78 protein-coding genes (2 of these 78 cut by a window edge) are annotated in these 49,976 nt (G+C 60.2%); 18 read left to right on the plus strand and 60 right to left on the minus strand.

Annotated features, from left to right (window positions below):
* From G3O06_RS04850 to G3O06_RS04945, 20 genes are all read right to left on the minus strand, one after another.
* A protein-coding gene (locus G3O06_RS04850) for a hypothetical protein (protein ID WP_205815216.1) crosses the window boundary here: on the minus strand, positions 1–388 show its 5' portion. The gene continues 182 nt to the left of window position 1, outside the view; 388 of the gene's 570 nt are visible here — the first part of the coding sequence; the start codon lies at positions 386–388; its stop codon lies beyond the left edge, outside the window.
* Between the two features lie 248 nt (positions 389–636).
* The gene (locus G3O06_RS04855) at positions 637–933 is read right to left on the minus strand and encodes a hypothetical protein (RefSeq protein ID WP_205815217.1); all 297 of its coding nucleotides are present in this window, start codon (positions 931–933) and stop codon (positions 637–639) included.
* A 124-nt stretch (positions 934–1,057) separates the two neighbouring features.
* Positions 1,058–1,768 (minus strand): hypothetical protein, encoded by a 711-nt coding sequence (locus tag G3O06_RS04860; RefSeq protein ID WP_205815218.1) that lies wholly within the window; start codon positions 1,766–1,768, stop codon positions 1,058–1,060.
* A 63-nt stretch (positions 1,769–1,831) separates the two neighbouring features.
* A complete protein-coding gene (locus G3O06_RS04865; RefSeq protein ID WP_176000292.1) occupies positions 1,832–2,287 on the minus strand; it encodes a hypothetical protein in 456 nt (151 codons plus the stop codon).
* A gap of 107 nt (positions 2,288–2,394) precedes the next feature.
* A complete protein-coding gene (locus G3O06_RS04870; RefSeq protein ID WP_176000291.1) occupies positions 2,395–2,745 on the minus strand; it encodes a hypothetical protein in 351 nt (116 codons plus the stop codon).
* 228 nt (positions 2,746–2,973) lie between these two features.
* Entirely contained in the window at positions 2,974–3,162 is a 189-nt protein-coding gene (locus G3O06_RS04875) for a hypothetical protein (protein WP_205815219.1), read from the minus strand.
* A gap of 79 nt (positions 3,163–3,241) precedes the next feature.
* Positions 3,242–3,616: a hypothetical protein gene (locus tag G3O06_RS04880; RefSeq protein ID WP_176000142.1), complete on the minus strand. Its 375-nt coding sequence runs from the start codon at positions 3,614–3,616 to the stop codon at positions 3,242–3,244.
* A gap of 332 nt (positions 3,617–3,948) precedes the next feature.
* Positions 3,949–4,308, minus strand: a complete 360-nt coding sequence (locus tag G3O06_RS04885) for a hypothetical protein (protein ID WP_175026614.1) — start codon at positions 4,306–4,308, stop codon at positions 3,949–3,951.
* Between the two features lie 129 nt (positions 4,309–4,437).
* Positions 4,438–5,022, minus strand: a complete 585-nt coding sequence (locus tag G3O06_RS04890) for a hypothetical protein (RefSeq protein ID WP_205815220.1) — start codon at positions 5,020–5,022, stop codon at positions 4,438–4,440.
* A gap of 188 nt (positions 5,023–5,210) precedes the next feature.
* Positions 5,211–6,110 carry a hypothetical protein gene (locus tag G3O06_RS04895; RefSeq protein WP_205815221.1) on the minus strand — a complete coding sequence of 300 codons (900 nt, stop codon included), beginning with the start codon at positions 6,108–6,110 and terminating at the stop codon, positions 5,211–5,213.
* Between the two features lie 116 nt (positions 6,111–6,226).
* Positions 6,227–6,475: a hypothetical protein gene (locus tag G3O06_RS04900; protein WP_176000287.1), complete on the minus strand. Its 249-nt coding sequence runs from the start codon at positions 6,473–6,475 to the stop codon at positions 6,227–6,229.
* Between the two features lie 170 nt (positions 6,476–6,645).
* A complete protein-coding gene (locus tag G3O06_RS04905) occupies positions 6,646–6,828 on the minus strand; it encodes a hypothetical protein (RefSeq protein WP_205815222.1) in 183 nt (60 codons plus the stop codon).
* A gap of 86 nt (positions 6,829–6,914) precedes the next feature.
* Positions 6,915–7,073: a hypothetical protein gene (locus G3O06_RS04910; protein ID WP_021158936.1), complete on the minus strand. Its 159-nt coding sequence runs from the start codon at positions 7,071–7,073 to the stop codon at positions 6,915–6,917.
* 198 nt (positions 7,074–7,271) lie between these two features.
* Complete coding sequence (locus G3O06_RS04915; RefSeq protein WP_176000284.1) at positions 7,272–7,610, minus strand: hypothetical protein; 339 nt, start codon at positions 7,608–7,610, stop codon at positions 7,272–7,274.
* A 170-nt stretch (positions 7,611–7,780) separates the two neighbouring features.
* Positions 7,781–8,065, minus strand: a complete 285-nt coding sequence (locus G3O06_RS04920; protein ID WP_205815223.1) for an H-NS histone family protein — start codon at positions 8,063–8,065, stop codon at positions 7,781–7,783.
* Between the two features lie 200 nt (positions 8,066–8,265).
* Entirely contained in the window at positions 8,266–8,949 is a 684-nt protein-coding gene (locus G3O06_RS04925) for a hypothetical protein (RefSeq protein WP_205815224.1), read from the minus strand.
* A 99-nt stretch (positions 8,950–9,048) separates the two neighbouring features.
* Positions 9,049–10,305, minus strand: coding sequence for a site-specific DNA-methyltransferase (locus G3O06_RS04930; RefSeq protein WP_205815225.1), 1,257 nt, complete (start codon positions 10,303–10,305; stop codon positions 9,049–9,051).
* A gap of 737 nt (positions 10,306–11,042) precedes the next feature.
* The gene (locus G3O06_RS04935; protein ID WP_205815226.1) at positions 11,043–11,564 is read right to left on the minus strand and encodes a hypothetical protein; all 522 of its coding nucleotides are present in this window, start codon (positions 11,562–11,564) and stop codon (positions 11,043–11,045) included.
* Between the two features lie 381 nt (positions 11,565–11,945).
* Positions 11,946–12,089 (minus strand): hypothetical protein, encoded by a 144-nt coding sequence (locus G3O06_RS04940; protein ID WP_205815227.1) that lies wholly within the window; start codon positions 12,087–12,089, stop codon positions 11,946–11,948.
* On the minus strand, positions 12,082–12,759 hold the full coding sequence (locus G3O06_RS04945) for a hypothetical protein (RefSeq protein ID WP_176000279.1): 678 nt from the start codon (positions 12,757–12,759) through the stop codon (positions 12,082–12,084). The genes G3O06_RS04940 and G3O06_RS04945 overlap by 8 nt, the downstream gene beginning before the upstream one ends.
* Positions 12,760–12,869: 110 nt before the next feature.
* On the opposite strand from G3O06_RS04945, the gene G3O06_RS04950 reads away from it, so the two are divergent.
* The gene (locus tag G3O06_RS04950; RefSeq protein ID WP_205815228.1) at positions 12,870–13,166 is read left to right on the plus strand and encodes a hypothetical protein; all 297 of its coding nucleotides are present in this window, start codon (positions 12,870–12,872) and stop codon (positions 13,164–13,166) included.
* A gap of 72 nt (positions 13,167–13,238) precedes the next feature.
* Here G3O06_RS04950 and G3O06_RS04955 read toward each other — a convergent pair whose 3' ends face one another.
* Complete coding sequence (locus G3O06_RS04955) at positions 13,239–13,520, minus strand: hypothetical protein (protein ID WP_205815229.1); 282 nt, start codon at positions 13,518–13,520, stop codon at positions 13,239–13,241.
* 361 nt (positions 13,521–13,881) lie between these two features.
* On the opposite strand from G3O06_RS04955, the gene G3O06_RS04960 reads away from it, so the two are divergent.
* Positions 13,882–14,319, plus strand: a complete 438-nt coding sequence (locus tag G3O06_RS04960) for a hypothetical protein (protein ID WP_205815230.1) — start codon at positions 13,882–13,884, stop codon at positions 14,317–14,319.
* Between the two features lie 21 nt (positions 14,320–14,340).
* Positions 14,341–14,823, plus strand: a complete 483-nt coding sequence (locus tag G3O06_RS04965; RefSeq protein WP_205815231.1) for a hypothetical protein — start codon at positions 14,341–14,343, stop codon at positions 14,821–14,823.
* A gap of 13 nt (positions 14,824–14,836) precedes the next feature.
* Here G3O06_RS04965 and G3O06_RS04970 read toward each other — a convergent pair whose 3' ends face one another.
* The 10 genes from G3O06_RS04970 to G3O06_RS05010 form a co-directional block, all read right to left on the minus strand.
* The gene (locus G3O06_RS04970; protein WP_205815232.1) at positions 14,837–15,034 is read right to left on the minus strand and encodes a hypothetical protein; all 198 of its coding nucleotides are present in this window, start codon (positions 15,032–15,034) and stop codon (positions 14,837–14,839) included.
* 28 nt (positions 15,035–15,062) lie between these two features.
* Complete coding sequence (locus G3O06_RS04975) at positions 15,063–15,422, minus strand: hypothetical protein (protein WP_205815233.1); 360 nt, start codon at positions 15,420–15,422, stop codon at positions 15,063–15,065.
* 52 nt (positions 15,423–15,474) lie between these two features.
* Complete coding sequence (locus G3O06_RS04980) at positions 15,475–15,708, minus strand: hypothetical protein (protein WP_176000272.1); 234 nt, start codon at positions 15,706–15,708, stop codon at positions 15,475–15,477.
* Positions 15,709–15,908: 200 nt separating this feature from the next.
* Positions 15,909–17,288 (minus strand): DNA repair protein RadA, encoded by a 1,380-nt coding sequence (gene radA, locus G3O06_RS04985; protein WP_205815234.1) that lies wholly within the window; start codon positions 17,286–17,288, stop codon positions 15,909–15,911.
* A gap of 180 nt (positions 17,289–17,468) precedes the next feature.
* Positions 17,469–17,873 (minus strand): hypothetical protein, encoded by a 405-nt coding sequence (locus G3O06_RS04990; RefSeq protein WP_205815235.1) that lies wholly within the window; start codon positions 17,871–17,873, stop codon positions 17,469–17,471.
* 10 nt (positions 17,874–17,883) lie between these two features.
* The gene (locus G3O06_RS49925; RefSeq protein ID WP_346779485.1) at positions 17,884–18,045 is read right to left on the minus strand and encodes a DUF6726 family protein; all 162 of its coding nucleotides are present in this window, start codon (positions 18,043–18,045) and stop codon (positions 17,884–17,886) included.
* Between the two features lie 116 nt (positions 18,046–18,161).
* Positions 18,162–18,692 carry a hypothetical protein gene (locus tag G3O06_RS04995; RefSeq protein ID WP_205815236.1) on the minus strand — a complete coding sequence of 177 codons (531 nt, stop codon included), beginning with the start codon at positions 18,690–18,692 and terminating at the stop codon, positions 18,162–18,164.
* A gap of 16 nt (positions 18,693–18,708) precedes the next feature.
* Positions 18,709–19,188 carry a hypothetical protein gene (locus G3O06_RS05000; protein ID WP_205815237.1) on the minus strand — a complete coding sequence of 160 codons (480 nt, stop codon included), beginning with the start codon at positions 19,186–19,188 and terminating at the stop codon, positions 18,709–18,711.
* Positions 19,185–19,520 (minus strand): hypothetical protein, encoded by a 336-nt coding sequence (locus G3O06_RS05005; RefSeq protein ID WP_205815238.1) that lies wholly within the window; start codon positions 19,518–19,520, stop codon positions 19,185–19,187. The genes G3O06_RS05000 and G3O06_RS05005 overlap by 4 nt, the downstream gene beginning before the upstream one ends.
* 20 nt (positions 19,521–19,540) lie before the next feature.
* Positions 19,541–19,873: a hypothetical protein gene (locus G3O06_RS05010; RefSeq protein ID WP_205815239.1), complete on the minus strand. Its 333-nt coding sequence runs from the start codon at positions 19,871–19,873 to the stop codon at positions 19,541–19,543.
* A 396-nt stretch (positions 19,874–20,269) separates the two neighbouring features.
* Between G3O06_RS05010 and G3O06_RS05015 the strand changes: the two genes are divergently transcribed.
* On the plus strand, positions 20,270–20,902 hold the full coding sequence (locus G3O06_RS05015; protein ID WP_205815240.1) for a hypothetical protein: 633 nt from the start codon (positions 20,270–20,272) through the stop codon (positions 20,900–20,902).
* Positions 20,903–20,996: 94 nt separating this feature from the next.
* Here G3O06_RS05015 and G3O06_RS05020 read toward each other — a convergent pair whose 3' ends face one another.
* Entirely contained in the window at positions 20,997–21,272 is a 276-nt protein-coding gene (locus G3O06_RS05020) for a hypothetical protein (protein WP_205815241.1), read from the minus strand.
* 117 nt (positions 21,273–21,389) lie between these two features.
* Between G3O06_RS05020 and G3O06_RS05025 the strand changes: the two genes are divergently transcribed.
* The 3 genes from G3O06_RS05025 to G3O06_RS05035 all read left to right on the plus strand — a co-directional run bounded on the left by G3O06_RS05025 (position 21,390) and on the right by G3O06_RS05035 (position 25,195).
* On the plus strand, positions 21,390–22,151 hold the full coding sequence (locus tag G3O06_RS05025) for an NYN domain-containing protein (RefSeq protein ID WP_205815242.1): 762 nt from the start codon (positions 21,390–21,392) through the stop codon (positions 22,149–22,151).
* A gap of 207 nt (positions 22,152–22,358) precedes the next feature.
* Positions 22,359–24,158, plus strand: coding sequence for an ATP-binding protein (locus G3O06_RS05030; protein WP_205815243.1), 1,800 nt, complete (start codon positions 22,359–22,361; stop codon positions 24,156–24,158).
* 143 nt (positions 24,159–24,301) lie between these two features.
* On the plus strand, positions 24,302–25,195 hold the full coding sequence (locus G3O06_RS05035; protein WP_205815244.1) for a hypothetical protein: 894 nt from the start codon (positions 24,302–24,304) through the stop codon (positions 25,193–25,195).
* Between the two features lie 109 nt (positions 25,196–25,304).
* Here the strand turns inward: G3O06_RS05035 and G3O06_RS05040 are convergent, their stop codons facing one another.
* The gene (locus tag G3O06_RS05040; protein ID WP_205815245.1) at positions 25,305–25,559 is read right to left on the minus strand and encodes a hypothetical protein; all 255 of its coding nucleotides are present in this window, start codon (positions 25,557–25,559) and stop codon (positions 25,305–25,307) included.
* 282 nt (positions 25,560–25,841) lie between these two features.
* Here G3O06_RS05040 and G3O06_RS05045 point away from each other — a divergent pair, with 282 nt between their 5' ends.
* Entirely contained in the window at positions 25,842–27,860 is a 2,019-nt protein-coding gene (locus G3O06_RS05045) for a hypothetical protein (protein WP_205815246.1), read from the plus strand.
* Between the two features lie 119 nt (positions 27,861–27,979).
* Here G3O06_RS05045 and G3O06_RS05050 read toward each other — a convergent pair whose 3' ends face one another.
* Both G3O06_RS05050 and G3O06_RS05055 read right to left on the minus strand, forming a co-directional pair.
* Positions 27,980–28,627 (minus strand): hypothetical protein, encoded by a 648-nt coding sequence (locus G3O06_RS05050; protein ID WP_205815247.1) that lies wholly within the window; start codon positions 28,625–28,627, stop codon positions 27,980–27,982.
* Positions 28,628–28,635: 8 nt separating this feature from the next.
* Positions 28,636–29,211, minus strand: coding sequence for a hypothetical protein (locus G3O06_RS05055; protein ID WP_025496421.1), 576 nt, complete (start codon positions 29,209–29,211; stop codon positions 28,636–28,638).
* Positions 29,212–29,525: 314 nt separating this feature from the next.
* Between G3O06_RS05055 and G3O06_RS05060 the strand changes: the two genes are divergently transcribed.
* Both G3O06_RS05060 and G3O06_RS05065 read left to right on the plus strand, forming a co-directional pair.
* Positions 29,526–30,500 carry a hypothetical protein gene (locus G3O06_RS05060; protein WP_205815248.1) on the plus strand — a complete coding sequence of 325 codons (975 nt, stop codon included), beginning with the start codon at positions 29,526–29,528 and terminating at the stop codon, positions 30,498–30,500.
* 134 nt (positions 30,501–30,634) lie between these two features.
* A complete protein-coding gene (locus G3O06_RS05065) occupies positions 30,635–30,838 on the plus strand; it encodes a hypothetical protein (protein ID WP_205815249.1) in 204 nt (67 codons plus the stop codon).
* A 64-nt stretch (positions 30,839–30,902) separates the two neighbouring features.
* Here G3O06_RS05065 and G3O06_RS05070 read toward each other — a convergent pair whose 3' ends face one another.
* From G3O06_RS05070 to G3O06_RS05085, 4 genes are all read right to left on the minus strand, one after another.
* Positions 30,903–31,331 carry a hypothetical protein gene (locus G3O06_RS05070; RefSeq protein WP_205815250.1) on the minus strand — a complete coding sequence of 143 codons (429 nt, stop codon included), beginning with the start codon at positions 31,329–31,331 and terminating at the stop codon, positions 30,903–30,905.
* 490 nt (positions 31,332–31,821) lie between these two features.
* Positions 31,822–32,991: a transporter substrate-binding domain-containing protein gene (locus G3O06_RS05075; protein WP_241019524.1), complete on the minus strand. Its 1,170-nt coding sequence runs from the start codon at positions 32,989–32,991 to the stop codon at positions 31,822–31,824.
* Between the two features lie 29 nt (positions 32,992–33,020).
* Positions 33,021–33,791 (minus strand): hypothetical protein, encoded by a 771-nt coding sequence (locus G3O06_RS05080; RefSeq protein ID WP_241019525.1) that lies wholly within the window; start codon positions 33,789–33,791, stop codon positions 33,021–33,023.
* Positions 33,792–34,061: 270 nt separating this feature from the next.
* Positions 34,062–34,400: a hypothetical protein gene (locus tag G3O06_RS05085; RefSeq protein ID WP_205815251.1), complete on the minus strand. Its 339-nt coding sequence runs from the start codon at positions 34,398–34,400 to the stop codon at positions 34,062–34,064.
* Between the two features lie 481 nt (positions 34,401–34,881).
* Here G3O06_RS05085 and G3O06_RS05090 point away from each other — a divergent pair, with 481 nt between their 5' ends.
* On the plus strand, positions 34,882–35,571 hold the full coding sequence (locus G3O06_RS05090) for a hypothetical protein (protein WP_205815252.1): 690 nt from the start codon (positions 34,882–34,884) through the stop codon (positions 35,569–35,571).
* Between the two features lie 12 nt (positions 35,572–35,583).
* Here the strand turns inward: G3O06_RS05090 and flhD are convergent, their stop codons facing one another.
* From flhD to G3O06_RS05145, 12 genes are all read right to left on the minus strand, one after another.
* Positions 35,584–35,901, minus strand: a complete 318-nt coding sequence (gene flhD, locus G3O06_RS05095) for a flagellar transcriptional regulator FlhD (protein WP_205815253.1) — start codon at positions 35,899–35,901, stop codon at positions 35,584–35,586.
* 210 nt (positions 35,902–36,111) lie between these two features.
* Positions 36,112–36,543, minus strand: a complete 432-nt coding sequence (locus tag G3O06_RS05100) for a GTP pyrophosphokinase (RefSeq protein ID WP_205815254.1) — start codon at positions 36,541–36,543, stop codon at positions 36,112–36,114.
* Between the two features lie 20 nt (positions 36,544–36,563).
* Positions 36,564–37,055 (minus strand): hypothetical protein, encoded by a 492-nt coding sequence (locus G3O06_RS05105; protein ID WP_205815255.1) that lies wholly within the window; start codon positions 37,053–37,055, stop codon positions 36,564–36,566.
* A 138-nt stretch (positions 37,056–37,193) separates the two neighbouring features.
* A complete protein-coding gene (locus G3O06_RS48875) occupies positions 37,194–37,547 on the minus strand; it encodes a phosphoadenosine phosphosulfate reductase family protein (protein ID WP_241019526.1) in 354 nt (117 codons plus the stop codon).
* Positions 37,548–38,073: 526 nt separating this feature from the next.
* Positions 38,074–38,592, minus strand: a complete 519-nt coding sequence (locus G3O06_RS05115) for a hypothetical protein (RefSeq protein ID WP_205815256.1) — start codon at positions 38,590–38,592, stop codon at positions 38,074–38,076.
* Positions 38,593–38,605: 13 nt separating this feature from the next.
* On the minus strand, positions 38,606–39,688 hold the full coding sequence (locus G3O06_RS05120) for a hypothetical protein (RefSeq protein ID WP_205815257.1): 1,083 nt from the start codon (positions 39,686–39,688) through the stop codon (positions 38,606–38,608).
* Complete coding sequence (locus G3O06_RS49630) at positions 39,685–39,816, minus strand: hypothetical protein (protein WP_277403689.1); 132 nt, start codon at positions 39,814–39,816, stop codon at positions 39,685–39,687. Before G3O06_RS49630 ends, G3O06_RS05120 begins: the two co-directional genes overlap by 4 nt.
* A gap of 85 nt (positions 39,817–39,901) precedes the next feature.
* Complete coding sequence (locus tag G3O06_RS05125; RefSeq protein ID WP_205815258.1) at positions 39,902–40,171, minus strand: hypothetical protein; 270 nt, start codon at positions 40,169–40,171, stop codon at positions 39,902–39,904.
* A gap of 11 nt (positions 40,172–40,182) precedes the next feature.
* The gene (locus G3O06_RS05130) at positions 40,183–40,401 is read right to left on the minus strand and encodes a hypothetical protein (protein ID WP_205815259.1); all 219 of its coding nucleotides are present in this window, start codon (positions 40,399–40,401) and stop codon (positions 40,183–40,185) included.
* A gap of 140 nt (positions 40,402–40,541) precedes the next feature.
* Entirely contained in the window at positions 40,542–40,721 is a 180-nt protein-coding gene (locus G3O06_RS05135) for a hypothetical protein (RefSeq protein ID WP_205815260.1), read from the minus strand.
* A gap of 31 nt (positions 40,722–40,752) precedes the next feature.
* Positions 40,753–40,974 (minus strand): hypothetical protein, encoded by a 222-nt coding sequence (locus G3O06_RS05140; RefSeq protein WP_205815261.1) that lies wholly within the window; start codon positions 40,972–40,974, stop codon positions 40,753–40,755.
* Positions 40,975–41,016: 42 nt separating this feature from the next.
* Entirely contained in the window at positions 41,017–41,295 is a 279-nt protein-coding gene (locus G3O06_RS05145; RefSeq protein ID WP_205815262.1) for a hypothetical protein, read from the minus strand.
* 309 nt (positions 41,296–41,604) lie between these two features.
* Here G3O06_RS05145 and G3O06_RS05150 point away from each other — a divergent pair, with 309 nt between their 5' ends.
* The 6 genes from G3O06_RS05150 to G3O06_RS05175 are packed head-to-tail and all read left to right on the plus strand — an operon-like array spanning position 41,605 to position 45,215.
* A complete protein-coding gene (locus tag G3O06_RS05150) occupies positions 41,605–42,117 on the plus strand; it encodes a hypothetical protein (RefSeq protein WP_205815263.1) in 513 nt (170 codons plus the stop codon).
* A gap of 37 nt (positions 42,118–42,154) precedes the next feature.
* Positions 42,155–42,340, plus strand: a complete 186-nt coding sequence (locus tag G3O06_RS05155; protein WP_205815264.1) for a hypothetical protein — start codon at positions 42,155–42,157, stop codon at positions 42,338–42,340.
* A 33-nt stretch (positions 42,341–42,373) separates the two neighbouring features.
* Entirely contained in the window at positions 42,374–42,760 is a 387-nt protein-coding gene (locus tag G3O06_RS05160) for a transposase (RefSeq protein WP_226194389.1), read from the plus strand.
* On the plus strand, positions 42,757–43,104 hold the full coding sequence (gene tnpB / locus G3O06_RS05165; RefSeq protein ID WP_038785480.1) for an IS66 family insertion sequence element accessory protein TnpB: 348 nt from the start codon (positions 42,757–42,759) through the stop codon (positions 43,102–43,104). The genes G3O06_RS05160 and tnpB overlap by 4 nt, the downstream gene beginning before the upstream one ends.
* 51 nt (positions 43,105–43,155) lie before the next feature.
* Positions 43,156–44,727, plus strand: a complete 1,572-nt coding sequence (locus G3O06_RS05170) for an IS66 family transposase (RefSeq protein ID WP_205815265.1) — start codon at positions 43,156–43,158, stop codon at positions 44,725–44,727.
* A complete protein-coding gene (locus G3O06_RS05175) occupies positions 44,673–45,215 on the plus strand; it encodes a hypothetical protein (RefSeq protein WP_205815266.1) in 543 nt (180 codons plus the stop codon). The genes G3O06_RS05170 and G3O06_RS05175 overlap by 55 nt, the downstream gene beginning before the upstream one ends.
* 57 nt (positions 45,216–45,272) lie before the next feature.
* Here the strand turns inward: G3O06_RS05175 and G3O06_RS05180 are convergent, their stop codons facing one another.
* From G3O06_RS05180 to G3O06_RS05220, 9 genes are all read right to left on the minus strand, one after another.
* On the minus strand, positions 45,273–45,623 hold the full coding sequence (locus G3O06_RS05180; protein WP_235996068.1) for a hypothetical protein: 351 nt from the start codon (positions 45,621–45,623) through the stop codon (positions 45,273–45,275).
* Positions 45,624–45,810: 187 nt separating this feature from the next.
* Entirely contained in the window at positions 45,811–46,167 is a 357-nt protein-coding gene (locus tag G3O06_RS05185) for a hypothetical protein (protein ID WP_205815268.1), read from the minus strand.
* Between the two features lie 422 nt (positions 46,168–46,589).
* Positions 46,590–47,060 (minus strand): hypothetical protein, encoded by a 471-nt coding sequence (locus tag G3O06_RS05190; protein ID WP_205815269.1) that lies wholly within the window; start codon positions 47,058–47,060, stop codon positions 46,590–46,592.
* A gap of 84 nt (positions 47,061–47,144) precedes the next feature.
* Positions 47,145–47,342: a hypothetical protein gene (locus tag G3O06_RS05195; protein ID WP_205815270.1), complete on the minus strand. Its 198-nt coding sequence runs from the start codon at positions 47,340–47,342 to the stop codon at positions 47,145–47,147.
* A 157-nt stretch (positions 47,343–47,499) separates the two neighbouring features.
* On the minus strand, positions 47,500–47,787 hold the full coding sequence (locus G3O06_RS05200) for a hypothetical protein (protein ID WP_205815271.1): 288 nt from the start codon (positions 47,785–47,787) through the stop codon (positions 47,500–47,502).
* Between the two features lie 65 nt (positions 47,788–47,852).
* The gene (locus G3O06_RS48880; RefSeq protein WP_241019527.1) at positions 47,853–48,509 is read right to left on the minus strand and encodes a DUF6283 family protein; all 657 of its coding nucleotides are present in this window, start codon (positions 48,507–48,509) and stop codon (positions 47,853–47,855) included.
* 12 nt (positions 48,510–48,521) lie between these two features.
* Positions 48,522–48,809: a hypothetical protein gene (locus tag G3O06_RS05210; RefSeq protein WP_205815272.1), complete on the minus strand. Its 288-nt coding sequence runs from the start codon at positions 48,807–48,809 to the stop codon at positions 48,522–48,524.
* The gene (locus tag G3O06_RS05215; RefSeq protein ID WP_205815273.1) at positions 48,806–49,399 is read right to left on the minus strand and encodes a hypothetical protein; all 594 of its coding nucleotides are present in this window, start codon (positions 49,397–49,399) and stop codon (positions 48,806–48,808) included. Before G3O06_RS05215 ends, G3O06_RS05210 begins: the two co-directional genes overlap by 4 nt.
* 66 nt (positions 49,400–49,465) lie before the next feature.
* Positions 49,466–49,615 carry a hypothetical protein gene (locus tag G3O06_RS05220; protein WP_176000228.1) on the minus strand — a complete coding sequence of 50 codons (150 nt, stop codon included), beginning with the start codon at positions 49,613–49,615 and terminating at the stop codon, positions 49,466–49,468.
* Between the two features lie 192 nt (positions 49,616–49,807).
* On the opposite strand from G3O06_RS05220, the gene G3O06_RS05225 reads away from it, so the two are divergent.
* Positions 49,808–49,976, plus strand: partial view of a hypothetical protein gene (locus G3O06_RS05225; RefSeq protein WP_205815274.1) — the 5' end (the start) only. 221 nt of this gene lie beyond the right edge of the window; only the first 169 of its 390 coding nucleotides appear in the window; the start codon lies at positions 49,808–49,810; its stop codon lies beyond the right edge, outside the window.

Consider the following 49,976-nt stretch of genomic DNA (forward strand, 5'->3'; position numbering starts at 1 on the left):
TCTTGGCCATTCGACGGGCTGCCTTCTCCCGCCCTTTCTCGAACTCCGCATTGAGCTCGCCCATGAAGCATCGCTCGCACTTCTTCTCCCGGTTCGTTCGCACGGTATCGGGATCGAAGGCGGGCTTGCTGCACTTCACACACGAGATCACGCCGATCGTCTCGAGCAGCCGGCTCATGTCACCGACCGTCGCATCTGCGAAAGATAGTTCTTTCTCGTGGACGAACGCATTTCCGCCGCCGTCCGACATGGTCACCTTGATCTGGAAACCGTACTTCGAATTCATCCAGGAACACGGGGAGACCTCGGCCTTCAGGATTGCGCCAGCGACTTCGCGCGAGACACTCGCCTTTTTGAGATCCGTTTCCGGACTGGATTGCTGATTCATAGCTCTGCTCCTGTGCAATGTACGCGAAGCAGACGTCCCGGCGGGATGAATGCCCCGCAAGGGTAGATAGCCGGGGTTCCGGCCGACATGGAAGTGCGAAAAAAAATCCGCGTTTGGCTGGAATATGGCCCAGCTACCAATCAAAGCAAAGGCATTGTGCCATAGTTTCCTGACAGGAAGTAATCGCACAAAAAGGCAACCCGCCAGCACCCCGAAGGGACTGGCGGGTCGTCAGCTGCATCAGATCACTACGAGCGCTGCTTTGCAGCGGTCTGGGTGGCCGCGTACTTCTCGGCCATCGTATCGAGTCGGTCGGTTTCGACGCTCGGCGTGTCGTACGAGTTCATGCCTCCCGGATTCGACCCACGCCAGGCGGCGCAGGCGGCTTCCATGGTCGGATGCCCCATCGAACACCACATGAAGGTGTCGTAGTCGTACTCGACATCCCATTCCGGATCGTCACCCGTCTGGTAGTAGTCGAAGAACCCCCGACTCCAGGTGCCGTTCCGGCTGGGCCACACTACGTTTTCGCGATTTCGGCTCATTGCGGTTTCAAAGATGACGAGGATGTCCCCCGCGCGGGGAGGCTTCCCCGCGCGGGTTTGGACATCAAGCCCGGTCACGCTTACGCGGCCGGGCCATCTTGAACGGACGAAATCTCCGCACGTTTCAGAACAGCGCTGCCTGCTGCAACTGGCGTTGCGAAGCTGGCAACGGTACGGCCACGTCAACGACCGGCACGACATCCGCCAGTCGCCCTTCCACCTCGAACGGGTTTGTGTCCCACGTCGAGCGTCTCAGCTTGGCATTGAAGCCAGCCTCTCCGTTTCCGACCAGCGGGGTCAACCGCCGGGCACGCCCCCACTCACGGACACGAAAACGTTGGGTCGTCACGGTCTCGTTTCCGATCTGGAAATCGATCGGATCGCGGAACACAATGACATCTCCGGCGTTCGGCGCCGCGGCACTCTCGAGCGACTTCTGCTCGTAGGCCCTGCGCTGAGCGTCACGCCAAGCTGCGGCGTTTTCCAGATTTCGGCCCGAGCCGGCGGGTATCTTCTCGATCGGCGTGAGCTGATTGAAAAGCGACCTCGGCATGGACGTCTCGCCCGGGTCGGAGAACTCCCAGATCGGCTTCCAGCAGAACTCCTTCTGGTCACGGGAGATCTTCACGAATTCCGCATAGTTGAAGCCCTCGCCAGTCGCCTTGATCGTCATACGCACGACGAACCAGAGACCGCCTCGCCCGGGTTTTCCATCGACAACCTCGTAGGTCGCCACGTCGTTTTCCACCTTTTTCCCGGCGTAGTGGGTATCGACATGCCGCAACATCTCCATTGCCGATTTGCCGGGAATATTGCGGGTACCGCTGTAGCCCATGATCTGCTCCTGAGTAGCTCGAAGAGGCAGACACCCCATCCGGGATGCCTGCTCCCCGATGAGTTAGTGAACAACAGCCAACGCAGACGACGCGACGGCCCCGTTGAGCTCGGACCAGCTTCCAAACCGCTGATCCGAGATACACCACGGAGCCGACTCGTAGCCGGGCAACATCCGGATCGCCCTGGCACGGATGGCCGAGATGATCTTGCCGGCGAGCAACGACGGGTAGTCGTCGAGCCCTTCGACCTGGCACTCGTATCCCTCGCAAAGCTTCAGGATTACCACCGGCTCGGGCAGAGTCGCCATCGGCAGGTAGGCGTGCGCGACCTGGATCTCGCACTTGCCATACTGCTTGGCGACAGCCTTGACGTTCGCCTTGAACAGCTCCCCCGCGATCCAGGTTCCGGCCGCTGCACCGCGGTAATCCAGTTTCAGATGCGGCAGACAGATCTGGTGCTGCACGGCGTAGGCCGCGAGCGTGCTGATGTGGGCGTTCGAGCAGAGAAAAATTGCCATCTTGTACTCCTCATTGGAAATCGCGAGGAGCACACACCCTGAGGGATGTGCGTCCCCGCAGGGTTAAAACATGAGCGCCGCCTCGATGGCGGCTCTAAAAAAGCGAATCAGGCTGCAGCTTGAAACGTAACGCTGCCGCGCTCGATCAGCCGTTCTGCGAAGTCCTCGACCTGGTAGTTCGGATACCACCAGACGTTCCCGAGAACAACGATACTGCCATCGTCCTGCAAATCGATTGCATCGGAGAGCATCGGCGCGTCCGTCAGGGCACCGACGTCGACAGGGGCGATCCCGAAGAGCTTCGCGTTACCCAGAAAGCCCAACTGATCGAGCATGTCGTCCAGGAACCGGACGTCGTTACCACCTACGCGGCCCTTGATGTCCTCGAGTATCTCGCGGTCACGATCGTTTTCGATCAGGAACGTGAGATTTCCCGTGGCTTCGATGATGTGTTTCATGACGCTTCCTATAACTTCGGCAAGGAAGCGTCCCCGGCGGGAATGCTTCCCCACCAGGGTTGAGTTGTGATTCAGCACCCGTCGCCTTGCGAACGAGCGGCGCTGACTAAATCGAAACTGAGTTTCATCGCTGCGCCGGCAAACGGACGATCTTTCCCGGCTTGTAAGCAACAAACTCGGTCGATGTGTTCCACTGTCCGCCCGGATGCCCGAGGGAATCGGTGAACTTTAGAGCCCTCGCAACTCGCTCGACTTCGGTTCCGTATTGCGACTTGTCGAGGTCAAAATCCGGAACTTCATGCCCAGATCGGCAACACGAGCTTTCATTCCAGCAGTTCGGAACGCCTGCCGTACGTCCACGCTGGTAACGGCGGTCTGAAGACCGGTCGCAGCATTGGAGCAGAGAATAGCGGTCATCTTGTACTCCCTTTTGGAAATCGTGAGGAGCACGCACCCAGCGGGGATGTGCGTCCCCACAGGGTTAAAAAATCGACGGTCAGCTATTGAGCCATTCGTTGTGTGTCTTGACTTTCCACCCGAGTGCCTTGGCCGACTCGACGTAGATTTGGTACTCGTCGTCGTTCGTGCCGCGCCACCCGGCGATTCCGCGTTCCGCCAGCGTGACCTCCGCGCTGCCTTCCCGCGACATGAGCGCAGCCTCGAAGGCGGCCCTGCAACGCCAGGCGATCAGGTACTCCTTGCCGGGCTCGGCGCAGTGGAGCTTGACGACGTTGCCCTCCACGGCGTCCGGCTCGGCACAAAAGGCCATCGTGTGTCCGTTGTAACCTTCCGGAAGAAACACGACACGCGCGGGTCGTGATGCGACGCCCGACAGCGGGGCTTCCTGATGGATAGCAGACTGGATATTCATACGCTACTCCTGGGACGAGCGAGAAGCGCCCACGCGGGAGCAACATCCCGCAGGGGTAAAAAATGGAACGCACCGTTGACGGTGCAGAGAGATCGCGGCCGAGAACACGGCCGGGAATGGCTGGTTTCGGCCCAGCTACCGGGTAAATCAAGTGAAATTATACCCGGAATTTCTCGACAGGAAGCCAGGACGATTCCCGACCGCCGTCGTCAGTCGGAAGGCATTCGCCCGGAGGCAGGTCTTCAGCATGGGAAGAATGTAGAACGGCCCGGAAATCTCCCGCAACGGGATTTCCGGGCCTGTCTGGGACAGCGTGACGCGATCGGGCCGCCTTAGAAGCCCGACGTCTTGCGGTTGTCGGTTTCCTGCGTGAGGGTCAGGAATTTGCCGCGCTTGTCGAAATTCACGACGGTGATGATGTCCTGCCCCGTGGCGGCGCCGACACCGACTAGAGCCAGGGCTCCCAGGTGCGCTTCGCCGTAGTGGAACGTGGCCGTGGAGGTGCCATCCGCGTTCGTGACCGTTTTCATCGGCTGGCCGAGCTTGGCTTCGACGTCGCTCAGCGTGCTCACGCCCTTGACGAAACTGGTGTTGACGCTGGCGTCCGGCTTGACGCCTTGCGTGAAAGAGCAGGCGGCGACGTTCAGCAGAGCGGCGGCGGCAATCGAAGCGACAAGCAGTTTGCGAATCATGTTTTTGTCCTCGTGAGCGGTTTGTATCGACGCGGGTGCGTCGGATGTAAAGTCATCTTATCGGTGGCGAACCCGGATTCAAGTGCCCTTCTTCGCCGGAGGCAGGTGTGTCCTGCGGCGAGCAGCATCTTAACGGTCTCGCCACCCTTCCGCGTCAACCTCCTGGGTCCAAAACGCGAGCTCCGGCCATACCGCAAGCTGGTGACCGGGCCGCAGTGCGCAGAAGCCGGCGTGCGCGAGTCCGTTGATGCCAGCGTAGGAGCGTAGGAACAAGGCCAGTCGGATCGTTTCCCCATCCCCGTCGTACTGGTCGTCCTGGATGATCTCCTCTCTGGAGAAACCGAGGTGCAGTCCCGCCGCGAAGGCCCACGCCGTCGCTTCCGGATCGGAACTCTGAATGACCGCCCTGTAGAGCGGCGTGTCCGGGGGCAGGCCCATCTCCCCCACTTGGCGGAACATTTCACGGCGACCGGCGTACAGGTTGCCGCACATCAGATGTCGAAAGCGCTTGGGGGTGATCGCTAGATGCGCGCCCTCGTGCAACAGAACAGAAATCCGGCACGCCGGATCCACCAGCAGCTCGCCGCGCTCGATGCGCACGCTCTCGGTGAAGCCGGTCGCACCCGGCTCATACCGCGCCGGAATGCCAATTTCGTTGAAGAAGGTGAGTACGCGATCAAGCGTACCCGGCCTGTATTTGGGTCGTTTGTTCATTGGATCGAATATCGGCGCTCGCTGCTTCCAGTAGTCTGCCACACCCTTGTTATATCCACGGGACGCCCCGACGATACCGATAATCTCACCGGTTTCTAGACCTTTCGCGGCTCACCCAAAATGCGATCGCCCGCGCTCAGGGGCGCGGGCGACAGGGTATTGCGATGATCAGCGTGCGCGGCTCGGTGTCAGCCGGCCGGCGCCGCGGTCGCCTCGTGTCTTGGAATGACCTGCTGATCGTCACTCAGCAACCTGTTCGAGACCTGGATCATAGTGCCGACTTCGAGCTTTTTCATCGGCTGGACGAATGGTGCGAGCCCTTGGCTGAGCTCGCCGGCGACCAGCACTCCCCTCAAGCCGTTGAGGAAGTCTCGCCACCAGTGATCGACGTGCGGGCCGAGATCGCGGATACCAGCCATCTCCTTCTTCAGCGCATCGAGACTCTTGATCAGTTGCTCAGCCTTGGCATGCAGTTCTCCCCGGCTATCGTTCAACTCAATGAGCCGGTACAGTTGCCCCGGTCGCACAATGAGTTCGAACTTCTCCACGTACTCCTCGCCGCCCGTAAAGGCATCGAACAATTCTCGATAAGCGGCCAAGTCAGCGGCCAGGCCATTGAGGAGGTAGTCCTGTGTCTCCGGACTCCACTCGGCATAAGGCTTGGATACCGCGAGGAGACGATCGAGGTCGAATCTGGACGTCTCGAAATTTCGGGGCATCGCGCGTGGAATCGCGTTGCTTCCGCCGAACTGCGTCACCTCGGAGAGTCTGATCAGGATTGCCCATACAACTCCTGCGGCGGTCTCAATCTTGCCACAGGTGCTCTCTAGCGCCTGCTCGTGATCATGCACCCGACCACTTTGCTCGCGAAGATCCTTGATTCGCTCCTGCACCTTCTCGTCCATCAGGCTTCTAGCGATGCGTGTTAGACAATCGGACTGCTCCAGCATGGCGAGCTCCGAACTACCGCTGGATATCGCACGAGCTTCCGCCAGCAGGGCACCCGTAACAGCGCCCGGCTCTACTCTCTGCAACAGATCCACCAGCACATACGCTGCGTCGAAATCATACCCACGATCGCTTGCCATGATCCCCTCTCGCCGTATCGGTTCCTGCCACGAAGTTTCCGTCAGCATACCCGAAATGCAAACGCCCGCATCCGGTCGGGACCGGAATGCGGGCGTCTATTTCGTGCTTCGGGGAATCAGTGCGCCAGGCTCGTGGCGAACAACTGGCGCGACACCGACTCGCGCATGGACTTCAGCTTCTGAACGCAGGCCTCGACGAGGTCCTTGTCCTTGGCTTCCTCGGCGTTTTCCTTTACCGTCGAAACGAGGAAGTACTGCCGGGGCGACTTGCTGTCCGTACTGAAACCATAGTCGGCCAGAATCCGGTCGAGACGGTCCATTGCCGATTCGCCGGATACCGCCGCTTCAACTGCGCTTTCTGCCATGACGTTCTCCTTCTGGTGCTTTTCGAAGCACTCACCCCGGACAGAGATGGGTGCCCCGCCCGGGGAAAGGAGCCCGCCACCCTTACGGATTGGCCGGCTCCTGGAAGTCGGCCTTGCGGCCGCGTCAGATACGGCCAACCGGCATCGCTGGCTGGCTGCGAACGGATACATCACGCTGCGTCGAGCACTTGGGCAGCGTCGTCGCACTGCTCCGCCGGCGCGAACGTGATTTCGTAGGGATCGACCGGTTTCTGAGCTGCACGGCCCGCGCGAACGGACGCCTCCCGCTGAGCGCGTTGTCTGGCCAGCTGCTCATCGAGATATGCGATCGCACGTTTCTTCGATTTGCGCATGATGGATTCCTAAAAGAAAGTGACTTTTCGGAGTCCACGGTCCCTCCAGGGGAACATGGACCCCAGGGGGCTGAAGAAGGAGTGGCTTACTCAGCCGTTTCCGCGATTTGCCAGCCGGCGGTGCCGAACTGGGCGTCGAGCTGGTCGCCGGTCAGGCGATCAGCGTTGTCTCGGCAGTCACCATCGGACTTCTGAGGGTGAAAATAGCCGCAGCAACCGCAGTCAATCACTTCGATGAAGGGCATCGTCTACTCCTTGAAAAACGCGAAGCAGACGTCCCGCGCGGGATGAATGCCCCGCGAGGGTGAGCACCGAACGGTGCGAGGAAGGTTACGGCCCAAGATCGGCCGATTTGGCTGGTTTCGGTCCAGCTACCGTGAGAAGCGCCCCCATCATACCAAAAATTTCCTGACAGGAAGCTGTGACTCTGTCGCGGCGGCTGGTCAGTGCTGGAGAATTGCCGCGCCGATCACGAAAACGACACCGGCAACGAAGATCGCGACGCAGACGTACCACTGTCGCTTCAACTTCTTGATCCCGGAAACCTCGTCCAAGACCTTGAAGACCTCGGCAACCTCTTTTGCATTCGCCCGGGACACCCTGTAGTGCGTCTCGCTGACGGGCACGAAAAGGTACGTATCCTCGCCCACAATCGTGCTGCCGGCCGACGTCAGCGCATTGTTCCATGCGCGCGATCGCGGCTTGACCTGTGCCGTCTCGGCCAGCCACTTTTCAATCTCTCTCTTCGAGTACACCCGGTCATCAAGTAGTTCGACCGACATCCACGTCCCCTAATAGCCAGTAACCGCGACCAAGCCGATCATGCCCGCGCAGACCAACGGTACAAAGGCCAGCTTCCACTTCCCGAACCGGAAACACCAAGCGCCGGCGCCAGCCAGCGCCGCAGCCTCAGCACTCTGAGCAATGCTCCACGCGTGCATGACCGTGGCGGTCATGCGATCAGGAAGGCTTCACGATCCTTGCCAGCGATCCATGCCGGCGGCTTGCCCATGCCGCTCCAGGTCTTGTCCGAGTTCGGGTCCTTGTATTTCTGCGTGACGGGGCTCCGTGCCTTGCGCGTCTTCTTGACGACCAGATCGACCGTCGAGATCTCGTATTCTTGCATCAGTTGCCTGATGGTGTTGATCGCGTCGCCACGCTCTTTATTGCGGACTTCTTCGATTTGCTTTTCGAGCGCCGCGTGTTGGGCGAGAAGGTCTTTGTAACGATTAACCATACCAGGTATGTTCCCTATTTAACTCGGCAGTGAACTCTATCACTGGTCCGCGCCGCACATTTTATCGCCAGAACGCGTGGAGACAAGCGATCCTCATAAATGCTTTCCAATTCCATTGAGGAACTTGGACTGCCACAAAAGCAAAACCCGCCGAACGCCCCATGAATCGGGACGTTTGGCGGGCGGGATTACCACTTCAGTTACAGGCGCGATGACTCGCCTTGAGTAACCTGATTCCGGGGAAGCAGGTTTGCGCGGCGGGCCATGTCCTCGATATGACTGTCCCGCATTTTGTCTGCGAGTCGCAGGCCTTCGAGTAACGACTCCACCTCGAACTGCTCAGTGGAAAAATTGTGCTCGACGATCCATTGACTGCTGGACTGTCGAACGATACAGATCCACTGGCGAAACTCGCCGTTGCTCGCGACGGTCAGGCGAAATGCACCGTCCGGCAGCAGTTCGAGGCTGGGGAAAAGCTCCTGAATTGCCGCGAGCATCTCCGGTGCCGCCACGAACAAAGGGCGGATGGCTGCGTATTCGGCCTGGCGTTCGACCAGTTCCGGATCCACGCCGCCGTCTCGGCGATCGTCTCGATCGGTCTCCTTCCAGTCCTCGAGGAACTGGTCGGCCAGACCAAGGAGACGGTCAGCATCAGCCGTCGAGAAGACCGATGCGGTAGGGTTTGCGGAGGTCACCGGGACGGTGCTCGTGCCAACCGACAGATAGTTGATCTCCGCTTGCTGAGCGAGCTCCGCCAGGAAAGCGACATCCTTTTGAGCTGCCGTCGCGCCGGCCGGCGCCTGAAACCCGACATCGATACGAATACCATCGTAGGCGAGGTAACCCTCGAAAGCTTCGATGACTTGGGATTGAGTGTTTTTCATGCGCTACTCCAAGATAAGTGCGAGAAGCGCCCCCTTACGAGAACAGCTTCCCGCAAGGGTAAAAAATTGAGGCACCGTGCGTGGTGCCGACATGCCTGCTTAGCAGGCGAAAAGATCCGCGGCCCGCCGGAAATCACCGATGCCTTGCCGTGTCAGTACTGCATCCGGAAAGCGGTTTGCTCCCCCCAACACGTAGTCAAGCATCAATTCGCTTCCGATCCAGTTCCGGCCAAGCCGCTCAGCCTCTGCTCCAGTCTTGAACGAACCCGAGAACGGGTCGTAGACCGTGTCGCCTTCCATCGTGCACAGCTTGATGAAGTGTTCCGGCACAGCGCCCGGAAACCGCGCCGGATGGACCGGCAAATCCTGCTCACGGCAAGCCTTCATGTAATGACTGTTCGACTCGGTATTCGCCGCGACGATCAGGTTGGGCGGTATCGCCCCGCCGTTGTCGACGTCGAAAGCGCCGGCCGACAGCTCGTGCCCACTGGGTCGTACAGCCCCCTTCTCGCCACCAGCAGCAATGCGCGATCGCATGGACTCGCTGTACGGCACGAGTACCTGCGCATTGTCGGCATACGGCTCGCCGTTCGGTGCGAGCCAGTAGATCTGCTCGAGCGACGGCTTGACGCGGACGCGGCGCACGGTGACCCACTCCGCCGGCGCGGGCATCTTCGACGGGTTGTGCCAGGCGTACCGGGAACACAGCTTCCATCCCATATCGTCCTCGAGCCGGATGATTAACCGTTCCTGATAAGTCGACAACATCGGCTCGCCGCTCTGGAATACGTCTCCAAGGTTGAGCACCACCGAGCCGTCGCCCGCCAGCTTCTGCGGCCACAGTTCAGCAATCCGCATCAACCAGTCGAGATACTCTTCGACAGGCTTATTGCCGTACTGCTTTTCGCGCAGAAGCGGATACGGGGGCGACGTCAGGATCAGTCTGAGAGATCCGTCGTCGATGTGCGCGACGGCCTCCTTCGCTTCGCCGAACAGTGCCACACCTTTGCTCGTCGTGAAGATGGTGATGACGATGCCAGGTGCGGCCTGACGCAGTGCGTCTCGGCCCTTGCCTGTCAGCTCCCATTCGCCACGACCGGACGAGTTGACCAGTCCCATCAAACGAGCGCGCTGCTGCGCCCACCTGACAGATCGCTGGTACACGTTGACATTCCGTCCGGCGAGTAACGTCGTTTCTTGCTGTTCGACTTCCGGCACGCCGCACTTGAGTGCGATCGCGTCGTAAAGGTCGTGGGTGTGCGCCTTGCCGCCTTCGTTCTCGATGCAATCGAGTAACGGCAGGACAATCTGGTCTTGCGAGACCTTGCGGCGTGGCCGCGGTCGAGGATGATTCATGGTCTGCTCCGGGAAACGCGAAGCAGACAACCCTGCAGGGCTGTGTGCCCCGCTAGGGTTCATGATTCGGCACCAGCTAGGGATGCCATGATTACAGCCGCAGAAGGGCCAAAGGCTGGATACGGACCAGCTACCGTGGGAAATCGGATTGATTGTACACGATAACTTCTTGACGGGAATTCTCCGATCGGCGCACTGATTTGGCGCCAATCCCGGGTGATTGAGTTACCGGGCCGGCGCCATTTCCGGAACCCGCTCGAGGTCGCGGACGTTCATGAATTCCTTGAGACGCTGACGTCTCTGCCGCGGCCGCAGGTCGAAGTCCACATAAACGTGATCTTCAAAGGGGCGGCTGCACAGGGTATTGACTGTCCCAGTCCACCCGGCCCGTCGGGCCTGCTCCGACTGCGGGAAGTATCTGGTTTTCACGTCTTCAGAGACGCGCACCCGATCGCCGGGTGCAAACGGATGGACTTTGGCTTGGCTGTTGGTAGCAGGTAAATCTCGGTCGACGTCACTTGCACTATGCGCACTACCACCCAAAACGGCTCTTGCATCATTTCCGCTCATCATTTTCCCCAGGAATGCTTGTTCCCGTCAGGCTAACAAGGCGGTTCACGAAAGCAAGTCCCATGGTATGCAGTGGTGGCGAGTCGCCCCTATTCGAATCTGCCATGCGCTTCCAGTCTTGTTCCCCCGGAAATTTATCTTGGGAGCCCGCTTCAGGGAGCGGGAGGCTACTTGCTACGAAGTGGTCCCATCCTTTCCCGGAGAAGGGAAACTGCCCGCATCGCATCAGTTTCCTGCAGCGCAATGAAGCGACCGAACACGCCTTTGACCACCTGCACGCCGTCGTAGACCTTCATACTGTCGCGGTACACGAACGCGTCGTCCTCGCGGACGTGCCCATTGCGCAGAAGATGATCCACCACGGCGAGAATGTCGTTCGTGACGCTACACCCGCCCTCGTCCCGATCGATTACGACCACGACCTGGTCGACGCGCTCGATATCGATGTTGGATCGCAGGGGAATGGCCTTCCCGGTGCGTTGAACGAATTTCCCTTTGCTGGCCATGGCGATGACTGTTGCCGCTGTAGCCGAGATGCTCGAAATCGCTCCGGGCGAGAACACGGTCATTCGGCCGTAGACGTCATGAACTTCCAGTTTCATGCCGGAATCGATATCGACGACATCGGCGCAGCCATGCTTGCGAAGCAGATCCTCCAGCTCGTCCAGGCCGAACACTACGTCGAACATCCCTTGCCGCCGGCGTCTTATCTCGATCACATTCCCTCCCCTTCCATTCGAATCCCACGATTGAGCCATTATCCAGACCGCGCCCTCGTTTTCAATGGGCGGCAGCGAGGAATTCACACCCTGTTAACGGAGCCCCCCCCTGCACAGCTTTAGAGCTGCCAGGGTCATCAGGTACGTCCCGCTAAGGATCTGCCGACGTGAAGCTCCGAAATTCAGCACCGGCGTACCCGACAAATGGAAAAGGCCCGTGGCGCCCCCAAAACGGGGTCGCCACGGGCCGTATGATCGACACTTCAATCGATGTGTCGAGACAGGCGGCAGGAGATGCCCGAGGGAATCACCTGCCCTACGCTGGTCGTAACCTGAAAAGACCGCGGGCGCCTAGCTGTCGAGCCAGTCGTCGTAGCTCTTGACCTTCCAGCCCAGCGCAATTGCGTTGGCAACGTAGATCTGATACTCGTCGTCGTTGGCACCTCGGGCTGCTGTTTGCCAGTCCGCTGGAGGCGTGAGCTTCGGATCAGCCATACGTCACCTCCAACTGCTCGAGGGAGGCTTTGACCACCCCCGTGAAATCGCGGGGACCGCCGTTCACGGGGATGGCCTTCAGAACGGCGTCAAGCTGCTCGCCGTTGTCGCTCTCGATCATTTCGATGATTGCCGTGGCAACATCGCCGCGCACCCACCCAGCCGCATAGCGGGGTGCCGTGAAGTACACGACCCTCGAACACACCGCGAAGCAGAAACTGCCCACACGACGTGTCGTGAGCGGGTTCGCATCCGCGAAGATCATCGCGTCAAGCTTTGCCTTGCGACGCTTGTCTTCGTCTCCGGTTGGGTACGGAAACTGAATCATCGCGCAGGCCTGCACGAGCACGTAGCGTGAGAGAGCGTCGAGCGTCCCCTCGTAAAGCCATGGATCGTGCTGGCACAGACTCCAGCCGCGATGCTTAGAAATCGCCAGCAGTTCCATCCCCCTCCGCTCGTGCGGGTTGAGATCGAAAATCTGCGGATATTCCTGCTCGCGGATCTTGGAAGGATCCGGGGTCCACTCGAGCGCGACGTTCACGATTGCATCTTTCGTGACCTCGCGCAGCTTGTAATCCCCGATCTCGTTCCTGGCCGCATAGCTGATTGCAGCCGATGCGGACAGAAAGTGCTTGATCGCACTGCCGTTTCGATACTGGATACCGTCCATGGTGACTGCTCCTTGAATTCAGCGGAATTAGCCCTCGCGGGCGTGCTCCGCAGGGATCATATGAACAGTCACTTGGACGACTTACGGATCTGCCTGCCGGCCGGTCCGAAATGAGCGTCGAAATGGTCACCGGTCAGGCGTTCGATGTTGTGACGGCAATCCCCGTTGGATACCTCACGGTGGGAATGGCCGCAGCGATCGCATTGCACAACGTACATGAAAGGCATGGTCTGCTCCTTGATGGCAGCGAAGCAGACGCCCCTCCGGGACGAAAGCCCCGCGAGGGTAAAACACCAGAGTGGTGTGGAAGGATGACGGCGATACAGCTGCCGTACTGGCTGGGTTTGGGTCCAGCTACCGTTGAAAACGCCTTAAATATAGGCGAAAAACTTCCTGTCAGGAAATAAATTGCATTGCCGATCCGCGATCACCTTGCGACGTGGACGTCAGATATCACACGCCCGCTGGTGAATCGGAAATTAGGAGATCCGGCGAGCACCCGCCAATCCGTAGAATCCACCGCCACCGACGATCTCAGCGACCATGTGGGCCAGGACGCCCAAATGAGGACCGCTGGGGTAGTCGCAATACCATTCGCCCAGCAGACAAAAGGAAACGGGCTCGCGAGGGCGCTGAAAATCGGCCATCAGATAATCGCCAGGCGGGGGACCGGAAAACACGCCGCCGGTGACCTCGATCCTGTCGAATTTGTAGGGGAACGCCCCCTTGACGTAGTCGGTTGCAGTTTTTGCGTCGTACATGAGTTGCTGCTCCTGGGAATTACGAAGCAGACGCCCAGCAGGACAGAATGCCCCGTATGGGTTGGGGTGAGTGACGCCGTGATGACGTCGGAAGGTCATGGCCAGCGGCCGATTTGGCTGGTTGCGGCCCAGCTGCCGATAGGTCGAATCACGATCGATTATACAGATTCTTCCTGGTGGGAAGCATCTCTTGCGTTCTCATCAGGAAGTATCGGACACTAAGAATAAGCACTACCCTTCTAGGACGTCAGGTTGACTTGGAATAGGACTACATGCAATGGCCCTAAATAATCGGCATCTGCTGCCGTAATTTACGGGCACATCCCGCGCGATCGCGCTCGCCGGCTGCATTGGAGAATGAATGCTGAATCAACTACTTTCCGGAAACATCCCGCTGTCTGAACCAAACCAGGTAACGCTTTCCCCGCTGGCTGCTCTGGCTCGCATATTGGTTCTGCATGGATTCCCGGCGAGTTCTCCTGCAGGTGGTACACCTGAAGTCGAACCGGCGCCAGTGCAGGACGAGCCTGCCATACCCGACTTCGCGTACTTATTCCACGAGGAAAGGTCGATGATGCCGGCAACCTCGGAGCTCGTGCTGTTCCTGCCTCAGAATGAGACCTGCCCGCATCCCGTCCGGGTGGTTGAGCGAAGCGCCTGCAAGGTGAAATGGTATGCGATCGAGACGTGGCACGAGAACGTACATCGGTGGATCGATCGAGACACTGCGCCGAAAATGGATGCCGCTGTAGACAAGGCGCGTGAGATGCCGTGGCTCGCCACCGTAGAGAGCGAGTAACGCAGCCACACACATTCAGCCATGAAAAAACGATTCGAATGCGGCCATTCCGGCTTGGGGAAGTTCTGCCATCGATGCGCAAACGAGGCACGTCCTGCACTGATGGCGGCAAAGGCCGCTGAGGCACGCCGGGTCCGTCACGCCGAAGCAGTGGCCATGGCGGCGGCCGAAGTCGCTGCACGGCGTGCTGTGATCGCGGATGAATCTCGCCGCGCCGCGGAGAAAGCTGCTGCGCACCGCTCAAAACTCGTCGCGGCCGCCGCGAACGCGCCGATCGATCTGAGCGCAGCAATGCATCTGCCGGCCGTTCTCGAGCGTGCGTTGGAGGTTCTAGGCAGACTCAAGCAGGGAGCACACCCCCTTACTCTTGGCGGGAAGATGCTGACTTCCCGACGCGGCGATTTTTCGATCCCGCTGGGTTTGCGATACCGCCTGCTGGTCGACGCGGCATCTCTCAAGCCTCTGAAGTTCCTCTCGCACGAAAACTACAACCTGCTGGTCTAACCGGGCAGGCAGATTACTTCTTCCTCGCGCGAAGCGTATATCCTCGTGCCGCCCGGATGCACAGGACGAACGCGACTGCGCCGGCGATCGGCAATTGAGGGGAGCACTTCGGTTCGAGCCTCATGACGATGGGGATGCTGACGGCGATGATGACCGCCAGGCCGAGAGAGAGCCAACGCTGTCGGTTATACAGGGCGAGAGACTTGATCATGGCGCTGGTCACCGGATTTTCCCCTCGATCACGTCCACTGGCGATCATTTAGCAGCGAGGCGAACGTTCGCAACTCCGCGTCGATCCTTCGCCTGGCGATCGGTAGGTAATGCCAGCCCGGAATCGTCGGCGCTTCGATGAGCCACTGTAGCTGGCCATTATCCCGGAAGTTTGCCGTCATGTTCCACCAGTAATTCAGCGCGCCGCCGGCATGCCCATCCCCGATCATTCGGTGGATCTGCAGCGCGATCGTCTCCGGCGCCTCGAACACGACATAGGGGCGGGAAGGTCGTGAAGCATGGCCCTCGCATGACCAGAGCGTGCGGACGTCCGCGATGGCATTCAGCGCATCGCATACGGGGCGAATTTTCGGTTCGATCAGGTCCATGCGTCAATGTAGCGCCGCTTCGCAAAATACTCGAGCCAGGAAATCACCATAGCTAACCGCGCTCGCACGCCGGTTGGTACTTGCGATCCAGCCATCGCTCCAGAACCGCGCCAATGACGATCGCGGCGATCGCAGCCGGAATCCCTACCTTCCACGAGAGGGCATGATCTTGGCATGCCACCAAAATCATCGGCGCAACGACCCAGCCCAGCAAACCGACCAACAGCGTCCAACCAGGCACGTGGCCGTCGCTTCCCTTCCTTTTCAACCCTACGACTCCTTTCATGCTTTGCATCCCCGCCACATTCATCCGTTTATCGGCCTACAACGGCCAAGCTTGACCCGCGATTCGAAATACTGGAGGCGTCCGTTCAAGAAATCAACTCCGATTTCGGCTTGCCGAGCTATGCCCAGTGCGGTTCAGCCGTTGATCTTTCAACTTATTTCCGGAAAGCATTCAAGATAGTACCGAATCCATCTACCCCACTATTCCAGCCCCTTGACCTTGTCGATCGCCTCCTCAATCCGGTCGACCGCGACCACCGTAAGCCCATCAATGGGTTGTTTCGGGGCGTTCGCCTTGGGGATCAGCGCCACCGAGAAACCGAGTTTCGCAGCCTCCTTCAGGCGTTCCTGTCCGCGTGGTGACGGACGGATTTCGCCCGCCAGGCCGACCTCTCCAAAGGCGATCAGCCCCTTCGGCATCGCCTTGTTTCGCATGGACGAGTGGATCGAGAGCAGCACGGCAAGATCCGCGGCCGGCTCGGTGATCCTCACTCCACCAACAGCATTGAGAAACACGTCTTGATCGAAGCATGCGACGCCCGCGTGCCGGTGTAGCACCGCCAGCAGCATCGCGAGCCGGTTCTGCTCGAGGCCGACAGCGAGGCGCCGCGGATTTGGGGAGTGAGTGCCATCGACCAGCGCCTGAATTTCCACGAGAAGCGGCCTCGTTCCCTCCTGCGTGACCATCACGCAGGAACCCGGAACCGTCTGATCGTGACGAGACAGAAACAGCGCCGACGGGTTCGCCACGCCTCGCAATCCCTTTTCCGTCATGGCGAACACGCCGAGCTCGTTCACTGCGCCGAAGCGGTTCTTGAACGCCCGGACGAGCCGGAAAGACGAATGGGTATCGCCTTCGAAATACAGCACCGTATCAACAATGTGTTCGAGCACGCGCGGGCCCGCCAGGTTGCCCTCTTTCGTCACGTGGCCAACCATGATGATCGCGGTACCGGACTGTTTGGCGATCCGCGTGAGCTGCGCCGCACACTCACGAACCTGGGCCACCGACCCCGGTGCGGAGGTCAGCGCCTCTGAATAGATCGTCTGGATCGAATCGATCACTGCCACGTCGGGCTTTTCAGCCTCGATTGTCGCCTGGATTCGCTCCAGTTGGATTTCGGCGAGTAACTGAAGGTCACTGGCCTTCGAATCGTCCTCGAGCAGCGACAAGCGCTGAGCGCGGAGGGCAATTTGCGCTGCCGATTCTTCACCGCTCACGTAGAGCGTCTTGCGCTCGCCAGCGATCGCGCCGAGGGACTGCAGCAGAAGGGTCGATTTCCCGATGCCCGGATCGCCGCCAATCAGGACCACGCCGCCAGCGACCAAACCGCCACCGAGGACGCGGTCAAATTCGCCGACGCCAGTCGAGAATCGCGGCACGTCAGCCGCTTCGATGTCCGCCAGCTTTTGGACCGGGGCGCTCTTTGCGAGGGACTGGAAGCGGTGCGATCCAGATCCGGTGTCGGCAGCAGTTTCGACCAGCGTGTTCCACGTGCTACACCCGGGACACTGGCCTTGCCACTTTGGCGCGGTTGCCCCGCACTCGGTACAGCTATAGACGGTCTTTGCTTTTGCCACGATGGTTCCTGTCAGGATTGAACCGGGAACAGCCTGAAAGGCGGTGCCTCGATTGGTTGGAACCATGCTGGCAGACAGAAGCCGGATTTCAAGGGCACTCAGGTACCGTTCTATGGGGTAGCGTCAGCCCCCACAGCTTCCGATACCGGTCGCTGAAATGCTCGCCGGCAACCCGTGTCGTTACTTGCCAGTGCCGAACGCGGCGCGCTTTCGCATTCGCCCCACCGCCGCGCGATACGCATCCTCGTATTCTTCGAAATGGAGCCACATATCGTCGTCGCCCCGCTTTCGGCCCACCCCATTCGCTCGCGTCATCCATGAGTCCGTCTTGCGGTCATAGACTGCGTGGAATGCGTTGAATGCGCCGCCAGTTCCCTCCAAGATTCGGCCGACAACGTAGATGGCTTCAACTTTCGGCTGTCCTTTCCGGAAAGCTGGAACAAGATCCTCGGCCTGAACCTCCAGCCCACCGTCATACATGAGCGAGACGGAAATCCCGGTCGTGACGCTCGCGAGTTGAGCATCCCGTGCACGCTGCGTGAAACAGAAGCTCAGGTCGAGCGCGCGGAAGATACGCCGGATCATGGGGCAGTCCTCAATCGATTGCGGCCGCGCAAGCGTTGCTCGGGGCGGCCAGAACGTGCCCGACCAGTGGGATCATATCGAGGCCGGCTGACGCGATTCGACACGGTGCCGCGGCAACACCACAACCGGAGAGTGCGGCAAAGATCGGGGCCAACAGCAATACTCGTTTCATCAGCGATTTCCTGCTCAGATGTTCGTGGTCCGCATCGGCGGGCCTGATTTGCTACCGGCTTCCTGACCGGCTACCCGGTGCATTTAGTTGGGCCGGATTACCATCCGGTCCAGGGGTTAGAGGCGTTTCCGATTGAATGCCAGTCGAGCGGCGGTGTCCTGGCTGAGCGTTTCGGTCTGGCCGGATCGTCTGCGGATCTCCTGGCGTTCCCATTCGACCCATTGGAGAATGTCGTCCGAGTTCAGCGAGCCGCTCTCGGCTTCACCCTGAATCAAGCGGAAGCCATCGGCGTCGACCGGCACGTACTCCGCGAGCAACCCATATACCTTTCCGGTATAAGTCTTGTACGGGGACCGTCGATACGCGACCACGCCCGCCAGAATGGCGGCCGCCGCGCTGATGAGGATGCCCACGTCGCCACTGACGTGCCACCGGGTGTGATCCAAGCTCGCCTCGAGGGCGTTCACCAGCACGGCGTACAGACCAGCTGCAAAAAGAGCCGTATAGCCCGCCGGGCCAAGCTTGATCGGATGCGATGCCAACTGCCGAGAGAGCCGAATCGTCGATTCGATCTTCGCGAGTTGCCGAAGACGGTCCTGATCCGTCTTCCGGCCGTCGGGTATGGCTTTCGGGAGGGAATTAGTCATCGCGAGCTCGTGCGAATCAGCCGTCGACGCGGCGCAGCTTGACCAGATAGTCCTGGCCGTTGAGCCCATGCACGACAGCGGTATCCTCGCCGGCGTGCAGCCACACTCGCCGGTTCACCGTGAGTTCGCTGCCGGAATCCTTTTCCTCCAGTTGGAGGCGGAACGACGTGAGGCCGAACGGCATCGGCTGGATGTCGCTGACCGCCATCTTCCGATACCCGTCGAGCCCGTCGCGCGGACCATTCGTGGCAACCAGATAGCTGAACTGCTCACCGAAATTCACGGACTCGCCGTGCGTCTGGCGCTCACCAAAGTCGCTGATCGCGCCGCGAGCATCTCGCCGCATCACCAAGACGTCGTATCCGTTGGTCGGCGCGGCCACCGCCGGCACGATAGGGCTCGCCGCGTCGATCACACCGAGCGGATCAGCGTTGGCGGACGCGGCAGCGAACACAAGCAGGACTGCAGCAGTGGAAGCCAGGATCTGTTTTTTCATGAAATTTCCTCACGGACGTTCATGCTCAGGATCTGAGCATTACGGATGGACGGAAACTGGGGGACCTGCTCGGGGCGATCGCCAAAATCGGCGATAACCATCTGGTCATCGTTGCTCGGCGAATTCCTTTCCGGAAGTACGAGGAGTGCCGTGTCCGATCCGCGCCGCCGATCAGCCAACACACAATCGAGAAAGGCAAGCGCTCGGCGTCGCGCGGCGCGGCGGGTGATCGGCCGGCAAATCCGCCGCCATACTTCGGATGCACCCTGCAAACTTCCACTCAGGAAAGTCGGCGCCAGACCATGTTCTGCCTCGGCTCTAAAATCGACCATCGCAGATGCCCCCGGTTGGTTTACTTCTGGACGTTTGCGCGTTCGACTGCGAGCAGCTCCGTGAGCCTCGCAAGAATTTGCGTATCCGTGGCATTCAGTTGGTCAAGCTTTCGCGTGACACGATCGACGTCACTTTCAGCGACGTACTGCCACGATCCCGCGCCGTTCGTTCCAGTGTTCGTGCACTGCATCGGATGGCCATTTGCATCGTAGGCCATGGAGGGAACCGGCCCGGAGCCGGCATTGCAATGGGCACCTTGGGTTGGCGCCAAAACGGGCGGCTTGGACACATATTGCGCATGAGCCGCCGAGAACATGCCGATGGCTGCAGCGAAGACGATGAGCTTCTTCATTCTGGACATCCCAAAAATAATTTCCGGAAGATGCCACCTTACCCACCATCCAGATCCCAAACAATCGTCAAACAGTCGCTATTCGAGGGGGGGAAAGGGTCTCAATAGAGGGATTCGGTAAAAACTTCCTGTTGGGAAATTGACGTCAATTCGAGGCAGAAAAACTCGGCTCTCGTCCCCTCTTGTTTCAGAAGGCGCGCTTGTTATCGTGGTTTCAAGGCCATCGAGCCAAAGAACAAGGGACCACGAACACATGAAGCGCGATGCCTTTACCTAGCCAAAAGAAGAATCTGTAGCAACACTCCTGGGGAGACTTATCACCACTACTCGGCCAGCTATCCCGCCGCAGTCGAGCGCGCGGGCCTGTTTCGCGGCACGGAGCTCGTGGGAGTTTGCGTGTTCAGCGTGCCCATGAACAACGCGGCAATCCCGAAGTACACCGGCCTGACCCCGTCCGCCGGTGTCGATCTCGGTCGCTTCATCTTGCTGGACAACGTCCCGTACAACGGGGAGACGTACTTCCTCAAACGGGCGTTTGCTGCGCTCCAGCAGTCCAAGCCGCAGATCAAGGGCGTGATTGCGTACTCCGATCCGGTGCCGCGGCACACCGCTTCCGGGCGGGTTGTCATGCCAGGGCACGTCGGCATTATTTACCAAGCCGGTAGCGCCCGTTACGTCGGGCGGTCGTCCTCCCGCGTCCTGCATCTTTCCGCGAGTGGGCATGTGCTCAGCCCCCGCGCGATCTCGAAGATTCGCCGTCAGGAGCAAGGCGCCCAGGGAGCGGAAAGGAATCTGGTTCGGCTTGGTGCTCCGGAGCGACGATTTGGACAGGCGCCGGCGGAATGGATCGATGAGGTCCTATCCAGTGGGGCATTCGCTCGCGTCAAGCACCCTGGCAACCACTGCTATGTTTTCAGCATCGGTCGGCCAGGGGAGAAGCGGTTGCTCGAGCGTACATTCGCAGAGGCAAGGCCCTACCCGAAGATGCTCGACCCGCAGCAGCAGGCTCTGGCGCTTGCAGCCGCCTGAAGGCGTCGATCTGACGCCCGTGGACTGCTTGGCCGCGGTACTGAAATTGAGTGGATTCGGCATTCCCGAACAGCAAGGCTGCTCGGCAGTCCAGCTATCGCTTCCGGTCGAACCCACTTTCGATCAACCGCAGAAGTCCGATCCGGATTGGGCCCACGATGATCAGCACTATCGCGAACCACAGGATTATCCCGTCGAAGCCTAGAGGCTCATTCCAGAAGCGGTGTTTACACCATAGACATAACAGCAGCGCGCCGCCCGCGATCACGCAGAAGATGAAGTGCCCGACAAATCGTCGCGAGGTGTGGTGCCAACTGAACGGGCCGGGAGACTTGTCCCGCTGACGCCGACCGCCGTTCTCGTTCTTCATGCTTCCTGTCCGGATGTGTTGACACCCGGATGATACATCTCGTCTGCTCGCGCCGCGCACGCCCTTGAAACGTGAACGGCCCCAGGTATCGTGGATTCCATGACGAACGGAACCAACATGCACGACACCAACCAACCCCGCCTCGCCCTGCTGATCGACGCAGACAATGCATCCGCATCGGTCATTACCGAAGTGATCAAGGCCGCGTCGAAGTTCGGCAAGGTAATCATCCGTCGCGCGTTCGGCGACTGGACCACCTCGAACCTCGGTAGCTGGAAATCCCAGCTCCACCGCAACGCGATCCAGCCGGTGCAGCAGTTCGCTTACTGCTCGGGCAAGAACGCTACCGACTCGGCGCTGATCATCGACGCCATGGACACCCTCTACACCGAGAACGTCGACGGCTTCTGCATCGTCTCGAGCGATAGCGATTTCACGCGACTCGCGACTCGCCTGCGAGAGTCAGGCAAAGCCGTCTACGGCTTCGGCGAGCGCAAGGCTTGCGAGGCGTTCGTGGCTGCGTGCGACACGTTCACGTGGGTCGAGGACCTGAGGACGCCGGCCGAGCCGCCCAAGGTCACGCCGCAGGTCAAGGCCGACATTCAGGGGCTCTTCGCGAGCGCCGTGCGCGCCGCGTCGAAGGATGGCAACTGGGTGAACCTGTCTCACGTCGGCGCTGAACTCCGCAAGGCTCAACCGGGCTTCGACGCACGGATCTATGGTGCATCGTCGTTAAGCGTCCTCGCGAGCCGCCAGAAGCACATCGAGTGCCGCCGCGTTCCGGATGCGCCTGGAAGCCAGAATACCCATCATGAAGTCCGGCTTCATCCTGGAAGGAATCAGACCATCGTGGAGATCGAAGAGCTGGCCGTCGCGTAACACCAGGCACAGTTTCACCGGACGAATCCGACTGGGATCGTCGAAGAACGGGGGCATACGCCTGTCGAGGTGGTTCGGGGCAAACGTACAAATCGGGGCGCTGCTCTCCGCGTCAAATCCCCCCGATTTCAGGTCACGAATCCCCATTGCTGATCCAGGTCAGGCTGGTATCGTCAGTAGCTTCTGCGAACAAACCCGCAATCAGCTATGAGCCCTGCCACCGCGCCCACCGCGCCCACCGCGCCCACCGCGCCCACCGGCGCCCAGCGCCGCGCATTCAAGATCCACTCTTCCATCATCAAGACGCTCATCCATGAGCAGTCTGGCAGTCTGCCGAAAGCTGTCGCCGAGCTCGTGATGAACAGTATCGACGCCGGCGCGACCCGCATTGACTTGACGGTCGATGCCAAGGGGGCGTTCGAGTTCGTTGACGACGGCAAGGGGTTCCAGTCTCGGGACGAAATCGAGCAGTTCTTCGAGACCTTCGGTACGCCGCACGTCGCCGGTGACGCCCTTTACGGTCGTTTCAGGTGCGGACGAGGTCAGATTATGTCCTATGCCTCGACCGTATGGCGCAGCGGTCACTTCGAAATGCGCGTGGATCTGGAGGACGAATCCATTGAATCTGGCTACGACCTGGTTGAGTACGCCGAGCCGTACGCCGGTTGTCGCATCACGGGCCAGTTCTACAATTTCGAGGTTGGATTCCAGACGAGCGACTACTCCCTTCGTACGTACTTCGTCGGTACCACTCGGGACGATGAGGGCTATCCCGTTGGGCCGGGAGGCGGACTCGGCCAGATTGTCCGGTACGCGCCGATTCCGATCTTCGTCAACGGACAACAGATCAATACGCTTCCGGCCGACGCGAAGTGGGATCTCCAAGACGAGCATGCGCGATATCGCTTCGATCGGGAGTCGCACGAGTTGCGACTCTACAACCGCGGGATCCTTGTCAACAGCTATCCGAGCCATCGATATGGCATCGGCGGCGCAATCACGTCGAATGTGCCCCTAGCGGTCAACCTTGCGCGCAACAGCGTGCTTGAGGACCGGTGCCCAGTGTGGCGGACGATCGACAAGGTCGTGCGTGAGAGATTTGCGTTTCAGCTCACGCGCGTAAAAAAGCTCAATGACAACGAGGCCGCCGCCCTCCTCCGCGACATCTACTTCTCTCCTGTCAGTCTGGATGGGAAAACCGTCAAAGCCATCTTCAAACTACGATTCATTCCCGATATTTTCGGGAAACTCGTCTCGCCGGAAGAAGGTTTGGCCGGACGGTGCTTCACTCTCTTTGATGGCCGCCACACGGGCATTGCCGAGCGAGTTGAGCGCGAGGGACTGGCGAAAGTCGTCATGCCGAAGCTGCTGACGATCGCCAATGCTGCTGCGACCGACGACAATCTCCCACGTGTCCTCACAAAGCTACGAACGAAGCTTCACCTTAGCTGGGATGGCGACGCGCCGATCAAGGTCGTACCGTTTTTCCACTTCGTCGAGCAGCTGAACGATACCGCGTCATTCGTCGACGACGAGGATCTCGGCAAAGAGGAGCGACTTGTACTCGAGTGCCTGCGTTCGATCAACCATCGAGTCCAGCGCGTCGTCTACCCGGGCAGCGACTGGCGTACCGAGCCGCGGAAGATCGTTGCCGGCCTCTCAGACACCAAGGAAGCGTGGACGGACGGATCAACGTTCATCGCCGTAGCACGCGAATCCCTCCTCGGAATCCGCCAGCGTGGTACAGCCTGGCTGGTATCCCTGTTGGTGCATGAATACGCACACCCCGAGACGTCGGCGGGCGAGCATCATCACGACTTCGACTTCCTCTCGCGCTTCCACGAGGCGATGTTCCGGGTCGATACCGGCATGTGCGTTGACGACGTGCTTCGCTACTATGTTCAGGGCCTCGCTAAGCTCGGGCTCTGGCCGTCGTCGCACCACGGCAAGCATGTTCGCGCGATCGCCGACTACGTACCCCAATTGCCGAAGCGAAAGAAGTCCTGAAAGGAGGATCCTGAGCCGGAGATGGCGCAGAAATGTTCCGCTTTAGGCTCCGAATCGAGCTTGTTCGCCACGGTGGCGCCGGTATCGTTGAGGGGTGCACATTCCCAATGTGGCGTGCCCTCTTCAGAAACAGGTGTTTCACCATGCCATATAGCCCGAAAGACGTCGACCTTGTCGTCGAAAACCTCCTCGCTCGCCGCGAGGATCTGGAAGCCTCGATTCCCGGGATCAAGCTTTCGCGCGACGCAATCGCGAAGGCGCTCGATCTTCACGTACGCGTGGTCAAGTCCGGCGGCCTGCCCAGCAGCGGCCACGTTAACCCCTCAGCCCCGAGCAAATCCGCGCTGCTGCTGCGGATCATGAGCGACAAGCGACCTCTGCGCTTCCGGCCCCCGACCTCCCACTCCTATCCGCACTATGAGCTCGTCGAAGAGCCGGAGGTCCGGAATGTCGTGCTGGACGGGCCGACGACCCTTGGCAGTATGTTGAACGGTACTGGCGGGGCTCCCGGCAACACCAGCATGGTCGTGAACCAGTGCCTCTACGCGCTGGTCGGCATGAATTCCGTTGCGGAAGAGATCATGACGATGTTGCTCGATGACGAGAGCTTCAACGGCCGCAAGTTCCTCGAGCTGGCCGACCAGTCGCCGATCTGGACACTCAAACATGGGGAGTGGCCGGCCTGGGAGCTGACCACCGGCCTGTCGCCTAATGGCGCGGGACTTCGATATGCCGTCGATCGCCCGGTGCCGGCCAAGCGCCATGAAGTGCTTTTCGGCGGCTGGGGCGCCCCGATCAACCCGATCATCGTGGTGCACGGTGAGGACCGTATCGCCGCAGCGAAGGCGCGCAAGGCAGCCGCTATGCGGGCCGACTCGAGCATGACCGGAGTCGAACGGATGCTGGCGCTCGACGAAAGCGACATCTACCCCGGGAATCCGGCCCAGTACGACCTGCTCAACTACACGCGGCGCGTGTGGCTCATGCGCAAGTCTGCCGAGTGGGAAGGCTTCGAGATCCCCTACATCGACGCCTGAAACGAAACGGGCCGGCGGCAGTGCCGTCGGCCCGACAAATTGCTGATGCGGTCAATCAGAGACCGGTCAGTCGATCCGATCGCTTGGCTACCAGCCGTTGCCAGCCTCCTCAACCAAATTGTTCCCCGTCGCTGCCAGGGTGTCCTGCGCACTTCCCATCGTGGCCGATGTGATCACATTCGCCCACGACCAGGAAACGCTTTCCGGACGCCCTCATGCAGATGAGCTGGACCCGAATCTCGACCGGAGTTCCGCCCTTGAGCATCTTGGCGAGCATGGCGTCGGACTGGGCGAGCAGGTAGTCGAGTTCGAAGTGACAGTGCCACTTCGTGAAGCGCGGGGCGGTGTCGGCAGGATGCTCCATAGTTCGGTCACTTCACCTGGAGTTGCGAAGAATCGGGTATCCGGAATACGCGGTTGATGACGGTTCACGACATTGAAGCATTAAACCAGATTCTGCGGTTGACGCAACGCGAAGGCCAGCGGTATCTTGTTCGGATCGGTCTATCTCGATCGTGCCGCTGGTAATGGCAAAGGCAGTGCCGTGAGACGCAACACCCCATTCCGTTAGACGCACACAACCCTGCGTAGCGCATAACGGTGAGCCAGCCACTGAAATCTGATCCGCGCTACGGAAGGAGTTGATATGCGTACCCCGTTGCTTCATGCCGACTTCGAGCATGGCTCGTACACAAAGATCGCCAAGGCGCTGCGAAAAATATGGCCGCTCGGTGATCAATCCCTGATGCAGGCTCAGAATTCGCTGGCCATCGTGCTGGGCTACAACAGCCTGCACGACGCGCAGCACGAAGCGACCGCGTCGTTCTCGGTACCGGACGGCTCAGTGAGCCTGGAGAAAATTGCGAGAGGCGTCGCGTGGCGCATGTTCGTTCGCTACGGCATCGACCTGCTGCTGGCTCGGCGACTTGTTGCCAAGCTACATCTGGACGAACTGGCCGTGGCGGAAATCAGTCTCGAAGAAAAGATGCGGCGCACCATCGAAGACGCCGCCAAGAAAGGCTTTTTCTACGACGAGATGGGGGATCTCATGAATCATCGTGAGCCCTGGCCGGAAGAGACCCCACGCCTGCTTGAGAGGGGCGTCCCAGCGTACAAGTGGGCGATCTATCCCGACCGCCGAGTCTTCCTCTGGTCAAAGCTCGTCGCGCAAATCGAAATGTTGCCGGAAGGCTTCGCTGAGGACCTTCGGCAAGCAGGCAAGCTGGGAAACGATTCAGATGCCGTTGATTCGTTCATGATGGATTCGCTTATGCCCGCGGCGTGCCAACCTCTGACCGACGCACTGATCAGTGGTGATCTAGCCGCGTCGATTGGCGGGCAACAGCAATGGCAGGTGAAGTGGATCGTCACCCAGCAGGCCGAGGTGCTAGGTTGCTGTATCGTCGCTGAAAAACTCGGCGGCATGATTCCGCGAGTATTCGACCCGGATGGAGCAGATGCCTATGCGGCCCTCGCGAGCTTGCTGTGCGGTGACGTCGTGCCGCCCGCCGCAAGTCGTGCGGTGGGCACCCTGGTGTCCGAACCCGTCTGGTTCATCGAGCGCTACCGCCTTCAACGACTGAAAGACGGCAAGGAAAGCGATCTGCTGAAGACGCTGTGGCATCACGACCAATGGCCTGCCACCATCAGCCTGTATCGTGGTGAGACGGGTTGTCAGCTGGCAGGGGCGACCGAATTTTCGGAACGCGGGCAGACCTATCTCGCGATGACCTCGTTCGATGTGCACGAACAGCAACGCACGCTGGACGAAGAGTCTCTATTTGAGACTTTCACGTTGGGCACGGCGTTGCTCGATGAGGTTCGCTCCGAACTTGGCGTTCCTGCGCTGGGCAATCGCTGGCATGACGCGGTTGAGCACATGCTTTCCACGCGGAAGGCCGAAGTCGAAGCCGCAGCGGGAACGCGGGCGGGTATCGACAGATTGATGGCGGCTGTACTGGACAACATCAACTCCTCGGCGCTCGATGGGTTCGTCGATCAGGCCATCAGCGAGTGCTTGCCTCTGCGGTATGAGGGAGACACGGAAGATAACGAAGTCCTAGTAGACGAGCGGCAACGTGCCTTGAGCCTTGCCGAACAACTGGGGGCTACAGTCAAAGCCAACATGCCTGGCTTGCAGCCCTACTCGGTCGTGTCGCTCGGATACATGGTCCTCGTCGCCAACGGCGAATATCCGGGGAGCAGATATCAGGGGATGGTCGACGCGCCGGCCACGACAGACTGGGGCGCCCAGAGTAGATCGCTTGCTACGATGTTGATTTACGAGGCCTTGGGCGCCCGTGAAGTATCCTGGCTCGCACTGACGTGTGCGATCGCTCCGGTGCTTGGCGTGGGCAGCGGTCGCCCCGATTGGACGAAGGAACAGATCGGCACGTGGTATCAGAGCGCCTACGCGGTCGAGCGCCTCCTGAAAGTCGCCCAAAAGCAGCTAAAGGATGTCGGAGACTGGCGTGGAATCGAATGTGCCGCGGAGCGCGTCCAAGCGCAGGGCGAATTCATTCGGGTTGGCGATCCTATCCCGGTGAAAAAGCCGAAGTCACCAGCTGAGGCGATGAGTGCGTTGTTCTCGAAATCGAGGAGCGCCGGTTTCACGGTGACGCACGCGTATCAGGACCTATCGAGCATGAAAGAAATGCTCGGCTAAGTTGCAATCGATGCCTCATGCCGACAGCTACAATTTCGTTCACGGCTACAAAAAATGAATACGTGCCCGCGGACATTCTGAACCTGTCGGCCTACGAGGTTGTCCAGAAAAACCGCGGGTTAGATGCCCGCCGTGTCCTTTGTGAGGTTGTCCAGTTTCGCCTGCGCATCCGGGGACAGCTGCAGGCTGTTCGGCAGATTGTCGATGACCGCCGCAACGTCCCGCGCGAAGCCATCACCGCCCTCAACCCTTGCCAGGGCGACAACGTCCATCTCGCATTGGTTCGGGCCGTTTTTCGGCTCCAGCGTCATCGTCGCGAACCGGCCGTAGCCCTGCGTCACGACCGTCTTCTCGTCGACGCACGGTTTGTAGTGAGCGGCCACCATCTGCCCTGCTTTGCCGCTGCTGGAGATCTTGGTCCAGGCTGCATCGTTGCTCTGATTGATCGATTTCATCACATCGTCAGCCGCGTGCTCCAAGGTCATATTGAAGCCGAAGGTCAACGCAAGGCACGCCGCGCCGGCCGCGAAAGGCAGGCCTTTCGGGGACTTTTTACGGCGAAACAGATTCTCGATGATGACGGCCAGCAGGTGCGCCATCGTTCCTGCAGATAACGCTGCCCACCACGGGCCAACAAAGAGCGCAGAGAGGACGACTCCGATCGGGAAACGCTTCGCGCGCTCCCCGAATATGACTGCCCCGGCAGCGTGTACGGAAAGCGCCGTGATCGCGCTGATGATGATCGTGTGGAGGAGATGATGCAGCATACCGGCCCTTATCGGTCGAAGTACTTTCTGTTTTGAAGCGGTTCGTGTTTGGGACGCGGCGGCACGTAGATCCGGGCTGCGTTGTCCAGGAAGGGAACGCGGCTACGAATGGCGCGCTCCCATTTGTGCCGCGGATCCGGGAACTTCTTGAGCAGTAGGCCTTGGTAGTAGTCACTATCGAGCGCCTGCCCGAGCAAGAAGCCGAGGTCGAACAGCGCCATGCGCTTCAGGAATGTCCGTTCGCTCTCTTGCACAAACTTTGCACTGAGAAGCGGAAGCCTGTATTTGACGTTGATGTTGTACTGAGCATCAGTCGCATCCAAGCTGCTCTGGAAGTTGAATCGGTCTTCCGGCGCGACGTCCTTGAACAAAATCCGCAGCGACTCCAACCGCCCAAAGTGCTCCCCGGCATCCTTCAGGTATTCCGGATCCTTGGTGAATTGAATGTTCACCACGCCCAGCTCGCCGTTTTCGACCGGCCGGGAAAAGGTCGTGACCTCGGATTCCAGCATGGCCTCGACAGCAAGCACCAGATCAAATCGCTTGATCTTTTCCCACGCATATTCAGCTTGATACCTTCCCATATAGCTCCGTTCCCTCGTACGCAAGCGACTCGTCGTGCCAGCCCGTTCCGCTCGATGACCCGATCAATTCCCGTCCTGTAATTTACGGCAGTCGGACGCCATGACTTGAGTCTCAGCGGCGAGATTCTTCCTGCTGGGAACTCAATCGACTGAATGAAAGCCTATCACGCCATACAACCGAAACCAGCCCCATGTAGTCGGTGCGAAATCGGCGCGCGCCCCCTAGAAACTGAGTTTGTGATGTTTAGCATGGGATCTGTCTGGCTCGCAGCGACGTGTGCGTTGCGAGTTGGCCTAACCTACAGGAGCTGAACATGAACAAGCGGAAGGGCAATTCTCCGGTGATGGGCGAACAGCTTGTCATCCCTCTGGACGTCGATCTCGCATTCCAGTCCGGCGTGAAGAAGAAAGCGTTCGAGGGTACGAAGTCTGCCGACCTGTATCGCCCGCTCATCGAGAAGATCCGGGTGATCGACAACTTCAACCCGCGCATCAAGACCAAGAAGTACCGCCTCGGCATCGAAAAGCTGGCTCGCGACATGGCCCGCGACGGCTTCGACGAGACTCAGACGCTGACGGTTTTCCTCATCTACGAGAACGGCCAGCACATCATCTGCCTGCACGACGGCCACCGCCGCCTCGATGCAGTGTTCCTGGCCAACCAGTACCGAGTGGAGGAAGGAAAGCCGCGTATCGAGCGCGTACCGGTCACCATTACGGACAAAGCCGACAGCAAGTCGCTCAACCTCGGCGTGATCAGGCGCAATGACAAGGAGCCCCTGACCGTTCTCGAGAAGGCTATCCTGGCACACCGCCTGAACACCGTCGACGGTATGTCTCCGGAGGAGATCGCTGCGGAGATGCAAGACAGCCAAGGCGAACTCACCCCCTACTACATCGAGGGCTTGCTTCTGCTGGCAAGCGCCGATCGCGGAATCCACGAGATCGTCGCCGAAGACAAGATCTCCGGCACGGAGGCGATCAAGCAGATCCGGAAGCACAAGGCCAATGCGCTGTCGTTCCTGCAGCGCGCGACGGATGGCAAGGAGCGCGTGCGGCCGCGCGACCTCCCGGGCGCACTGGTCAAGCGCGTGACGAAGAAAATCGCACCCCGTCTCGTGACGGCGGTTCGTGAGCTCGAGGCTGACCCGGCCTACAGCCATCTCAAAGAGGAGACGCGCCTGAAGATCAAGGAGCTGATGGACCGGCTCAGTGAGGCAGAGAAGAAGGATCCGCCGCTGGCCGCCGACGACGCCGATTCAGCACCTGCGGCCAATGACGATGAGTGAGATTCTCGCCGGGCGGTTGGGGAAATCGCCCGGCAATCTCGCCGCGTTGATCAGCGGTCATTCCACAGGCCTAGCAGCTTCTCCGCAGTCTCGACGAACCCCTCGACCGGGGAGAGTCCCGTCCGGATGCCACCATGCTTTTCGGCAACGGCTTTAGCTTCATGGACCAGCCGTTGGTGATGCGCGCTCAGGCTGGCACCTTCGTATGGCGGAACGCCATACTTGATCGCACTGCCCAGCACGTCAAGATCGCGGCCTACCGCCGTTCCTTTGAACGCCGGGTGGTGGCTCCCATGTCTGAAATGACGTCGGCAAGGCGGTGCCATAGCTTCGTCTGAATCGTGATGGTGGACATACTCATCCCTCTGGATTGCCTCTTCATTTCGCCGCCACAAGGCAGCGTTATTTTTTGGTGGGGATCACTTCCCCCGGTGCGGCCAAGCGCGGCCGCATGGCCTTAGCCGTATCGACCAGGGTGTAGCGCCACGTGCCGCAAGGCGAATGAATCTCGACTTCCCACGGCATGTTCAGAACCGACTCGTCGAACCCGCTTTCGAAAATCTTGCGGGCTCTGCAGTTCACGGTCAGCTTTCGATTGATCAGAACCTTGCCGTCGACCACAAAAGCATGCAGATTCAGATCCGTGTTGGGGTCGCCAACGCCATCTCCGCTATACGATGAGTTCTGCCCCAGCGATATCGGATCCCATGCTCCCCATTCTCGCGAACTGTACTGCTTCTCGACCTGGATCGACTTCGCGCTCCAGTCAAATGAAGCGGCATGCGCACTCAGGCATGCAACCAGCATTCCCACGATAATCTTGGCTTTCATCGGTTCACTCTCCTGTGAGGTACTCGTGCTGGGTGTCAGAAACTGGGCCTTTAGCGGCTTCGCACTAGCAGCCCGCTGTTTATCCAGCCCCTCGCCCCTGTTTATTGTCCGCCGCGGAGCCATTCGGCTGCTTCGCCTGAAGCGGTTGAACGACGTGGTATCCGATGCCAAACCAGCCCTTCTTTTCCTGCACAACGCACGTTGGCGTCGGACCCGTGCAAGGCTTTGCTGCCCCTACTCCACTCTGGAACCCGAACGCGTACGCGCAGTACGCCACGGCGCCCCAGCCGAAGATGGTTGCAAACGCGCCCAGGCCGCTCAGTCCATCCCAGCTATCGAAATCGTCGAAGATCATGCCGTTGAGTACTTCAGCGTTGTTCGACGCGCAATTGGATCGCGCCGAGTTTGAAAGTTTTTTTGCTTACGCTTGGTTAGGAGTCGGCTACCTCAATCGAGGTAAGGTAGCCACCTCCTTGAGCCGAGAAAACAATCAGCGAGCCGGAATCACCAGTTTCTGCCCGACCAAGATCAAATTCGGATTCGGGATGTTGTTCCGGGTCTGAATTTCGCGGTACCGCTGACCGTCGCCGAGCTGGTTGGACGCGATCAGGTTGAGCGTGTCACGCTGGTGCACCGTATAGGCGTGCTCGCCGGCGCTCGCGGCCCGGGTTTGCGTCTGGTTGCTGATGAAGTACTTGCGCAGCAGATCGAGATAGGCGGGCGACTGCTTGACCTTCGCGATCGCAGCATTCAAGTAGATCAGCAGTTCCTGGTCTTGTGCACGCACACCGATCTTGTAAGCGATGTTCGAGCCGTCAAGCTTCGTGATCGCAAACCGCAGGTCCGATCGCTTGATCGAGTCGACCGCAAACGGGTAGTCGTAAATGAACGCGTCCACTGCACCGCTGTCGACGCTCTTCTGGATGAAGGCGGGATCGGAATCGTCTTCCTCGATAACCGTCGTGTTCGGATACTGGCTCGTCACGAAGGCGCGTACGTCCGGATCGCCTTTGAGGATGCCCACGCGCTTGCCTGCGAGATCTGCCGCCGTGCGAATCGGTGAACCCGAGCGCACGATCAGCGAGTAGCCGAAGTCGTCGATGTAGGGAACCGTGTACACCACCCCTTGAACCGGACGATTGTCCTGGAACGTCAGACCGTCCATCGCGATATCGACGCCATGATTGCCGTCCGCATCGTTCGAAAGCAGTTGCTTGGGCACACCCGCGTACGTATCGACCTCGTGATGCATGTCGACCTGCACCTGCTTCCCATCCGGGTTGAAGGATGGATCGGCGAACAGCAACTTTGCGAAATCGACATTGAAGCCGTGAGCTGGGCCGCCGTTCTCGTCGTCGTAGAACGGTGCGCTCGGGTTCTGGACTGAGACCCTCACGAGGCCATTCTTGATGATCGCCTTGAGTGTGTCCGAGTCCGGTTTATAACCGGCGGGCAGAGCCACCGTATTGGCCGCCGGCGCCCGTGCCACAGCCGCTGCCGCGGAGCTCGCATCGAATCCGCCCGGCGTACCTTGAGTCTGAATGCTGGCCGATTGCTGACCGCCCGTCAGCTTCGACAGGCCGCCCTGCTGGAAAAGCCAAACCACGCCAATGACCACGATGAACGCGGCGGCGCCGAGAATTTTCCCGATATTCTTCATGTTTCCTCGCTAGGTCGTTGCGGTAAGTTTTACTGCTGCGCGCGTTGCGAAGGCAGCGACACGCGCGGATCGGTCGCGATCGCCGGTTGCGTGTCTTGTGCAAGCGCGGCCTGCTGCGCCTGCTTGACTTCCGGGTTGTCCAGAAGAGCAGTTTCCATCTGGCTGAATGCCATGTTGACGGACTTCATGACGGAATCGATCGACGCTTCAGTCTTGATTTGTTCGAACGTGTCGCCCGATTGCTGGCCGGCGACCTTGTTCATGCGCTGCGCGGCTTGCGACATATCCCACATTGCCCTGGCTCGGTCGATCGCATGCGCGAAATTGTCGAGCTCCGCGTTCACCTGCTTGTAGCGATCCTCACGGAAATGCAAAAGCTGCTGCATCGTGGCGAGTTGCGAACGGAAACGCGGTGCATCGTCCGGATACTGCTTTTCGAACAGACCAACCTTGTCCTGGAAATTCTTGACCTCCGTACGGAACTCGGTGATGCGGTCGGCGAAATCCGCGGCCGCACGCCGCTTATCGGCGAGTTGGTTGATCAGCGTTTCGATCGGGTTGGCCTTCGCTTCGGCGACGACCATCTTGACCTGCGTGTTGCGCAGCTTCATCTCGACCACCGGGCCGAGATAGATCGCCGCCAAGCCGACAGCACCTGCGGCAACCAGGGCCAGCAGCCCCTTGAGCAGTAGCAGTGCCGCCGGCGCCGCAATCGCCACCCCGGCAGCAATCACGATCCACTTGACGATCTTGGCTTTGCGAGCCGTTTCGGGGCTTACATTCGGGATGAAAGAGTTCATTGAGGCTCCTCGGTTTATCTGATTCGGATTGATTCTAAAAACTGACTTCGCCTTTTCAAGGGGCGACGTGTGCCTGCTTTAGTCGGGAAAGCCTGAATCCCGGGAGTCCTCCCTTTGGCCCTGCCATAACCCTTCCGGGCAAGAAGCTGGCAGTGTGCAGCCTCGAAGCCACGTTGCCCATGAGATCAACGCAGGTGTTAACGGCAGATTTGCGGAGAAATTGAAGCCCATGCATCCTGCAAGTTCTCACCCTTCCCGCACGCTCCATGATCAGGCCCAGCGGACACGCCGTACAGCATGCAGCGCCACGCGCTCTTCTCGTTCGACCTGGTCCGCCGGAAGCCAGTGCTCTCCACGTTCCAGTTGGGAAATGATGTCCCATTGTTGGATCTCAAATGCGACGCTCGGATCGGTTCGGGCACCGTTGACGACCGCGTAGAGGTACCAGAACTCCGGGAACTGGTTCTCGCGCTCGAGTCGGAACCGCAGTTCGCCGTCGATCAAAATGTCGTAGTTTCCCGTCGCGTCGTGCTCGTAGCACACGCGATCAGCGTACTTGCCGGAACTCGCACGACTGCGGATGGCGGGTTTTCGGGTAGATACAGGCATACGAGCCTTGCGATCGGATAGTGTCGACTCATTGTGCCGGGCGACGCTTCCAGTTCAAGCCCCGACAAAAAATCGGCCCCAGGCTGAGTACGGGGATACCAGCGTGGGGCCCAAGGGCAATCGACGTATTGACGTCGAGTCGAGGGACGGCAATGAAAATCCGTCGAGTTGATCCTACCACAAATCTCGCCCAGAAATTTCCTGCTAGGAAGTAAACGGAAGGGTTGTTTCAGCTCTGGCAGGACGAAAAAAATGCCCGGCTGGGGTTTCCAGACCGGGCATCCGTCCGCGCTTCCTTTAACTTCCTACCACTTACGGGAGAAGCGGTTCCAATATACACAGGAATTCCTGTACCCTCAAAATAGTTTTTCGAGATCGCACAATATTTCCCATTAAATTCCCGTCAGGAAGCGCATGAGGACTCCAACGCGCCGCAGCGTGGTGCCTTGCTGCGCAGCAGGTCGCTGCTATCCTTGTGGCCATGCCAAGTACGTCCCCCTCCCCGCTTGCCGTTGTCGGCCGTCTCAGCATACCGCCCGCGGCGCTTGAACACCGCTTCACTGTCGAGGCGCTGGCGGTCGCGCTTTCCCGCGAATCCCAGGATCTTGAGCGCGTGATCGGAACCGACAACACCGGACACTGCGAACTGTATGGGTGGGCGCCGCATGTCGCGCCACATGCCGACGGGTTCGGCTTTGTCTACCTCGTCTGCCTGAATGACGGTAAAACGTCGATCTGTGCCCGGGATACTTCCGACGAGGTGTACGAGGTGTTTGCTCCCGCCGGCGCCGTAATACGTCTCGACGATCGGATGGAGCATTGGACGTCGGATACGGCCGCGCGTGTTGCAGCCTTCGTCGGCCATTTTCCCGAACCTGGCGATGAAGCCGCGATCGCTCAGCTCGAAGCCGGCATCGCCGCATTAGCCACGGGCCTCTATTCGGGAGCGCCGCGCGTGCGGGACGGATTCCGTGTTCTGCTGGATGACGAGTGCTGGTCGGCAGCAACGCTCGACGACGATCTCGAAACGACGCTATTGCAAGAAGCAGAGACCGCGGGGCGCTGGATCGAGATGTGCTCGCATTGCGGCAAGCCCGCCGTCAGGCCGGATCCGAAATGGCCGTACAGCATGGCACTGTCTCGATGCTTGGAGCATCTGACTGGCCGCTGACAACCGATGGCCTTACAGTTGTTCTGCCGGCTGGCCGGCCATGAGAATGGCAGCGTGCCTGTTCTGGTGGACCTCGCTACGCCCCTTGTCCGCCAGCGCGGACAGGAACGTTCGATCGTCCATCCTGAACCGGCATAGCAGCTGGTTGATATTCGCGACCTTGACGACCTGGGCGATTGTCAGAGTGCCCAGGATATCGGCCACCTCCGCAGAGATCCCCAGCCGGAACATTCCTGTGTCGCGGTCCTCGCGCAGCATACGTTGCGCGAGCAAGAGATAAGACATGTTCAGTTCCCGAATCTCGGTCGGGATGTCGTAATTCGATTGCATGGCCGGTGCTTTACCTGATTGAGCGCGTAACCCGTCTCGACAGGTCCGCTGTTTCGGGGTAGCCGCGCTTTCGAGTGGCGCAGGTCAGGTGAGATTTTTCAGGAACCGATGCTATACGAATTTCTTGTCAGGAAGCTATATCAGGAGGAATTTTTTGTCAGAATTCCAACGTAATCGCCGGATCTCTCCATTTAGGTTCCTGCCAGGAACTCAGTTTTGAGCCGTTAGCACTGTGATTGCGCGACGGTACTTCACAACACGATCGAGATCCCGCTGCGTCGGATTTTGAATTCGCGACAGATCGCTGTTGTCGTCGATATCGCGCAGCTTGACCTTCCTGCCGATCGGATCCGTCGCGGCCCGCCGGATGAAGTTGCCGTAGCTCTCCCCCGGAAGCCGCGTCACGGATACGACCGCGTCGACGACACGCGCGGAAAAACCTTCTGCCCGCAGCCTCGCTGCCGTCCACACTCCCCGGCTGTCTTCGATCGCGTCATGGAGCGCACCAACCATGCGCTCGTCGTCGGTGTCCCCCGCGAGCATGACGCGCATAGGATGCAGGACGTAGGGATTCCCGCCCTTGTCTACCTGTCCTGAATGGACCTCGACCATGATCTGGATTGCACGCTCGAGCGTCGCCATGGAGTTGTCCTGGACGCCCGTCAGACACTCGCCGACGACCGCACCGGTGCGCCACGCTTGACGAAGAACTTGTCGACCCGTGTGTCGATGCCGGCACGGTAGCGCTGGAGCTTCGCGGCATTTGTCGCTTGCCATTCCAGATCGAAGGCCTGGAGAACGGTTGAATCTATCCGGTGAGCGATCAGGTAGTACACCACTGCCCTGACCTTCTTCCCCTTCTCATTGGCGTAATAGCGCGCAAGCTTCACTGCGTTACGCGCCGCCGGCGTGTACGACTTGTCCTTGTGCGCCCGAAAACCGCCGCACTTGCGCTTGGCCGCGAGGATCTGGTCCTTGTCCGATACCCAGAAGCGGCCGGACCAGCCAACAAGCCCGGCAGTGTCGATCGACCACGTTCCATTGCGGAACTCCGCTTCCACGACGTTTCCGTTCCTGTCCTTCAGTCGATATGTCCCGGTCAGGCTCGGCTTGACCTCGAAGCTGAAATGGCCCTCTTGTTCTTTCCACTGCACGGTATTTTTCCCCTCACTATTTCCGCTCGTCACTTTCGGCGTTGGTCCGCCGACAGCTCCTGTAGTTGTGCCACATCCGGGAGGCCTGACACGCGCCGCCCACAATACCCACATATTACCCGGCCCTCCCGGGAAAGCTTACCCGGCTACGGTCAGGACGGGCGCAATGCGCCGTCCGGACAATCCTGTGACGGTCGTGGAATGCGCCTTCTTTGTTCGGATCGACGCCGCCAACAGATCAGCCTCAGAACTCATGATGCAGTACGCGCACGAGATACGAGATGTCCCATAGAGGGTATAGGCCTCGTGCAGAGCGAGGTTATGGCGCTGGATCATGGCCATCACGTCGCCGGCCTTCCACTCGATGATCGGATTCCAGGACAATCCCGGCACATTCTTGCGTTCCAGCTTTGCCTTCGGCGCCGACACCGGCATCCGCTGACGCGCGGCACTCTCCTCGCGCCGGACGCCAGTCGCGCTGACGATCGGCAACCCGGGAAGCGCTCGCGATGGGCGCGGACTTCAGCTCGATGCGTACAGAAGCGCATGGACGGTGTGCTCCACGGCAGCACGAGCTTGACGCATTCGAGTTGCTGGTAGCGGCCGAGGTTTGCCGCCCAGCGGCCCTGCCAGCGAGCCAGCATGTCGCCCGCTGCCCTACGCGCGATCAGCAGTTCATAGTCGAGATACTCGGCGAGACGCTCGCAGACCGGCAGGCTGTCGCGCCATTCGACGCGACCGAGATCAGCGTGGACCAGGACGCGCGGGCCTGTATGCTCGATCGCGTTCAGATATTCGTGGGTCGCTAGCGCGCAGGCCTGGCTGTCTCGACCGCCCGACACGCCGATCGCGCACACGGCGCCGGCGGCAAGAAGCGCATCGACTTCGGGAGTTTGGGCGACAGGCGGCTGATTCGAGGCTGGCATCATGGGCTTGTTTCAGAAAATGGCCAAAACTGAAACAAGAATGCCTGTACCTCACGCTTATTCTAGTGGGCAGGAAAAGGTTCGGCAGCGCGTCAAGAAACGCTTCCTTCCGGATCGGATTCCTCCACGGTGACGTCCATACGGATGGACCCGAACAGTCCGCGTGCCAGTGTGCGCGTCGATTCCCGATCGAGACCGCTCACGGAAATCTTGCGACCGTCGACGCCGATCGTCATGTCGTAACCGCCTTCCTCGCTCTGGCCGAGCTCGTCCAGTGTTCCCTGAATGGCCAGCGTTACGACCGGCATCATTCGCACCCGCTGCTCCAGGGTTTCGAGCCGCTTCAACCGAGCAATAATCGCCTCCGGGTTGCATGCCTCGATAAATGCCATGTCTTCCGCGGAAATCCGGATGTCGGCCGTGTTCTCGCCTGGAATCATGTAGGCTTGCGCCACTCCCCCGTCCGGACCGTCGGCCGCGGTGAGCCGGCGCACGCTGTTGGACGTCCACCACTTCCACCGCCCCCGAGTCGCGGCTTCCGCGAACCGGAGAAGCCGGGCGGCGTCGATCTGGTCATGTTGATTCGGCATTGCAGTATTCGGCTCGGTCATCGGTTGATCCTTATCATTCGCTCTTCATCGGGGCGATACGGCCGGTGAAAGTGACGCGTGCCAGATATGGAGCGACCTGCTCGGCATTCATCGTCGCGGCTCGCGCGAGCTGCTGCGCGAATTCATTCAGCAATTCGTGGTTCGCCGTGAAGAACGCGGCGAGTTCGGCATCCTGTTCATCCCGGAGAGCCTTCAGTACCTGCCGGTTGTGGGCGACTTGGGCCTCTCCCTCGGGGTTCTTGAAGTATGTCTCGTCACCCAGGCCACCGCCGAGGTATCGGGTTGCGATGTGCATCCACTCCTCATTGTCGCTCTGCCCTCCGAGCGAACGTTCCCCGAAAATTTCCTTCTCGGCGCAAATGCCCGCGCGGTAGACGATCATGCGCAGATAGGCCACGGACTCGGTCGTCTTGAGGTCGGCGGCAGCATGCCGCACATACCCGGCAAACACGTCGGTCGGCGCCAGCATCGTCATGACTGACACTTCGAAGTCATCCGGCAATTTCGGAAGCGCTGCATAGATCAGTGCATGCCCTGCCTCGTGAACGCTCGTACTGCGGATATCCTCGACCGGAACCGGCACGCGCGGCGGAGCAACCTGCGCCGATGCCGACGCCCACCCGATACTGTAGAGAGACGTCGTCGACGTTGGCCGGCTGGTAGCAAAGAACACAGCAGCCAATCCGAGGACGGCGAACACGATTTCCAGAGCCGTACGAGGCGACGCCAGCGTGACGTCGATGAGGGAGTCGATCTGCGGCCCGAACATGCGGATGCTTCCGAGCAGGAAGAACAGTGCGCAGATCCGTTCCACGGAACGAGCCGCAAAACTCCAAACGTTCGCGTCCCGACCGTCGCGCACGAGACTGAAGATTGCCCACTGCGCAATCCAGAGCGCCCCGATCGTATTAGCCCATTGGTAGACGGTCAGGACGGACGGGGAAAGACTGCTGGCCGCCGGCCCGATCAGGCTCACAAGTGCCGCCATGACGATCATGAGGACGGTCATGATGTCGCCCAGCCTCCCATCTTCGCGCCAGCCCTGTACCTGTTTGCGCAACCCTTGCAGCTTCTCGCCCACGATTCCCATTTTCATTTTTCCCCGTTGCTCTGCTGATCGACCTCCTTGACCAGCAAAATTTTCACGCCGTTGTCCGGATAAATCTGCGTCGGAAACGCGGCGCGTTCGCCCGTCCCGGCATTGCGCGCACCGTTGCCACTCACTGCGATCTTCCGGGCGTCGTTCTCGGCCCTCGCTCTACCGGTAAGTTTCTCACCGGACTTGTGCGGTACCGTGTACGTTTTCGCGTTAGTGGGTCATCAGGTCCGCAACGCCGATCGCCCACTTGGCCGCGTAGTCGCTATGCCCCATGGCAAGTTGCTCCTGACGCTCGACTTCCTCGATCGAGGGCGAGCGCAGGCTGAGCTTCTGCGCCTGGCCGGTTGCTTCGCGAAAGACTTCGGCACGCTCGGCGATCATCCATTCGTCGGCTGATCGTCCTTTTCGTTTCGAGGCCTCGGTCATCAGCGCGTCGTAAATGCTGCGCGCCGGTTCGTTTCTCGGACGGAAGTGATCCACGATTCCTTCTCCTAAGCCACCGTAGCAGCGCGGTGCGCTTTCTCGGGGTCGTTCTCGTACAGACGCTCGCCAGTCTGATGATGCTCGACCCAGACACGCCACCCGTTTTTGTCGACCACTGCCGCACCTTCCAGGGCCGTCTTACGGGCCTGCGGGTTGTCCGAGTCACCCACGATCCGGCCTGTATTGCCCAGGGCGTACATGAGGTTCCATACCTTGTTGTTTGCCACGATTCCCTCGTTGACAGTTGAGCCGCTCGATCGGCATATCCGTTCGTGCCCAGACGTTCCCGGCGCTCGGCGATCTCGCGCGGCGTCTGGATCGCTTGCATCGAATCGATGCTTCGCGTAGGTCAGGGTCCAGGTGAGCCCTAGAGCAGCTCGTATTTTTCCATCAGTTCGAGCTTCCAGCGTTCCTTGCGACGCCGATCCTGGCGCGCTTCTTCAGTCGGGACGATTTCGGGTTTCGCTGCGAGCGTCGCGTCGTATCGCTCAGTCTCGGCGACCAGCTTGATGAGGTTCCTCAGGTCACTCTTCGCTTGCGTGAACATATCAGCTCCTGCGTGTCATGGTTAAGAAGTCTTACGCGACCAGGCATACGTGGTCTGCGATCTCCGAATACGACATTCCGCCATCGTAGTAGTCCTGCAGCGATCGCTCGTTCTCGCGCACGTACGCTTCAGCCTTCGCCGGGACGTTCATGCCGACTTCGCGCATCGCCTTGAACTCGCAGAGGACGTTCGGCACGACGCCCTGCTCGAGGATGTTGCCGGTCGTCGCGACTTGGGTGGAATTCTGGCCCATTTTCTAAATATCCGGAGATTGCCTATACGGCGTGATCGAATTTTAGTGCAGCTTCTCGCCCCAGCCGTGCGCGGCCGGATCGATGACCGGACAGGCCTGCCGGATGAGTCTGTCGAATTCGCAGTCAATCTCGATCCAGTCGTCGGCGTCGGCGAAAATAAGCCGGCCGCGATCAGCAGCGCCGATGTAGCGCACCAGATTGCCGTGGATCTCGAACTCGTCGCCTTGCGAATCGAGATCCAGGAAGGTGCAACAGTACATCGCGCCGACTTCGAGAGCGTTGCCCGCGTGGTCCGTGATCACTGCAACCGGCGCATGCACGGGAGCGGTTGTTTCCGTGGGTGCCATTCGGACGTGGTTCTATTCGTTCATGGATGTCCTGTTGGTTGGTGGCTGACTTGCCATGCGCCCACTATAGTGGCGCGGATACCCCATACAAGATCCCGCGAAACTCGCATTCCCCGGCTTTCCCTCGACCACTTGAGATGCCAATTCCTGTTCGGAATCAGGTGAGCTTTTTCGGGAATCAGATCACGCAGTATTCGGTCCGGGCCCGCGTGCAGGACCTTGAATGGCACGCGCCTCCTGGGATAATCCTTCCATACCCGATCACGAGGAACGGAATTCACCATGCATCTCGCTCACACCGATCAGCGCCGGACCCCGGCACGCGCCGCGGGGACCCTGCCACTCGGCTCCATTCTCGGCTCGGTCCAGCTTCCTGGCCACGTCATTCGCCTCTCTGACCAGTTGGCTGGCGAGTTCTACACCGCCGCCGAGGAAATCGAGTTCTGCGGCGATCAGGTCGAGACCTTCGCGATCCCGCCGTGGGCCAGCCGCGACAGTGCCGCGTGGCTTCCGGATCTCGCTGCGCTCGGCTACCGCCGCGCTGACAGCGGCTTCCGGGGCCGTGAAGAACTGCTCGTGGCGACCGCTGCCGCAGACATGCACACCGACGACGAGGGCCTGGTGCTGATGGTAGTGCTGCACAACGACGGTCTAACCTTCCGACACGGAAAGGTCCGCCACAAGCCGAAGGCGGGTGACTGGTTCATCTTCGACGATCGTCTGCCTCACGGCGTTGAAGAGGCGCCCGGCCGGGCAGCGTTTCTCGGCTGGAACATCCCGATCGTGCCGCTCTGATCGACGGCTATCGCTCCCCATTCTCGAGAGGAACACGATGAAGCAACAGGACATCAAGGTCGGCAGCATCTATACCGACGGTAAGGCGGGCCTGCGCCGGGTAACGGCTGCTGGCCCGCAATACAAGCTGTACGACGGCCAGGAGGAAAGTAAGCACGAGACCAGTACCGTCTGTGAACGCTCGGTGACGAGTGCCATGATGTCCGGCGAAGGACACGAATGACCGGTCGTGTCCACGATAGGAGTTGTGGACAGAGTGACTCAGACAGTCGAGATCCCGCCGAAACGGCAAACTCGCCGACATCCCACGGAATGGAAGCGGACCATCGTCGCGCTGACATTCGAGCCCGGCGCGTCGGTCGCCCGTGTTGCTCGCGAGAACGGCATCAATGCCAATCAGGTGTGGGCATGGCGCCGCCTCCATGCGCAAGGCCTGCTAACGGACGATGCGATTCCAGACGCAATGCTGCCGGTTGTCGTCAACGAACCGTCTCAGCCGTCGATGGCGCTCGAGGTGCCGACTGCGACCGACAACATACCGTCCGGCTCGATCCAGATTCAGCATGGCAAGACGTCGATTCGAATCGAAGGCGCGCCGGACCCGGACGTGCTGCGTTCTGTTCTCGATCGCATTTTACGATGATCGGTCTGCCTCAAAACACGCGGATCTGGATCGCGGCGGGCGTCACCGATATGCGATGCGGCTTCAATTCGTTGGCCGCGAAGGTACAGACGGTGCTGGAGAAAGATCCGTTCTCTGGACACGTGTTCGTGTTCCGGGGCAAGCGAGGTGACCTGCTGAAGTGTTTGTATTGGAGCGATGGCGGCCTATGTTTATTGGCCAAGCGGCTCGAGAAGGGGCGTTTTGCGTGGCCGCGTGCTGACGCCGGCGTGGTCGCGCTAACAACCGCCCAACTGTCGCTCTTGCTCGAGGGTTTCGATTGGCGGCAGCCGGTCGAAGCCGCGCGCCCACGCAGCGCGCTGTAAACCATTGTTAACTGGTGCTCGCGTGATCATGGGCAGTCGTAAACTGTCCTCATGGAATCGACCTCGACCGCGCTGCCCGACGACATCGACGCTTTGAAAGCGTTGCTGCGTGAGCGCGACGCCCAGGTCGCCGAGCTGCGGCAGCAACTCTCGTCGCGCTCACTTGAGATCGAGCACCTAAAGCTCACGATCGCGAAACTGCGCCGCATGCAGTTCGGCCGTAAATCGGAGAAGCTGGATCGCCAGATCGAGCAGCTCGAATTGCGGCTGGAGGACCTACAGGCCGACGAAGGCGCCGCCGAAGTGACGGCCGCTCACGAAACGAAGCAACCGCGCCGCGAAGGTGCGAGCCGCAAGCCGTTGCCCGATCACCTTGAGCGCGAAGAGCGTGTCCATCTGCCTGCCGGTGACGACTGCCCCGATTGCGGTGGACGTCTCAAGTCGTTGGGCGAAGACGTCGCGGAGCAACTCGAATACGTACGGGCGCACTTCCGCGTGATCCGTCACCGCCGTCCGAAGCTGGCCTGCGCGTGCTGCGATCGCATCGTGCAGGCGGCGGCACCGAGCAGACCGATCGACCGCGGCATCCCGGGCCCGGCGCTGCTCGCCCACATCGCCGTGTCGAAGTTCGCTTACCACATCCCATTGCACCGCCAGGCAGTCATGTATGCGCGCGACGGCGTCGACATCGACCCCGGCACCATGGGCTACTGGATGGGCAGCATCGCGAGTCTGCTTGCACCGCTGGTCGACGCCGTACGCCGCTACGCGCTGGCCGGTGGCAAGGTTCACGGGGACGATACACCGCTGCCCGTGCTGGCGCCAGGCAACGGTCGCACGAAGACGGGACGTCTGTGGGTCTACGTGCGTGACGACCGGCCGAGTGCTTCCGAAGAGCCGGCAGCAGTCTGGTTCGCCTATACGCCCGATCGACGTGGTGAGCATCCTCAACAGCATCTCGCACACTTCGCGGGCGTACTGCAGGCCGACGCGTTCGCTGGCTATGCCGAGCTGTATCTCGACGGCCGCGTCCAGGAAGCCGCGTGTATGGCTCACGCGCGCCGGAAGATCCATGACCTGCATGCGGTGCGCCCCAACGCCGTGACGGAGGAGGCGCTGTGCCGGATCGGTGCGCTCTACAAGATCGAAGAGCTGATCCGCGGCAAGCCGCCCGACGAACGACGCGGTGTGCGCCAAGCGCGGGCGGTGCCGCTGCTCGATGACATGAAGCGCTGGTTCGAAGCGACGCTTGCCACGCTCTCTGCAAAATCTGACACGACCAAGGCGATACGGTACGCGCTGAATCGCTGGCCGGCGCTCGTCTACTACTGCAGCGATGGGCGTGCGGAGATCGACAACCTGATCGCCGAGCGAGCGCTGCGCGGCGTCGCCCTCGGCAGACGGAATTACTTGTTCGTCGGTGCCGACTCCGGCGGCGAACGTGCCGCCGCGATGTACAGCCTGATCGGCACGGCACGTCTGAACGGCCTCGATCCCGAGGCGTACCTCGCCTACGTGCTTGACCGCGTCGCCGACCACCCGGCCAACCGTATCGACGAGCTGCTGCCGTGGAACGTGGCGCTGTCGCTGCCGTCTACTGCTCGTGTCGAGCCCATCCGATAGCTTCGCGAATCTCCGTCGTCAACAACCCGCACTACGGTGCTGCTCGGGCGCTTACGGAGGAAACGGACTGCCTCCAATACGAGGTCATCGCGAGCGCGGCGGCAGGGTCCGTTGTCGAGCGTGGCAAGTCGCCCGACGGTAATCCGCTCGCCCACTCCACACGCCAGTCGTTCGCGGCATGGGCGAAGGCCGAAGTGCCGGCCGACCAGGTCGAGCAGAAAATCGCTGAGTTCGGCGCCAAGCGCGTCAAGCTCACGCCCCCTCAGGCCAAGCTTATGCGCACCTTCGACCCGGCTGACGAGCTCAAGACGGGCACGAACTGGTGCTGTGAGCCGGACGAGCTACGCCCGGCTCGCGCGTGCCAGGACAAGGGCCTGCTCACGATCGACGGCGAGCCGGGCCGCGGCGAGCATTTCGAGATCAAGCTGACGCTCCTCGGCATCGAGGTCGTGCGGCTCATGACGACTGGCGTAACGGAGCCGGCGTAACCGTACTTCAACCGGCCTAAGGTCTGTCGGGACACAGTCCGCGTCCCGACCACACTGTTACCTGCCGGCGTTGGGGCGAGCATCAGTGCGCGCGACCACTCTCAGCAGCTCGGCCCGAATGAATTTCGGGAGCGTTTCTCCATTCCCCATCCTGATGAAGGCTGCCCGATGCTCTCGCGATCTCGAGCACAGCGCTTCCAGCTTTGCAAATGCCTCACACGACGTCCGATAGCTTTCGGTCTGGCGCACGAACTGACTCCACCAAAATTCAAACGTGGACACTCTGCGCCGCAGTAGAGCGGCCGCGATCAGATGGTCTCTGACCTCGCGCTCTTCTGGCGGAATGCTGCCCACTGCAAAGTGATCGAAGGGTTCGGTCACATACCTCTCATCAAGAGGAGTGTCCATGTGCCGAGTCCGCTGACCGTCTTGCATAAAGGTCAGACTCGGATCGAACGGTTCCTGAGCGTATTCCCGCGATGGTCGCGGAATAGATCCGACCGGAGGAGCGTCTGCGCCCTGTCTGTTGCCGAGGTTATGCATGGTGATGTCTTGGTTTGCCGCAACGCTTGAAGGCTCCGTGCGCAGCTTCTCTTCAGCCTTGTTCGCCCGCCGGTCGCTGGCCAGCGCGAGTCTCGTCTTCGAGTGCGCCCTTGTTTTCCGGAGACACATCTAACGGTGCTTCGCCGTTGCGCCGCATGTCGATCTCACGCCAAACTTTCGCGCTCAGCCCGAATTCCTCCCGATAGGAAGTGATACCCCGGTTGAATACCTGCTCGAAGCGCCTGAAATCCTCCTCCGTCTCGCCAAGCACGAGCGCCATGACGGGCTTTGCTTCCGTGTCACCGAAACCCACGCGGGGTAGAGCGTGCATTGCATAAAACGTCTGGCCCGCTGGGAGGGCGTTGCAAAATGCCTCTACCGCTTTCTTCAGTTGCGCTTCGGTCAACATGCCCTTTCCTTCCTTTTGTCTGTGGAGTGGCTAGGTTTCGACCTGGGCCACTTCGAGGTCTTTAAGCTCTTCAACGCTGACCCCGGCCGCCGAGGCCGCTCGTGCGACTGCAGCTCGATGATCCGCTTGTTTCTCCGCTGCGGCTGCATCCACTGCGCGCAGCGGATGCAGTACCTCGCGCGGGCTGGACTGGACGTACGGACACACGACCACGCCCCTCCTACCGGATCGATTTGCCTTTAACGCCATCGTCCCACGCCTGCAGCGCAGCCGACTTTGTTCGCATCGGGGTTGCCCGGACTCCCCCCGGAAAGTGCGACTTCGTGCAGTACGCGGTCCAATACGTTGGCCCCTTCGTCACAACCGGCTGCGCTCCACATCGCGGACAGGGCTCGTTCATCGAATCCATCGTCGTTCTTCCGTCAGTGTGCCGGAACGACGTAGTCCCCGTTGGGGCGCTTGACGACCGTCGCTGGCATTCCGTCGTGCTCGCGGTGTTCGACGGTCCACGTTTCCACCACTCGCTCACCACCAGTCAGAAACTGGACCCGCACGGTGTTCGTGCCTGGTTTGACGACGACGCATCCGGTGAACGGGCGAAGGCTATCATCCGGACGGCCTCCGATCCAATAGTCCTTCCACGGACGAGGATCATCAGGGCAAGGAGCGAAACCGAAAATCGCAGTCTCGTGACCGTCAATCTGCACCTTGTATCCCGGCTGAATGATGATGTCAGGGTTACCCATGCCGGATCGGACCATGACGTCACGAGCCAGATCCCGCGCGTACGGAAACGCGATGGCCAATACAACGATAAGGCCGGTGATGCCTACTGCCGCGTAACGTGCTCGACGCTCGAGCTTACCTAGCGCTGAAGTGAATACATTTACCATGTCGATCCCACCTTCCCCATTCCTTACCGAATTGGCTGCGACCGCCCTTTTGACCAGGTGGCCGGAGCGCGGTTGTCGCTTGTATTATTTGCCCCGTGCCGCAGCATAAATTGCAGGCATGTCGACCTCGCCGTCGACGATCGCTTGCAGCACGTCGTCGGAGAAAGCCTTGACGATGCCGAGCTTTCGCGCCTTGAGCTCGACCGCTGCAGCTGCGCGCCACTGCTCGACGTCGGTCAGTTCCGGCTCCAGGTCGGGATGAGTCGACACGTAGCCCGCCATCACGTTCTTTGCTTCGCTCCGGATATTTCTCGGCATCTCTCAACTCCTGTCGGGGACTATCGGCACACGATCAAATTTTGCCAGCCCGTTCCCACGAATCTAGACAACGCAGGCGTGCCGAACCGATCGTTTTTCCGGTCTGGATTCGCGCCGCCAACTATCGAGTAAAGGTCACTGCGATCGCTGGCACCATGACCAACAGCCCCAATCCGATCAGGAACAGCACCTTTGCCCGCCATCCCTTGGCCAGGTCGATTCCGATTCGGTTGCTCAAAGCACCCCATACCGTTCCCGCAAAGAACATCAGCCCGCCCTTGGTCGTCTCGTGAACGCCCAGGGCCATCACCGCCAGTTCGTACACCGCAAAGACCGCAGCGCCCATCGCGGCGGCGAATGTCATATCGTTGAATGTCGGGCGGCGAAGCGTTACTCCCAGTATCTGCATGACTGACTCTTTCGGGTTGGCCGGAATTCGGCAACTACAGGTTAACGGATTCGAACGGAGCAGCCTTAAACGCGAATTGCTGCCCGCACCGCGTCGCCGGCGGCCTTCTCGTAATGCCGAGCGTTCTCAGGGCTGTCGTCGCATGCGCGGCTAATCACGCTGGCAATATGGGTCACCGCGCTCCGGCCCGGTTCACCTTCCTCGGCGGCCTTCAGTTCGATCAGCACAGCGTCCGCGACGTTGAGGTAGTCCTGCCATCGGTATTCATTTCCCGCGGCGTCGCCCTGATGCATCGGCTGCTCGCCACAGGCCGAACATATTGCACCGGCAACCCGCTCCCGAGTTGCCGGGTGGGGCTGCGTAGCGCGGAGTTTCTCCATGACCTGCTGGTAGTTCTCGTGGAGCACCGGCCAGTCCGGACCCGGCTCGAGCGCGCCCGGATCCAGACGACCTTTGAACACGTCAAGACGAACCTGCGGATGCTTGTGGCCGACCGTTGCCAGCCAACCGGCGCACGCGAGCTCTGCGCCGACCCTCGACTGGTGGCAAGCAAAGATCCCAGCACCGATCTCCGGTCCCATCCCGCGATGGTCCGGACAGGTCGCCGCCAGATTCTCCGCTAACTCCATGTCGAATTGCGGGATGTCGGTCGCCGAGCTGTCGAGCCGCCAGGGGCACGAGGCGCACGGCTTGGCCATGTGGTGAAGCGGATTGTCTGCCATTACCTGTCGCCTCTACTGAACCTCGGCGCCGCCCGATGACGCCACCAGCACGGCCTCTCCGTTGATCCCTGGCGCATAGCCCACGCTCCTGAGCGCGTCCAGGGTCGGATAATAGGTGAACTCCCCGAGCACTTCGGCACCGTCGCCTTCCTCATAGGATCCGCACAACATGACCGTGCGTTCCGTCACCTGGCAGGAGAGGCCCGGTCCCGGGTTCGCCACATCACGGACGAAGCCGTCTTCGTCCACGAAACACCCTTTCGGGTAGTTGGAGTTCGACATGGGCGTGCCCCCCATCATGCCTTGATGTCCTGCAGGAATGCGTTGACCCGCGCCGCCATCAGCGGATCCAGTCGGCGCTCGATCGCGTCTTTCAGTTCCTGGCTGACGGCGATCTGGTAACCATGCTTACGGCCGAGCGCGAGGAAAGGTTCGTTTCCCGCGCACCACTTGACGAAACTGTCCAGCGCGTCGACGCCGAGCACCTCCCCTTCGACGAGCTGCGTTTCGCGCTCGAACAGCGTGTCCCCGTCGCCCATTTTCGCGAGAATCACGGTCTTGCCGATTTTCGTCGGGAGCGCGGCAAACCACAGGTCGATCACGGATCCGTCGATCTTGGCTCTCAGCTTCGCGGTCTGCCGGCGGTCATCGAGCTGGTAGGTCGGATGGGACGCCACCCTGGAGTGGGTGTTATACAGGTACAGGAATGCGGTATGGGCATCCATGACGCTGAGTGAGAGGCTCAGACTGTCTCCCGGCTGCTGCTCGCCATAGGTGATGACCGCCGTGTCATTGCCGTCACTGATCTCGCATTTGGCGATGTTCCTGCCCCCCGCAAATTGGCGAAGGATCGCGGCAGGGAGCGTGGGAATTCTCTGGTCTACGTGCATTTTTCTCGTCTGGATTGAGCGTGCGGTGGCGAGACATCGCCAACCGCGTCATTATCGCTTGAGAAGTCAAACTTCCAGAATCGTGAAGTCCGGGTCGACTTCGACGAGATTGCCGAAATCGTCCTGGACCGCGAGATACGGTCCGGTGCCGTGCTCGAACACATAGGTCCACCGGATATCGAGCTTCCACTTTTCGATCGTCGCTTTTCTGTACATTGCCGAATCCTCCATTTGTCTTGGCGGGCAGATCATGGGAACACATTACCGGTCCGGCGCCGGGTTTCAAGCCTCTGCGCGAAAACTCAGTTCGTTCGACATGCCTTGAATGCGCGAGCTCGCCGCGTATCTTCACGTCATGGTTCAGCGGCATACGCTGCGTCGCTGGATACGACACTGGAGAGCCTGAACATGAGCACCGAACACATCGCCCGGATTTTCGACCAGAAAGGCATCCACGCCGCCTACGACGCCTCATGCGCCATGATCCGCCAGCAGACCGAGGAGATGAACGGCCTGTGGTCTTCGCGCTTCTTCGAGCGCCGGATTCTCGATGACGGATCGAAGAAGCTCTGGCCGA

The sequence above is a fragment of the Burkholderia sp. Ac-20345 genome (genome assembly GCF_017104825.1).
GTDB classification, from domain to species: Bacteria; Pseudomonadota; Gammaproteobacteria; order Burkholderiales; family Burkholderiaceae; genus Burkholderia; species Burkholderia lata_B.

What these genes read in the sequence shown, in the direction of transcription:
- G3O06_RS04855 (WP_205815217.1), bottom strand. Translation starts at nt 933, where the DNA reads ATGAGCCGAAATCGCGAAAACGTAGTGTGGCCCAGCCGGAACGGCACC.
- G3O06_RS04860 (WP_205815218.1), bottom strand. Translation starts at nt 1,768, where the DNA reads ATGGGCTACAGCGGTACCCGCAATATTCCCGGCAAATCGGCAATGGAG.
- G3O06_RS04865 (WP_176000292.1), bottom strand. Translation starts at nt 2,287, where the DNA reads ATGGCAATTTTTCTCTGCTCGAACGCCCACATCAGCACGCTCGCGGCC.
- G3O06_RS04870 (WP_176000291.1), bottom strand. Translation starts at nt 2,745, where the DNA reads ATGAAACACATCATCGAAGCCACGGGAAATCTCACGTTCCTGATCGAA.
- G3O06_RS04875 (WP_205815219.1), bottom strand. Translation starts at nt 3,162, where the DNA reads ATGACCGCTATTCTCTGCTCCAATGCTGCGACCGGTCTTCAGACCGCC.
- G3O06_RS04880 (WP_176000142.1), bottom strand. Translation starts at nt 3,616, where the DNA reads ATGAATATCCAGTCTGCTATCCATCAGGAAGCCCCGCTGTCGGGCGTC.
- G3O06_RS04885 (WP_175026614.1), bottom strand. Translation starts at nt 4,308, where the DNA reads ATGATTCGCAAACTGCTTGTCGCTTCGATTGCCGCCGCCGCTCTGCTG.
- G3O06_RS04890 (WP_205815220.1), bottom strand. Translation starts at nt 5,022, where the DNA reads ATGAACAAACGACCCAAATACAGGCCGGGTACGCTTGATCGCGTACTC.
- G3O06_RS04895 (WP_205815221.1), bottom strand. Translation starts at nt 6,110, where the DNA reads ATGGCAAGCGATCGTGGGTATGATTTCGACGCAGCGTATGTGCTGGTG.
- G3O06_RS04900 (WP_176000287.1), bottom strand. Translation starts at nt 6,475, where the DNA reads ATGGCAGAAAGCGCAGTTGAAGCGGCGGTATCCGGCGAATCGGCAATG.
- G3O06_RS04905 (WP_205815222.1), bottom strand. Translation starts at nt 6,828, where the DNA reads ATGCGCAAATCGAAGAAACGTGCGATCGCATATCTCGATGAGCAGCTG.
- G3O06_RS04910 (WP_021158936.1), bottom strand. Translation starts at nt 7,073, where the DNA reads ATGCCCTTCATCGAAGTGATTGACTGCGGTTGCTGCGGCTATTTTCAC.
- G3O06_RS04915 (WP_176000284.1), bottom strand. Translation starts at nt 7,610, where the DNA reads ATGTCGGTCGAACTACTTGATGACCGGGTGTACTCGAAGAGAGAGATT.
- G3O06_RS04920 (WP_205815223.1), bottom strand. Translation starts at nt 8,065, where the DNA reads ATGGTTAATCGTTACAAAGACCTTCTCGCCCAACACGCGGCGCTCGAA.
- G3O06_RS04925 (WP_205815224.1), bottom strand. Translation starts at nt 8,949, where the DNA reads ATGAAAAACACTCAATCCCAAGTCATCGAAGCTTTCGAGGGTTACCTC.
- G3O06_RS04930 (WP_205815225.1), bottom strand. Translation starts at nt 10,305, where the DNA reads ATGAATCATCCTCGACCGCGGCCACGCCGCAAGGTCTCGCAAGACCAG.
- G3O06_RS04935 (WP_205815226.1), bottom strand. Translation starts at nt 11,564, where the DNA reads ATGTTCGACGTAGTGTTCGGCCTGGACGAGCTGGAGGATCTGCTTCGC.
- G3O06_RS04940 (WP_205815227.1), bottom strand. Translation starts at nt 12,089, where the DNA reads ATGGCTGATCCGAAGCTCACGCCTCCAGCGGACTGGCAAACAGCAGCC.
- G3O06_RS04945 (WP_176000279.1), bottom strand. Translation starts at nt 12,759, where the DNA reads ATGGACGGTATCCAGTATCGAAACGGCAGTGCGATCAAGCACTTTCTG.
- G3O06_RS04950 (WP_205815228.1), top strand. Translation starts at nt 12,870, where the DNA reads ATGAGCGTCGAAATGGTCACCGGTCAGGCGTTCGATGTTGTGACGGCA.
- G3O06_RS04955 (WP_205815229.1), bottom strand. Translation starts at nt 13,520, where the DNA reads ATGTACGACGCAAAAACTGCAACCGACTACGTCAAGGGGGCGTTCCCC.
- G3O06_RS04960 (WP_205815230.1), top strand. Translation starts at nt 13,882, where the DNA reads ATGCTGAATCAACTACTTTCCGGAAACATCCCGCTGTCTGAACCAAAC.
- G3O06_RS04965 (WP_205815231.1), top strand. Translation starts at nt 14,341, where the DNA reads ATGAAAAAACGATTCGAATGCGGCCATTCCGGCTTGGGGAAGTTCTGC.
- G3O06_RS04970 (WP_205815232.1), bottom strand. Translation starts at nt 15,034, where the DNA reads ATGATCAAGTCTCTCGCCCTGTATAACCGACAGCGTTGGCTCTCTCTC.
- G3O06_RS04975 (WP_205815233.1), bottom strand. Translation starts at nt 15,422, where the DNA reads ATGGACCTGATCGAACCGAAAATTCGCCCCGTATGCGATGCGCTGAAT.
- G3O06_RS04980 (WP_176000272.1), bottom strand. Translation starts at nt 15,708, where the DNA reads ATGAAAGGAGTCGTAGGGTTGAAAAGGAAGGGAAGCGACGGCCACGTG.
- G3O06_RS04990 (WP_205815235.1), bottom strand. Translation starts at nt 17,873, where the DNA reads ATGATCCGGCGTATCTTCCGCGCGCTCGACCTGAGCTTCTGTTTCACG.
- G3O06_RS49925 (WP_346779485.1), bottom strand. Translation starts at nt 18,045, where the DNA reads ATGAAACGAGTATTGCTGTTGGCCCCGATCTTTGCCGCACTCTCCGGT.
- G3O06_RS04995 (WP_205815236.1), bottom strand. Translation starts at nt 18,692, where the DNA reads ATGACTAATTCCCTCCCGAAAGCCATACCCGACGGCCGGAAGACGGAT.
- G3O06_RS05000 (WP_205815237.1), bottom strand. Translation starts at nt 19,188, where the DNA reads ATGAAAAAACAGATCCTGGCTTCCACTGCTGCAGTCCTGCTTGTGTTC.
- G3O06_RS05005 (WP_205815238.1), bottom strand. Translation starts at nt 19,520, where the DNA reads ATGGTCGATTTTAGAGCCGAGGCAGAACATGGTCTGGCGCCGACTTTC.
- G3O06_RS05010 (WP_205815239.1), bottom strand. Translation starts at nt 19,873, where the DNA reads ATGAAGAAGCTCATCGTCTTCGCTGCAGCCATCGGCATGTTCTCGGCG.
- G3O06_RS05020 (WP_205815241.1), bottom strand. Translation starts at nt 21,272, where the DNA reads ATGAAGAACGAGAACGGCGGTCGGCGTCAGCGGGACAAGTCTCCCGGC.
- G3O06_RS05025 (WP_205815242.1), top strand. Translation starts at nt 21,390, where the DNA reads ATGCACGACACCAACCAACCCCGCCTCGCCCTGCTGATCGACGCAGAC.
- G3O06_RS05030 (WP_205815243.1), top strand. Translation starts at nt 22,359, where the DNA reads ATGAGCCCTGCCACCGCGCCCACCGCGCCCACCGCGCCCACCGCGCCC.
- G3O06_RS05035 (WP_205815244.1), top strand. Translation starts at nt 24,302, where the DNA reads ATGCCATATAGCCCGAAAGACGTCGACCTTGTCGTCGAAAACCTCCTC.
- G3O06_RS05040 (WP_205815245.1), bottom strand. Translation starts at nt 25,559, where the DNA reads ATGGAGCATCCTGCCGACACCGCCCCGCGCTTCACGAAGTGGCACTGT.
- G3O06_RS05045 (WP_205815246.1), top strand. Translation starts at nt 25,842, where the DNA reads ATGCGTACCCCGTTGCTTCATGCCGACTTCGAGCATGGCTCGTACACA.
- G3O06_RS05050 (WP_205815247.1), bottom strand. Translation starts at nt 28,627, where the DNA reads ATGCTGCATCATCTCCTCCACACGATCATCATCAGCGCGATCACGGCG.
- G3O06_RS05055 (WP_025496421.1), bottom strand. Translation starts at nt 29,211, where the DNA reads ATGGGAAGGTATCAAGCTGAATATGCGTGGGAAAAGATCAAGCGATTT.
- G3O06_RS05060 (WP_205815248.1), top strand. Translation starts at nt 29,526, where the DNA reads ATGAACAAGCGGAAGGGCAATTCTCCGGTGATGGGCGAACAGCTTGTC.
- G3O06_RS05065 (WP_205815249.1), top strand. Translation starts at nt 30,635, where the DNA reads ATGCTTTTCGGCAACGGCTTTAGCTTCATGGACCAGCCGTTGGTGATG.
- G3O06_RS05070 (WP_205815250.1), bottom strand. Translation starts at nt 31,331, where the DNA reads ATGAAAGCCAAGATTATCGTGGGAATGCTGGTTGCATGCCTGAGTGCG.
- G3O06_RS05075 (WP_241019524.1), bottom strand. Translation starts at nt 32,991, where the DNA reads ATGAAGAATATCGGGAAAATTCTCGGCGCCGCCGCGTTCATCGTGGTC.
- G3O06_RS05080 (WP_241019525.1), bottom strand. Translation starts at nt 33,791, where the DNA reads ATGAACTCTTTCATCCCGAATGTAAGCCCCGAAACGGCTCGCAAAGCC.
- G3O06_RS05085 (WP_205815251.1), bottom strand. Translation starts at nt 34,400, where the DNA reads ATGCCTGTATCTACCCGAAAACCCGCCATCCGCAGTCGTGCGAGTTCC.
- G3O06_RS05090 (WP_205815252.1), top strand. Translation starts at nt 34,882, where the DNA reads ATGCCAAGTACGTCCCCCTCCCCGCTTGCCGTTGTCGGCCGTCTCAGC.
- flhD (WP_205815253.1), bottom strand. Translation starts at nt 35,901, where the DNA reads ATGCAATCGAATTACGACATCCCGACCGAGATTCGGGAACTGAACATG.
- G3O06_RS05100 (WP_205815254.1), bottom strand. Translation starts at nt 36,543, where the DNA reads ATGGCGACGCTCGAGCGTGCAATCCAGATCATGGTCGAGGTCCATTCA.
- G3O06_RS05115 (WP_205815256.1), bottom strand. Translation starts at nt 38,592, where the DNA reads ATGACCGAGCCGAATACTGCAATGCCGAATCAACATGACCAGATCGAC.
- G3O06_RS05120 (WP_205815257.1), bottom strand. Translation starts at nt 39,688, where the DNA reads ATGAAAATGGGAATCGTGGGCGAGAAGCTGCAAGGGTTGCGCAAACAG.
- G3O06_RS05135 (WP_205815260.1), bottom strand. Translation starts at nt 40,721, where the DNA reads ATGTTCACGCAAGCGAAGAGTGACCTGAGGAACCTCATCAAGCTGGTC.
- G3O06_RS05140 (WP_205815261.1), bottom strand. Translation starts at nt 40,974, where the DNA reads ATGGGCCAGAATTCCACCCAAGTCGCGACGACCGGCAACATCCTCGAG.
- G3O06_RS05150 (WP_205815263.1), top strand. Translation starts at nt 41,605, where the DNA reads ATGCATCTCGCTCACACCGATCAGCGCCGGACCCCGGCACGCGCCGCG.
- G3O06_RS05155 (WP_205815264.1), top strand. Translation starts at nt 42,155, where the DNA reads ATGAAGCAACAGGACATCAAGGTCGGCAGCATCTATACCGACGGTAAG.
- tnpB (WP_038785480.1), top strand. Translation starts at nt 42,757, where the DNA reads ATGATCGGTCTGCCTCAAAACACGCGGATCTGGATCGCGGCGGGCGTC.
- G3O06_RS05170 (WP_205815265.1), top strand. Translation starts at nt 43,156, where the DNA reads ATGGAATCGACCTCGACCGCGCTGCCCGACGACATCGACGCTTTGAAA.
- G3O06_RS05180 (WP_235996068.1), bottom strand. Translation starts at nt 45,623, where the DNA reads ATGGACACTCCTCTTGATGAGAGGTATGTGACCGAACCCTTCGATCAC.
- G3O06_RS05185 (WP_205815268.1), bottom strand. Translation starts at nt 46,167, where the DNA reads ATGTTGACCGAAGCGCAACTGAAGAAAGCGGTAGAGGCATTTTGCAAC.
- G3O06_RS05190 (WP_205815269.1), bottom strand. Translation starts at nt 47,060, where the DNA reads ATGGTAAATGTATTCACTTCAGCGCTAGGTAAGCTCGAGCGTCGAGCA.
- G3O06_RS05195 (WP_205815270.1), bottom strand. Translation starts at nt 47,342, where the DNA reads ATGGCGGGCTACGTGTCGACTCATCCCGACCTGGAGCCGGAACTGACC.
- G3O06_RS05200 (WP_205815271.1), bottom strand. Translation starts at nt 47,787, where the DNA reads ATGCAGATACTGGGAGTAACGCTTCGCCGCCCGACATTCAACGATATG.
- G3O06_RS48880 (WP_241019527.1), bottom strand. Translation starts at nt 48,509, where the DNA reads ATGGCAGACAATCCGCTTCACCACATGGCCAAGCCGTGCGCCTCGTGC.
- G3O06_RS05210 (WP_205815272.1), bottom strand. Translation starts at nt 48,809, where the DNA reads ATGATGGGGGGCACGCCCATGTCGAACTCCAACTACCCGAAAGGGTGT.
- G3O06_RS05215 (WP_205815273.1), bottom strand. Translation starts at nt 49,399, where the DNA reads ATGCACGTAGACCAGAGAATTCCCACGCTCCCTGCCGCGATCCTTCGC.
- G3O06_RS05220 (WP_176000228.1), bottom strand. Translation starts at nt 49,615, where the DNA reads ATGTACAGAAAAGCGACGATCGAAAAGTGGAAGCTCGATATCCGGTGG.